Below are 57,450 nucleotides of genomic sequence, written 5' to 3' on the forward strand. Positions count from 1 at the left end.
GAACTGTTGGCTGGCTTGGGTGATGTCCATGTTGCCCTGGGTGATTGCTAGGACGAGGGCACGGTTTCTTGAGAACGTCATGTCTCATTTTGCTGTTTTGAGTGTGGACGTATGTCGTGGGACATGCGTGGACTTATGTCGTGGGACATGCGTGTTTAGGTTGTGGTGGGGTGGGATGGACATATGTCATGAAACTAGACACCGCTACCCCGACCATTGTGATGTCCCGCGTCATAGGTCCGCCTGTGACGCGGGATTTTTCGTGTTTTGGGCTTGCAGGAATCGTAGTTTCCGGGCATCTTTCCCGGGCGGGTTGTTTTTCCGGGGTGTACTGCGGATGTCGCACATGCGAAGTACAGCTCTGAGAACACATGCCCGCTCGCCAGGTGCTGGTGTGACTGCTGAGGTACGTGATGGCCGACCGCTGCGCCGTCGTACCGGAAGTGCGGCGCCGCAATGAGCGGAACAGCACGGAAACGCGGCTGCGGCGTCGCACCAACTACACCGTCGCACCAACTGCGCCGCGCTCCAGTGACGGCATCGTGCTACAACGTGAGGAAACGTGCCCGGTAGGAACGCGAACGCGGGCGACCGAAACCCTCGAAAGAGTCCGGCCACCCGCGTGACGCGTTGAACGTGAGTATTAAAAGTAGAGACTAGTGGGCGCGGCGCTGCAACCGGCCAATCTCCAGGAGTAGCACGGCGCGGCCTTCGAGCCGAATCCACCCGCGGGAGACGAAATCAGCGAGAGACTTATTAACCGTTTCACGCGAAGCTCCCACGAGATGCGCGAGTTCTTCCTGCGTGAGATCGTGCGCAACGTACATGCCTTCGGGAGTGCGTTCGCCGAAACGATTGGCCAGGTCGAGCAGCGCCTTCGCCACACGGCCGGGAACATCGGAGAACACCAGGTCAGCAAGATTCTCATTAGTATTGCGCAGGCGACGCGCCATTTCACGGAGCATCGACATGGCGAGGGTGGGATGTTCCTCGATGAAATTCTTCATATCGCGATGCGCGAGGGAAAGCAGATGCGTCGGCGCAATAGCGGTGACGGTAGAGGAACGAGCCCCCAGGTCAAAGAGCGAAAGTTCACCGATGATTTCCCCGGGGCCGAGAACGGCGAGCAGGTTTTCGCGCCCGTCATCAGACGTGTGACTGAGCTTCACCTTGCCATCGGTGACAATATAAAGGCGATCACCCTGGTCGCCTTCGTGGAAAAGCGATTCGCCCCGCTTAAGGGAGGTATCGCTCATCATCGCGCCGAGAGCGGCGAGACTTTCCTCATCCATGTCCTTGAAAAGGGGCACGGTTCGTAAAACGCTGGTATCCATCTCTAGCCTTCCTCCGATGTACTCAGAATATTCCTGAAGTAGTCTCATGTCACATTTTGCCATTATTCACGGAAAATGTCTCATACCTGGGCTGTATATGTCTAGCGGCGGCCTACCGCCGTGCGGACCTCTCGAGCTGGGAAAGGAAATCCAGCACGATATTCGTGAATTCACGCGGGGACTCTTCAGGGATGAAATGCCCGGCGCCCGGCACGGCGATGAGCCGGTAGGAGCCGGTGGCGAAAGAACGGTCATCAGCCCAGGCCCGTTCAGTAATCATGCGATCAGCAAGGCCACGCACCGCCCAGACAGGCGCGTCCACGGGAGTGGAAAGGATATCGCGCCAGGCTTTCCCGGAGGGGCGGCGCCGCCACGTGGCGGTCCAGCGTAATTGTTCCACCGCGCTTGTCGCGGCTTCCGGGAGGCGCATCGCAGCGGCGTACTGTTCGGCCTCCCCTGCCGCACCGTGGCTGTGCGGGGCGGACCATTCCAGGAGCAAACGGCGCATCTTGCGCACGTCCCCGAGCGCGCGCGGAGAGCGGTTCCCCAGCCGCGACGTCAGCAAACCGAGCAGACCTCGCGGGCGAATACCGCGCCCCAAATGGCGCAGCCCGAGCGGGTGCGGGCTGGCTACCGTCACGAGTCCGGTAATAATATCGGGGGCCATCGCCGCCGCCGCCCACCCGAGCGCCGCATTGGAACCGGCCGCCACGATCACCGCAGAACTTGCCCCCAGGGATTCGGTGAGCGAAATAAGGTCCTGGGCCAGTTCGGGCCCAGATTGCACCGAGGGAGTTTTATCGCTTCCACCCACCCCGCGCAGGTCTACGGCCGCAACTTCGTAACCGGCCCGCGCCACGGGTTCTATCTGGTGGCGCCAGGCATACCAGTATTCCGGGTAGCTATGCACGAACAGCACCAGCGGGGTACGGGTTGAGTGGCTCCCGGCGTAGGCCAGGTGGAATTGCGCACCGTTGGCGGTCACGAGGCGATGCTCCCACGGTCCGGGGATCCAGACGCAGGAATTATCGGCGGGAAGTGAGCTCATGCGGCACCTTGTTACGTTCCGGCTTTGTAGACGTTGGGTTTATGCGCTCGGGCTTTTCGACGCTCCGGCTTTTTATGCTTCATCCTCGGGGAGGCGGTATTCGCGCACCGTGAAAGCCCGCGCGCGCCGCGAACCGAGGGAGCGCGCCCCGTGCGCCGCGAATCCGATGGTCGCCAGGGCGGCGCCCAGCAGGATGAATCCACCGAAAGCAAGATCGTAGGCGAAATGGTGCACGATATTATCCGTGACCGGCTTGTAGCCGCCGATGAGGGAATCCACCCAGTGCACCCCGCGCAGCGCCACATTGGGAATCACGAGCCCCGCGAGACCCGCAACGACCAGGATCCAGCCCCACAGCTGCGTGCCCAGGGAGGAGAGGCGCGCGAGCAGCGCGATAACGACGAGCAGGGCGATGCCGCCGGCCAGTTCCGCCAGCGCCGCCCAATTGACCGGGGCTGTTTCCAGCGCGACGGGGCGGGCCAGGTGCAGGCGTGCCACCGCGTCCGAAATGAGATACCAGGTCAGGGGGAGCAGGAGCAACGTGACCACCGAGGTCCAGATATGGGTCCACACCCGCCCCTTCGGGGCATCCGGAATCGGCTCCATTTCGGCAATATCCGCCCAGGTGCGCTGATCTTCCAAGCTTTCCTCGCGCACGGCCGGGAAGACCGGGCCGTCAAGCCCCGCGGCGGGGGCTGTGGTGGGCTCTGCGGCGGGTTCGCCGGCCTGCGGATAGAGCGCGGTTGCGGTCGCTTCCCCGGATACGTAAGGATCCGTGCCCGCCCCCGCGTAGGGATCAACAGCCGCGGTGGCGGTGACTTCCGGGCCCGCGGACGCTGCCGGAACGGTTGCGGTTACGCCGGCTGCCTGCGCGAGGTTTGCGTATTCGCGGTCCGGAGCTGCGGAGGTTTCCGTGTGGTAGCTCTCATCGAACGTGCCTGCTGCCAGTGATTCAGAAACGGAACGACGACGCGGCGCGGCCGGCGCGGGCGTTGTCTCCTCCGGTGCGGGCGCTTCTGGAGTGGTGGGCCCGGTGCTTTCCCCAAGGGTAGTGGTGTTGACGGGAACGGGTGCCTCCGCGGGAGTGATTGCCGCCGCCGAGGTGGTTTCAGCGAGTTCTTCGTCGGCTGCCTGTTCGGCCCCGGATTGTTCCGGAGCGGACTGAGCCGGGGCTGCCTGCTTCGCGGATTCGGGTGCGGGCTCGGGCCGGTCAGCGGCTTCGCCTTCGGGTTCGTTCGCGGCGGCGCTCGCCGGAGCGGAATCACTCAGAGGGGAGGACTCGCTGGTGGTTTCTGCTGCGGGATAAGCCGGCGGGAGCGGAGCGTCGTCGTGAGAAAAAACGGGGGCGGAAGCGGGAGGCTGCGTGGCGGGGAGGTAAGCGGTTTCTTGGTCCGCGAGATGGTCCTCGGCAATGGGCTCGAGAATATCGTCATCATCCAGTGGCCGGCGCGACGCGGTATTGTACGGGTCATTTGGCGTAGACATGGGTCCTCCCTTGATAGTTCTTCCTCAAAGATATGCCAGAAATCACGCGGATGTGGAGAATTTCAGCGGTGTGCCATAAACCGGGCGATGTATCACAAAACGGATGAGGCGTTACGAATCCGGTCGCGCGTCACAAATCGGGAGTTGCGTATCCACAGATTCGTTCGTGTAGGTGGTTATCCACAGCGGAGCGATACTCGGCTGCGGTGGGGCCCCAAGCGAGGCACGCTCGAGGTATGACTTCTTCCCGTGGTTTATCTCCTGGCGTTTCCGCGTCTGGCGCTCCTGTTTCCAGCGTTTCTGTCCCTGCTGGTGCGTCGCCGGCACCGCTCATTTCCGCCGTCCCCCGCGAACTCGTCTCCCTGACCTACCAGCATGAGGAGGCGATGCGGGAGGTGGAAGCCGTTACGGAACTGGCCGGAATACAGGTGGCGCGTGGATCACCGGGGGTAGCTGCGCCGCCGGCCATACTTGAATTAGAGGAAATCTCGGCGGCCCTGCCCACGGTCCGCGCGCGTTTCCACCCGGTCCTCGCCAATTATTTTCCGCGCGGATCGGTAGTCGTGGAGCTTCCACGCCAAGCAGAAGACCTGCTCGAACTAGTTTTGGCGGCCGGGCAAACTCGGCGCGGGCGCATTATTGGGATCGCCGGGGTACGTGGCGGGATAGGGGTATCGATGCTGACGGCCTGGCTTGCGTCGCTGAGTATCACGCGCACTGCCGTGGTGGATGCGGATCCGCTCTCAGCCGGGCTTGAACTCCTCATGGGGTTTCAGGAAAAACGCGGGGCGCGCTGGGCTGATATTGCCCACGCGGAAGGCATGCTCATCCCGCAACGGCTCCGGGCGGCCCTGCCGGCACGCGGGCAACTGAGTCTCCTCAGCGCGGATGTGCGCGGCGGAGCGCCCGCGGGTGGGGACGCGGTTCCACATGCCATCGATGCGCTTTCCCAAGCTAGCGACACCACCTACGTTGATCTCCCACGCAGCTCCTTGCTGCTTGGGAGCGAGCCGGCACGTTGGCGGGCCTGGTGCGATGTGGTGGTGCTCGTTACCGAGGTGACTGGCCGCGATGCCCGGGCCCTCCCCAGAATCCTTCGTGATGTGGGGGAGAGCACTCCAGTGGTGATCGCAGCGCGATGCACTCACAAAGTAGAGGCGCAGGCCTTCGGTGTGGATATCGGCCAGAAGGTGATTCCCGTGCGGCGCCTGCGCGGTTTGGATGAGGACCTCGCGCACGGCGTTGTTGTGGGTGAACAGCGCCGGTCCGGGACCGCGCGTGACGTTACGCAGCTCGCCGCGCATCTCGATGAGGTTCTGGGCGGTGGCTCAGGGGTGAATCGATGGATAGCACGGGGGAACTAAATCTGGCCCGTTCCCGCGGGAACTTGGCTCGTACCCGCCGGGAGCTAGCCCGCGGCATCAGCGTGCCCGGGGTGCTCGCCACCGTGGCGCCGCACGCCGTTGGAATAAAAAACGTGCTGGGAGCGGCACGGGATATCAACGCGGTGGCCCGCGGCTGGGGCCCGCAGCTGCGGCGCGTGATTGAAGACCCCTCCGTCACCGATATTTTGATCAACGGCGGTACCGGGGTGTGGCTGGATCGCGGAAATGGACTGGAACGCGACGAACCCTTGAGCGCCTTGCTGGTCGATCCTGGGGAAGTACGCGCACTCGCGGTACGTTTAGCTGCCGGCGCTGGCCAGCGTTTGGACGACGCCGCGCCTATTGCCGATGGCACCTTCTCCAATGGAACGCGCTTGCATGCGGTCCTGGCTCCGCTGGCCGCGGAAGGAGCTGCGATCTCGCTGCGTACTCAACGGGCCCGCACCTTTACGCTCGCCGAGCTTCAGGATGCGGGCACATTCCCCGCAGCGCTTATGCCGGTGTTGCGAGCCCTGGTGGAGCAGCGCGCTAACGTCATGGTCGCGGGTGCTACCGGATCGGGGAAAACCACATTATTAGCCTCTCTGCTCAGCTGCGTACCGGCCACCGAACGGCTCATCATTATTGAGGAAGCTTCAGAATTGCGGCCCGCGCATCCGCATGTGTTGCACCTGCAAATTCGCCGCCCCAATGTGGAAGGCCACGGTGAAATTACCATGAGCCAATTGGTGCGGGCCGCCTTGCGGATGCGCCCGGATCGGATCGTGGTGGGGGAATGCCGAGGAGAAGAAGTGCGTGAGGTACTTACCGCGCTCAATACCGGGCACGAAGGAGGATGGGCGACCATCCATGCCAATTCGGCGCGTGATGTTCCCGCCCGGCTCGTGGCTCTCGGCGCATTGGCAGGAATGTCTGCCGCGGTGGTCGCCGCACAGGCGGTCGCGGCCCTCGACGCCATTATTTCCATTGAACGCCACGGGCCACTCCGGCGCATCACCCGCGTGGCTATCCTCCGCAGCCACAATGGCATTCTTGAAGCCCCGGATGCCTTGGAGGTGGGTGCCGATGGCACTATCCACGCCGGACCCGGGTGGGCCACCCTGGGTTCGCGTTTAGGACTGGAGGTGACATGGTAATTCTGGTGGTGCTCGGCATTCTTCTGGGCGTATGCACGTATGCTGGCGCTCCTTGGGATCGTGCCGGCAAGATGACCTTCCGCTCAATCTTCTTCCCGAGAAGCGAAATAGCCAGCCGTGACAGCTGTGATGGGCGTGGCAGGCGTGGTGGGCGTGGCAGGCGTGGTCAGCGCGTGCCGCGGAGCCGGCGCAAGCGTGATTCCCCGCCCAGTTTTGACGCCGGCCTGCTCGCGGTGGAAGTCGCGGCCCGCATTGATTCGGGCGCTGATCACCGCCGCGCTTGGCTCACCGCGCTCGCCCGTTTTAAGCAGAGCGCGGACAGCTCAGGGGCCGGTGCTGCGAGTGAGATGAGAGGTGACCATGCCGGCCAGATCGACGAGGTCGGAGTTCCCCTACTTCTCCGAGAGTTATGGGAGCGGGCGCCCCGTAATCCGCGCCGGGCCCGCGGCCTCCTCGGCATTCCCGCGCTCATTGCAGTGTGTCGGCTCACTCACCACACCGGAGCATCGGCAGCTCGCATTCTCGAGAACTGCGCGGCGGCGCTCTCCGAATCCAGCGATGCGCTAGGTGAGCGCCGCATTGCCTTAGCCGGGCCGCGGTCAGCCGTGAAAATGCTCGCCGCCATGCCCCTTTTCGGCATGCTCCTCGGCTCGTTTTTTGGAGGTAATCCCGTCATTTTCCTCGTTGGAACCCCGATCGGGCGATGCTGCTTTGCTTTGGCGCTTATCTGCGAGGTGGCCGGTATCGTATGGATGCGTCGCCTGGTCAGGAAAGCAGAGCAATGGGGCTGATCCTGTGCCTTCTGGTTCTTCTTCTCGCCCGGGTGTGGATGCCCGCTGCCGGGCGGGGTTCGGTCAGGCGGGATTCCCCGTTCCGGTCGAGTGCGGCGCATCGATCCGGGCGGCGCCTGCCTCCCTCCGATCCGGCGTTTTTGGCCGACCTCGCGCGGGTGGCTCTCTCCTCCGGTGCCTCACTTCCGGCTGCACTCGAAGCAGTATCTTTCGCCGTCGCGGAAGAATACGCCCGTCTCGATATAGGTACGACGGCGCAGCTTCTCCTGCTGGGCGCACCTTGGGCCGAGGCGTGGGATGGAATACACCCACGCGCCCACCTGCTGCGCGAGGCCCTCCAGCCAGCTTGGGAGAACGGGGTAGCCCCACTCACCCTGCTTGGCACGGCCGCTCGCAGCTACCGGCGTCGTCGTTCTAGAGAAGCGCGCCGCGCGGCGGCCGAACTCGGCAATAGCCTTGTGGTGCCTTTAGGCGTGTGTTTCCTACCAGCATTTATTCTCGTGGGAATTGTTCCAGCGGTGGGTGGCGCAGCCGCCGGTCTTTTCCAATAACAGCCGTGTGAACGAAGGCGGCTCAAGGAAACCGTGTGAACGAAGCTAGATTGCGACGCCGCGCCACGCTCGTTCCTGCTTTATCCCCTTGTATCCCCAGAACGCTCATACGGGACGATTATCCACAGGCGTGTGGGCGGCGGATGCGGGAGTGCGTGCGGCGCGGGAGACTAGCAGAGCCGGACCTAGCACGTTCCGAGCAGCCCCTAGCCCAGCCCTGGGATGCGGGCAGCGGGGTCCGGCAACCACATCCGCCCATGGGCACGGCACAGCTCGTTACAGATAAGAAAGGCAACATTATGACCACGGCACTCAGCCCCGTTAGATCAACTCTCCCCACCCACCCGGGCAGCACTTTCCTGGAGGGAAAATCCCATCCGGAAGCGGGCATGACCACCACCGAATACGCTGTCGGAACGCTCGGCGCTTGTGCTATCGCCGGCATCCTCTACTGGCTCTCCCAGCAGGATTGGATGCGTGAGCTGATCGCCGGGATTTTCCGGCGCGGACTCAATATCGCCTAAACCGAAGTCCAGGTTCCCATCGGCCCCGGTGGGAGGCCCACGGCTTCACAGAAAAGAGAAAGGCCCGTCATGATATCGAAGCATTCCTCCGAGCAATGCCAGGAGTTACCTTCTTTGCCGCGGGGCACGGCCGGTGCGGGCGCACTTCTAGCCAGCCAGCCAGCTCAGCGGACCCACCGGTCCCACAGATTCCGGGAACGCCGGCGTTTATGTGCGCAATGCCATGAGGTCATTGAGGCGCGCGGGCATATAGCAATTCCCTGCGCTTGCCGGCGCCGGGAGATCCGTTCCCGCAAACTCTCCCGCATTCTGCGCCGGCCTTACGGCGTGGAGAACCGGGAAGCGGGCATGGTCACGGTAGAAGTGGCCCTCGGGATTGTTAGCGTACTCATTATTTTATTGCTCGCGCTTGGGGCGCTGAGCGCCGGGGCCCAATACATTTCCTTGCGCAGCGCCTCCCACGATATTGCGGTCCTTGCCGCGCGCGGGGAAAGTGAAGAGGTCTTGCGCACTCGCGAACTCCCACCGCGGGCCAAGTTGTACCTGCAACGCGCGGAAGACCACGTGAACGTGGTAGTGCGTGCCCAGGCAATCGGTCCGTTGCGGGCCCTGGGTATCACTATGGAAGCAAGCACTTCTGTAGATCTGGAACCGGGAGTGCTGGGAACGTGAGAGTCTCATGGCGGGATAGCTGGCGCGAATGGCGCCAGTTCTATCTCATGTGTCGAAGGGAAAGCCGCGCCCGGCACCGGGATCCGTCCCGGGTCCGGCACTGGGATTTATTCCCGACCCGGTCCCGGGTTCCGCGTCGGGCCTCTGAGCGGGGCGCGGGGACGGTGCTCGCGCTAGGGGTGATAGCCCTTGTGCTGGGGCTGACCGGAGCGGTGCTCACCGCCTGCACCGTGGTAATCGCGCGAATGGACGCTCGTGCCACGGCAGATGTTATTGCCCTGCAAACAGCCGAGCGGGTGATTAACCAGGGCTGGTCACTAACCGAAGCCTGCACTAAAAGCGAGCGTAGCGCGCAGCGCGATGGCTCAATCGTCGAAGAATGCAGCGAAACCGAAGAAGTATTTTTGATTCGGCTACGTACCCGGGCTCGCGCGGTGCCAGTAACGGTCCGAGTAACATCGCGGGCGGGTCCTATTGAGCGAGGTCACGGCTCCGACTCCGCGACTTCCAGCTCATCGAGGGCACAACTCAAGGCACTGAGCACCAGTACCGCGCCTTCTTTCCACAGGGGATCATTGTTATTACCGCATTTCGGTGATTGGACGCAGCGCGGGCATCCGCTCTGGCACGGGCAACCGGCCACGGCATCTCGCGTGGCGCGGATCCACTGCCGGCCGGCCCGATATCCCCGTTCGGAACATCCCGAACCTCCGGCCGCAGCATCGTGGATAATCACGGTGGCCGCTCCGGTATCCGGGTGGTACGCGGTAGACAGGCCTCCCACATCCCACCGGTCGCAGATGGCAAAGAGGGGAAGTATTCCGATTGCGGCATGCTCGGCGGCATGCAGAGCACCGGGAACATCCGCGGGAGGGATACCGAGCGCCTTCAGGTCCTGGGATGACATCGTCCACCATGTCCCGCACGTCTCCATACTGCGCTCGCGCGGCGTAATGGGGTGAAACCCGAGGTACATGCCATCGCGGGCCCGGCGCAGATGGTATCCGACGACTCGATTGAATACCTCTACATCCCCCCAGGCCCAGGTCCCGAGCCGGGTTGCGGTACCGGAGCGCGAACGGAGGATCTTCACGGTTGTCTCTTCAGCGGCAAAGGTGCGCAGATCATCCTGGAGCCGATGCCGCACGATAGCCACTTCACCGTCACATGTCTGTACATCGAAAGGAATACCCTGATGTATGTAGATAGCCCCCGGGTACACGGTGGTATCTGCTCGCGTGGCATCCACGGTCCCCAGAACATTCCCGTTTTCTTCGTCAACAATGGACACGGTGCTTGCCTCGCCGCGCAGGTTCACCAGCTCATGAGCGCTAATCCCCGCATGCCCCCAGAACCACCCGCCGGGGCGGCGGCGCAAGAGCCCCTGCGCGCTCAGTTCGTCGAAAAGCGAAGTATCAGGGAGCCCGAAAATAGCCGCATCGGCTTCGTGCAACGGGTACTCGGCTGCGGCTGCGCACACTTGCCCGGTCAAAACATTCGGATTGAGCGGATCGAAAACACTGGCTTCCGCGCCCGCACTCAAGACCGTATCCGGATGGGCCAGAAGATACTGATCCAAAGGATTCGAAGTTCCGATAAAGACAGCCAGCCCGGAACTTCCCGCCCGTCCGGCGCGCCCTGCCTGCTGGTTAAAAGAGGCGGTGGTGCCTGGCCACCCGGTGAGAATAACCGCGTCCAGCCCGGAAATATCAATCCCCAATTCCAGGGCATTGGTTGTTGCGACGGCTCGCAATGCTCCAGAACGCAATCGTTGCTCCAAATCACGGCGCTCTTCAGGAAGATATCCGCCGCGGTAAGCCGCCACCGCCTCGGCCAACGGATTGTGTTCCTCGCGCAAAAACTCTTGGGTCAGCCCAGCCACCCGTTCGGTTCCGGCCCGCGAACGGACGAAGGTGAGAACCCGCGCCCCTTCTGCCACGAAACGAGCGGTGAGATCGGCCGCCTCCACGGTGGCCGAGCGGCGCGCGATATCTTCCGCGGCTCCCGGTTCTTCCCCGGGAGGGACGTGGCCGGCCGCGTCGTCGTCGACAGGAGAACACTGCCACAAAGCAATGGTACGTTCGCCACGCGGCGAGGCATCATCTGTTACCGCTTCAATGGGTCCGAAAGCTGTTCCGATAAATCTGGTGGCAGTTTCCTGCGGCTCTCCGGCAGTTGCCGAGAGGAAAACAACGGTGGGCCGGCTGCCATACAGTGCTGCGATCCGCAAAATCCGGCGCACCACATGGCCCACGTGCGCTCCGAACAGTCCCTTATACGAATGAAATTCGTCGACGACGACCATCCGCAGCCCCCGCCAGATCCGCTGCCATCGGTCTTTCTGGGGCAGCATCGCGTGATGCACGAAATCAGGGTTGGTCAGCACGATATCGGCATGGTCGCGCGCGAAAGTCTTCTCCTCCGAGTCGGCATCCCCGTCCGCGGTAGCCACCGTGATCCGGGAATCAACATCTCGAGCCAGGGCCCGCAGCGAGGTGTACTGGTCTGCCGCCAAAGCCTTGGTCGGGGAAAGATAAAGCACGGTGGGAGGAGCACTTACCCGCGCCAAACTAGTCGAGCTACGCGGGCCCAGCATCTCGGTGAGCGCCGGCACCCACGCCGCCAAAGATTTCCCCGAACCGGTCCCGGTGGCCACTACCGTGTGGATACCTGAGTGAATGAGATTCGCGGCGCGGACCTGATGCTCCCACAGGTGTGGCACGCCGTGTTTAGCGCAGGCGCTTATTACCTGCGGGCTGACCCACGCGGGCCACCCGGCTACTCCCGCGGGGCGGGCATCTTGTTTGCGCAGCGCTACCAACTGTCCCACGGTGGCGGATTCTTCAAGAACGGATAGGAGACGCATATGTGTAGTGTGCCCGATGGGGCGCTGAAGGCCCAAGAACTGAGAGTTATGGAGCCGATAGCCGTAGAGTCGAGGGCCAAAGAAAGCCGCGCCAGCTCCCGTTTCTCTACCCGGGGCTTTCCTCAACACGGCCGGGCAGTTTACTGTTATGGCATGGAGCTCTTTGTCCCGGGCGCACCCGAGCGCCTCGCCACCACGTTACGTCAAGATCTCACAGGCTATACCACCGCACATATATCTACCTTGCTCGGCCCGGAAGCCACCGCTGCTATGCGCCGCGAACAGCGCATTCCCGCGCTGCTCGCATGCGAAAACGTGTGCCACCAGGCCACTGCGCCGCATACCGAAGCGGAGATCCTGGCCTGCCAAGTCCGCCTCCTTATTCTTGGCGATACCTTAAGCGCGGAGGAACTTGAGGGCGCCTTCCCCGCCACCTTCGGGGATCGGGTCACGCGCGATGCCCTGCTCGCGGTCAGCAACCCGGGATATCGGGCCCGCTTCCAAGTGGTTCCCGTTCCGCTAGACATTACTAGGAGGGGCACCCGGCGTATCACCCGTACCGAGGTGCTTATCTCCTCCGATTTTGGGGAACTGGCGGGCCGGGTACCCGGAGCCCACCACGTTATGCCGGTGGGTGGGGCCACCCGCACCCTCGCGAATATCGTCACCTATAGCGGGGGACGGGTTTTGGATGTGGGAACGGGATGCGGAATCCATGCCATTAGCGCCGCACTGCAAGGCTGCGAGGTGGTTGCCACCGATATTTCTGCGCGAGCTTTGCAATTCGCCGCCCTAAATATCGCGCTCGCGGCCGTACGGGTAGAACTACTGCACGGCTCTCTTTTCGAACCGGTGGAGGGGCGTTTTGACACCATCGTGTCCAATCCACCTTTTGTTATCACCCCCGCGGCCGTCCGGCAAAAAGTCGATTTCGAGTATCGCGACGGTGGATTTGGTGGGGACACACTCCTCTCTGAACTCATCTCCGCGCTTCCCGCCCACCTCACAGATACCGGCACTGCCTATATTTTGGGGAATTGGGAAGTGGAAGACGGCTGCTCCTGGGATACCCACCCGCAGGTGTGGGCCCGGGTGGCGGGCCTCGATGCCTGGTTTATTGCGCGTGATGAGGTCGATCCGGCTCACTATGTAGAGATGTGGCTCCGGGATGGTGGCTTGCGCCCGCGCGATACCGGATACGAGGAGGCCTATCGCGCCTGGCTCAATGATTTTGCTGAGCGTGGGATACGCGCGATCAGTCTGGGATACGGGATCCTCTCCCGCCCGGCTGCCGCTCGCGAACCCATGATCCGCACCGAGGAAATACCGGGCCGCCCCCAGGGCGATATCCGCCAGCATATTCAGCGGGTTTGGAAGAACCGGCACCTGGTGGCTGCCCCCGATGAGGAATTAGCACAGCGCACACTGACCCGAACCGAGGTGATCGAACATCGTTTTTATGATCCCGGGGCGGCTGATCCGCTGCGTATTATTCTCGCGCACACGGGCGGATTCCAGCAGACCCTCCCGGCTGATTCCCAAGTCGCGGCTTTCGTGGGCGCCTGCGATGGTGAGTTGAGCGTGGGTGCCCTGTGTCAGGCGATTGCGCGTATTTACGGAGAGGAGAGCGCGGATGTCCAAACCCGTCTCCTCGAGACGGTGCGCGAGCTCATCGCCACCGGGTTCTTGATCGAAGGAACAGGAACTGGGAACTAGGCGATAAACAAGAGAGCTCCCGTGACGAGCATCGGTTTTCGCCGCGGGCGTGCTACCGTGTGACAACAGGGCACAAAATATGTGTTGGAGGCGTGGCCGTGTCACGCCGTGAGTAGTGAGGGATGCAGTTGTGACGAAGCTGGTTATCGTGGAGTCTCCCGCCAAGGCGCGCACGATCGGCAGGTACCTGGGTGAGGATTTCGAGGTGCTGGCGTCCGTGGGGCACATTCGAGACCTGCCTCAGCCCTCGGAGCTACCCGACAACATGAAGAAGGGGCCCTACGGGCGTTTCGCTGTCGATGTGGACGGTGACTTCTCGCCCTACTACGTTATTTCTGCCGGGAAGAACAAAACGGTTGCCGAGCTGAAGAAAGCTTTGAAGAACGCCGACGAACTCTTCCTGGCAACCGATGAGGACCGCGAGGGAGAAGCGATCGCCTGGCATCTCTACGAGGTGCTCAAGCCGAAAGTTCCCACCTCGCGGATGGTTTTCCACGAAATCACTCCCGAAGCGATCTCCCGTGCCCTGGAAACACCCCGCGCGCTCGATACCCAGCTGGTAGATGCCCAGGAATCGCGCCGTATCCTCGACCGGTTGGTCGGTTACGAAGTCTCGCCCCTGCTGTGGCGCAAGGTCGCCGCGGGGCTTTCCGCCGGCCGCGTCCAATCCGCCACCACTCGCCTGGTTGTGCAACGCGAACGCGAACGCATGGCTTTCGTTTCCGCATCGTACTGGGACGTGACCGCCACCTTCGGTGCGTCCGAACAATTCGAAGCAGCCCTCCATTCTCTTGATGGCGCACGGATTGCTTCCGGTAAAGATTTTGGCGACGACGGCGCACTATCCGCCAAGGCGACTAAGGAAGGCGTACGGGCTCTCAACGCTGAGCTGGCTGGTCAGCTGGCGGAAACACTCGAAGGCGCGAGGGGCACGGTACGCAGCCGGGAAGAAAAGCCGTATCGCCGTCGTCCTGCCGCACCCTTCACTACCTCAACCTTGCAGCAGGAAGCCGGGCGTAAACTGCGTCTCTCTTCGCGTCAAACGATGCGGATAGCCCAGTCGCTGTACGAATCGGGCTATATCACCTACATGCGTACCGATTCCACGAACCTGTCCGCGCAGGCAATTAGCGCGGCCCGTAGCCAGATCAAGGAATTGTACGGGCAGGCTAGCTTGCCGGAAAAGCCACGGTTCTACGGTAAGAAGGCGAAGGGCGCGCAGGAAGCGCACGAAGCTATCCGCCCGGCCGGTGACCATTTCCGCACTCCGCAGATGGTGGCCGGTGAACTCTCGGGTGCCGATTTCCGACTTTATGAACTTATTTGGAAACGTACCGTTGCATCCCAGATGGAAGACGCACGTGGGCAGACGGTTTCGCTAAAAATTGATGTGCCGGTCGGTGGTGCGGCCGGAGCACAAACCGCCACCTTCTCCGCATCCGGAACGGTGATTACTTTCCCCGGGTTCCTAGCCGCATACGAAGAAGGCCGGGATGCCAATCGTTACGAAGCCACGGATGCCGCCCGGCTCCCGGATGTGAAAGAAGGGGAGGAACTGCCGGTGAGTGCCCCGCAGGCCACCGGCCACGAAACTCTCCCTCCGCCGCGGTATACCGAAGCGTCGCTGGTGAAGAAGATGGAAGAACTGGGTATCGGGCGCCCCTCAACCTACGCTTCCACGATTTCCACTATTACTGATCGTGGGTATGTGGAGCACCGCGGTCAGGCGCTTGTTCCTACCTGGACGGCTTTCTCCGTGGTGCGCCTCCTGGAAGAAAATCTCCCTGACCTGGTTGATTATGATTTCACTGCGCAAATGGAAACCGATCTCGACCGAATTGCGGAGGGCAGCGGGGATCGGGTGACCTACCTGTCGAAATTCTGGCGGGGAGATGGCGATAAACCGGGCCTGGAAGGGCGGGTGGAATCCCTTGGCGATATTGATGCGCGTGCCATTAACTCCACTCCAATCGGGGAGGGGATCACCCTGCGCAACGGAAAATACGGGCCCTATCTGGAAGTGGAAGGTTCCGATAAGCGCGCCTCAGTGCCGGCAGGCATGGCCCCCGATGAAATGACGGTTGAGGCCGCCCATGACATCCTGGAGAAGGCATCCTCCGATGGGCGTGAACTGGGCGAGGATCCCGAAACCGGGCGGCGCGTCGTCGTAAAATCTGGACGTTTCGGGCCGTACGTGACTGAAATTATTCGCGAAGGTGAAGTTGCGCTCACGCCCACCGGGAAAATCTCCAAAAAGGCACCGAAGCCGCGCACGGCCTCGTTGCTGAAATCCATGCAGCCGGAAACTGTCACGCTGGAAGAGGCCCTGCGTTTGTTGCACCTGCCGCGCGTGATCGGGCAGGGTGAGGACGGTGTGGATATCACCGCGACGAACGGGCGATACGGACCGTATATTACCCACGGGAAAGACACTCGCTCGTTGGAAACCGAGGAGCAGATTTTCACCATCACCCTGGAAGAGGCGCAGGCCTTGCTGGCTCAGCCCAAGCGGCGCCGCGGGCAGGCAGCCACTAAGCCCCCGCTCAAGGAGCTGGGGACCGATCCGGTGACCGAAGCTCCGGTGGTGCTCAAGGAGGGCCGTTTCGGTCCGTACGTGACCGACGGGAAAACGAATGCGTCCCTGCGCAAGGGCGATACCGTGGAGGATATTACCCCCGAGCGCGCTTACGAGCTGCTTGCGGATCGGCGCGCGAAGGGCCCGGTAAAACGGCGTACAACGGTGAAGAAGAGCACGGCTAAGGCCCCCGCCGCGAAGAAAACAACGGCGAAAAAGTCTAGCTCGAATAAATCCGCTACCGGATCGACCACCGAGAAGGCATAAATGCGCGGGGCATTCATTACCTTTGAAGGCGGGGATGGAGCTGGGAAAACAACCCAGTTGCAGCTACTTGCTGCGACGCTCTCCAAGCGGGGGTATACCGTTGTGCAAACCCGGGAGCCCGGGGGAACCATGCTCGGCACCCAAATTCGGGAGCTACTCCTGCACGGGGGTGCCGTCAGCCCGCGAGCCGAAGCCCTCCTGTACGCCGCGGACCGTGCCCAGCACGTCGCTTCCGTTATTCGCCCGGGTCTGGAGGCCGGGGCGGTCGTGCTCTCGGATCGCTATATTGATTCGTCCCTGGCATACCAGGGTGGGGCGCGTGATCTGGGCGGGGGAATCCGGGCGATATCCGAGTGGGCTACCGAAGAACTCTGGCCGGATCTCACCGTGCTCCTCGACATCCCGGAAAACGAAGGCTTAGCGCGCGCGGATGACGGCCACTACGACCGCATCGAGGCGGAAGGCCGGGAGTTCCACCGGGCGGTGCGCGAGAATTTCCTCGCGCTCGCGGCGGATAATCCGCAGCGCTACCTGGTGCTCAACGCGCGTGATACCGTTGCTGATCTTGCCGCGCAGATTATTGCGCGGGTGGAAATTCTGCTGGAGGGTCCGGAAGGTTTGGCGGATCGCGGTGCGCCTCAGCTAACCGCGGGAGAAACCTCATGAGTGTTTTCGATGCGCTTATTGGCCAGCGGCCGGTTGCCGAGCTCCTGCAGCGAGCGGCCTGGGCCTCGCGGATCGATGACCCGGAGCTGCGCGGTCCGGCGGTTGCCGCGGCTGCTGCGCGCGCCGGTACCGATGCGGTGGCCGCGTCGGATACGGATACGGCTGCGGATTTAAATACGGCACCGGATGTTAGTACGACGACGGATATTAGCAGCGCGGCAATGGCTCAAGCATGGCTGGTTACCGGGCCGCCCGGATCGGGTCGGTCAGTGGCCGCGCTGGCCTTCGCGGCTGCCGTGCAATGCACCGGCCCAGTGCCCGGCTGCGGGCACTGCCATGCCTGCACCACCACGCTGGGCGGCACCCATCCCGATGTAATCCGGATGGATCCGCGCTCGGTGACAATTTCGGTGGAAGAAACCCGGTTGCTGGTGGCATCTTCCTATACGTTCCCCTCGGTGGGCCGGCGGCGCATCATCATTATTGAAGACGCGGACCGCATGCTGGAACGCACCACGAATGTGCTTCTCAAAGCAATTGAGGAGCCGCCGCGCGATACCGTGTGGATTCTGATTACTGCCTCGCCCGAGGATATGCTCCCCACCATTCGTTCCCGGTGCCGCCACGTGGCCCTCCAGGTTCCGAGCGTAGAGGCGGTTGCCCAGCTCCTGGCCGGAGAATTCGAGGTGGATGAGCGCACAGCTCGCGCAACCGCGCGTATTGCTCAATGCCATATTGGGCGGGCTCGCGCACTACTTCGTGATCCGCAGGTTGCGGCAGAGCGCGCGGCTTTACTGCGGGAAACTCTCGATTTGGGTGGAACATCAGATGCGGTGGTCGCTGCCCAACATCTCCTTGATCGCTACCCGGCGAGCGCGGGTGCGGCGTCGAAAAATATTGCTTCGAAATCCGCGCACTCTGGCACCGCCTCGAAAAAGGGCGCGAAGGCGGCGGCTGATACCGAAACCGATACCGAGCTCGCGGAATTCCGAGCGAGCATCGGCCTGGGGGAGCGGGAGAGCGGTTCGGCCTCGCAGCGCGCTCAGATCCGCGCTTTTGAGGAACAGCGAAAAAAGCGGGCGGTGCGGGAGGACCGTGACTATCTGGACCGGGCCATGCTCGATGTTCTGGCTCTCTATCGCGATGTGCTAGCGGTGCAGGTTGATGCCGGCGTCGAACTCATTAATGCCGATTTTGAAACACAGATCATCGCGGCTGCGGCTGCCTCCACCCCGGAACTCTCGGTGGCGCGCATGGATGCGGTGGCGCGGGCGCGGCGGCGTCTGGCCGCGAATGTTGCCCCGCAGCTCGCCCTCGAAGCGATGTTTATCGAGCTCGCTTTGCCGTCGCTAGCGCAACCATCTCAAGCAAACTAACGGGCCGGTAGAAACCTTCCCCCGAGGAATAGCTTCTGTACCGGCCCGCCAGCTTGACGTTACCGCTTACTTCAGTGGGTTACTTCATCGAGACGAGGATTTTTACTTCACCCGGATTACCCCGCAGGCGCTTGTACCCATCCTCGACAATGCGATCCGCGGTGATCTTCGAGGTGATGAGCGGCTCCAGGTTGACCTTGCCTTCCTGCACCAGCTTGATGGCCGGTTCGTGATCATTGCAGTAGCCAATGCACGCGCTGATGGAGCGTTCGGGCATCATAATGGCACCCATGAGATCCAGCTCGAAGGGATGAGCGTGCAGAGCTACCACTTCGAGGTGCCCGCCGGTGGTGAGCACGCTGAGAAGCTGATCGGCCACCGCGGCAATACCGGCGCAATCGAAAGCGAAGTCCGCGAGCACGCCGTCGGTAAATTCCTTCACCTTCTCCAGCAGATCCTCTTCCGCAGGGTTGACGATAAGATCGGCAACCCCCACTTCCTCGAGCTTCGCGCGGCGAATTTCGGACGGTTCGGAAACAATGGTTTTCACGCCGTAGGCCTTGAGAACCGAGGCGGTGAGCAGCCCGATAGGACCGGCTCCGCCCACTACGGCGACCTTGCCTTCAGCCTTCCCGAAAGCAGCGCCAGCATGCACGACAGCGTGATGACCAACGGAGAGCGGCTCGATAAGAGCGGCCTGATCAAGTGGAATATCTCCAACGTTATGAACCCAACGTTCTTCCACCACGATCTTCTCAGCCAGGCCACCGCCGCGTCCGGAAATTCCAATGAATCCCATCTTTTCGCAGAGGTTGTACATGCCCTTCTTACAGGCCGGGCATTCCCCGCATACCATAAACGGTTCCACTGCGACGCGATCCCCGACCTTCACCTTGGTCACGCCTTCGCCAACTTCATCCACAACTCCGGAGAACTCGTGACCGAAAACCACCGGGAGAGTTTCTCCGGAAATGGGGTGCGGTTCATCAGCCGAGGGAGCCGGTGGCATGACCCCATCAAAATACAGGTGCAGATCAGAGCCGCAAATACCGTTATATGCCAAGGAAATCTTCACGGTTCCCGGCTGGAGTTCAGGTTCAGGAATATCCTCAAGCCGGACATCTTCCTTGCCGTAGTAGCGAATAGCCTTCATTCTTCCTCCTATGTTTGGGCACGCTTGCACAGCGCGCACGCGATATCCACCTACCTGCCGGGACGTTCCGGCGCACCCTCTGCATCCGCGGCCTTTCACGGCGGCGCCAGTGGACACCGTTCAGTGGCGTTGAAAATAAACGACCGCGATACATCCGAAGATGTGTAGTGAGTATCACATTTAGTGTGTCAGAGTATGTGCACCCGCGCAATGCCTCAGACGCGAAAATTTAGTAATTGCACGGCTAGCGAAATTACCGCGGCCTCCTGCCTATTATCAGCTTGCTCCCGTACGCTAGACACGTGAAAAGAACTCTTGCTGCTCTCGGCGCCGTGCTGCTTTTAGTCTCCGGGTGTGCCAATAATGCCCTGGTGCGTGGCGGCACCCCCGATACTTCTACCGGCGCGCTACCGGAGTACCCGGCGCAGCTCGCCCGGTTCTATGAGCAGCGGGTGGAATGGACCTCCTGCGGCAAAGATCAATGCGCTCGCGTTCAGGTTCCCATGAATTATGAGGACCCGGAGGGTGCGACCATCGAATTATCGATGCGGAAACAAGAGGCGAGTGGTAGCGCCGTCGGCTCGATTTTTATTAATCCTGGTGGCCCGGGGGGTTCGGGGCTTGATTTGCTGCCCACGGCTTCGATTTCTCTGGGCAAGGATGTTGTCGAAAAATACAATGTCATCGGTTTCGACCCGCGCGGTGTGGGTGAATCGACCCCGATTACCTGTTTCACGGATGCGGAATTGCAGCAGCTTGTGGATACTACCTATCCGGATTCCGATCCGGAAGCGGATGCCAAGCAAGCCGCGGATGCGCAGCGGGTGGCACAGCGCTGCAAGGAGAAAAACGGCGAATACCTCAAGTATGTTGATACCCGTTCGGCGGCGCAGGATTTGGATGTGTTGCGCCACCTGGTGGGGGATCGTTCGCTCAACTACCTGGGCTATTCTTACGGCACTTTCCTCGGGGCGCAGTATGCGGATCTCTTCCCTGCTCAGGTGGGCCGCATGGTGCTCGACGGCGCCGTCGATACCACCCTGGGAACGGCTCGCCTCGCCACCGATCAAACGCGTGGTTTCGAAGAATCCGCGCGTCGTTTCGTGGAATGGTGCCAGCAGGAGCAGGGTTCGCGCTGCCCGCTAAAGGGAAGCTCGGATGAGGGTATCGCGCGCATGCGCGCCATTATTGACGCCGCAACCACCACCCCCATTCCCACCGGGAACCCGAATATGCCGCTCACGGGAGCCCAGGCGCTATCGGCATTTACCATTCCGTTCTATAGCAAGATGCTGTGGCCGGTGCTGATGGAGGGGATTTCCGAGGTTGATAAGCAGAATAAGGGGACGGTTCTCCAGCTTATCGCTCTAACGGGGCAGAGCCGCGATCCGAGCGATGGGCATTTCCTGGATAATTCCACGGAGGCGAATTGGGCTATTAATTGCGCGGATTATCGGCCCGCAACGGATGCGGAACTAGAGGAAGCTTCGCGGGCCACCAAGGACGGCCCGCTGCTGGGGGATGCTTACGCGGGTTCGGATCTGTGCCAGGTGTGGCCCGCCCAGGCGAAGGAAAATCCGGGGCCTTTCCGCGCGGCCGGTGCGGCTCCCATCGTCGTGATTGGCACCAAGTATGATCCGGCTACCCCGCAGGCTTGGGCCAAGTCCCTAGCCGAGGATTTGGAATCCGGCGTGCTGGTGACCTGGGAAGGCGATGGGCATACTGCTTTCGGGACCGCGGGCCGGTGCATCGACGATCCGATTCGCCAGTTTTACCTGACCGGAGCCGTTCCGGAGAACCTCAATTGCCCGGCGCGTTAGTGCGGTGAACGACCGGGATGAACGGTCGTGGCGTGGGCTTCATATCGGCCTATCGTCCCAGGTCATCGTGGAATTACTGCAAATTTCACGATGTTACGGTTCCGTAGTGAAGTTGTGCGCATAAATAGGGAACGCAATTCTTTGCTCCCTTAGCGCCGGGGCGTTATGCTTGTATGTGCTGATGTGGCCATTCTTGAATGGGCTTTCAAGCAGGGCTGATCGTCAAAAAGCTTTATAGACCTGAGCCGCCGGTTGTGGTGGTCGGTGTGCTCATCTGGGGATGTTGTAATCCCCATGTTGCTCCCCGAGGCGAGTTCATGTGACTCTCGCCCCGGGGAGCAACACTTTTCTTTACGCGCTTTTATTTTTTACGACGCCGCCGCGCCTGCCGCTGGCGGCCCTGCCCGACTCTCAACGTTCGCTAGCTCACGGCGCCGGGGTTTGCGCGCCCGCGCGCTAGCCGGGTAGTATGCATCTGTTGCCTTGTGAACTGGCCGCCCGTGCGGCTAGCCGCCGGTAGCGTGCCACCTTAGCTCAGTCGGCAGAGCGATTCACTCGTAATGAATAGGTCGAGAGTTCGATTCTCTCAGGTGGCTCCAGTTAGTGTTTATGAATCAGCCGCCCGCAGATAGCCACTGCGAGAGGAACCGCGAAAAGCAGAAGTAACCCAAGAGATATCGGTGGCATCTCAAGTGCGTGTGGGAACAGGGCCCCGCACCTGGCCGGTGAATGCAATAGCAGGCCAAGAGTGATGGAGGACAACGCTGAAAATAAGGACAGTTCGTGCTTACGCGTAAGCGTTCCAACTAATGTGAGAGATACGAGTGCGAATAACAAGCAGGCTACAACCAAAGCAGTGATGGCGCCGCTCCTGAGGAAGAAACCGGTCAATGTCGTCAGGAAGCTCATTTCTAATACGGATGCAAAAGAAGTAGTAGCTACACTTGCTTCGACCACGCAATAAAACAATCCGATGGCAACAAGCTGGGACGACGCTATAAGCGTGACGTACTTGATTAGAATCGCGATTCTTGGTGGAAATAATGGCCGGTGCTCGCGATTACGCTTGTCCAACTCGCACCCCCGTATCATCGCGAGCCTACTGCCGTGCCTTGCCGCCGGCTAGAATAAGTCCCACATTAGGGCTTAAGCGCCGCCAAGGGTGCGACCAGCACGCCGTCGTTACGTCGATAAGTCACTTGAGTTCCCGTGACTACAAGCAAGAATGCGGGTTCGCCCTCGTGGGAGGTATTGATCCGTTGTGCGAGCTTTTTGAGGTTGCCGGCAGCTTGGTCGATTGATTGTTCTCCCAGTTTCACCTCAACCAAGGCCCAGTGTCCATCATCTAAGACCAGGACGGCGTCGGCCTCTAAAGCTGTTTTATCGCGATAGCGATAGACCTGATCACCTAAGGCGTCAACATAAACCCGTCGACCATGCGCGCACGGCGATTCGAAAAGAAGCCCAAAAGTTTCTCAATCGGTCAAAAGTTGCTTCGGGGTGGCGCTGAGCATAACGGTAGCTAGTGGTGGAACGCAGAGATTAGATAAGGCGGGTTGAAAAGCCGCCCATATGGATAGCCCTCCTTTCACTACGTTATGGCATGTCAACACGCCAATTGTGCAAGTTGGACCGTTTTCGTTGTGCAAGTTGGACCGTTGTGAGGGGGGCACGGATGCCCACGGCACACCCAAGATCCAGCTACCCGACCCGGTAGCCACTCGCCAGCGCGTCTATAATTCTTGCATTAGTAACGTTATTGGGAACTTGAAGGTTATCCGGAACCGGGAACTCACGGAAGGCACTGGTGGCATGGCACGCGGCAAAGCGATTGAGCTGTTCTTGGTGGATGGCACGCCCGGCGGAATTATGACGGCAAGCATCGCGGACTGGACGGGCGTCGTCGTATCTGCACGCCGCGACCAATTATCGGAACTGCTGCGGCGCGAGGATGCCCACGGTAACGGCGTCTATCTCCTCCTCGGTGCGGACCCGGACGCTATCGACAACACCTGGTGCTATATCGGCAAAACCGAGAATTTCAGCGAGCGCCTCCGTACCCACGACCAGCGCAAACCGCAGTGGAACCGGGTCGTCATTATCGGCAGCATGCAAAAATCTTTCAACGAAGGGCATTGGGGCTACCTGGAGTCGCGCCTCGTGGATATTGCTCAGGCGGCCGAACGTTGCTCCATGCCCGATAATAAGCAGGTCCCGCGGCTGCGCAAGCTTTCGGAGGGGCAGCAGGCTTCGGCGGAATCTTTCCTGGATAACGTCAAGGTGATTCTCCCGATTCTCGGCGTGAATGTGCTGCGTTCGCGCTCAACAATCCCCGCGGCTCCCGCTCCTGAAACGCCCGCCGCCACCTCCACGCTCTTCCATCTGCGCCAGGCCAATAAAGGTGTTGATGCCACGATGCAGCTGGTGGATGGCGAGTATTTCGTTCTCAAAGGTTCGCGCGTCGTCGCCGAATGGCACTTGCGCGGCGCCTCCGAATCGACGCTCCGTTCCTACACCAACTACGCCGCGCTGCATCACAAGCTCGTTGACGATGGTTCCATAAAACTTTCCGACGGCACCGCGGTTCTCACCCGCGATATTGCTTTCGGCTCGCCTTCCACCGCGGCCGCGGTGATCCTAGGGCGCTCCTCGAACGGCCGGCGCGAATGGCTCGCGGATGACGGCCGCACGTTTGGTGAATGGGAAGCGGATAACGCCTAGGAACGCGCGCGGGTGCGCGCCATAGTAGTACGACGACGCCGCGCCTGCCGCGCTCCTACAAGTTTTCTGATGGGGCGTACACCGATAGGAATTTCACGATGCGCTCGTTCTTCGAGGTGAAGAAATCTTCCGGGGCGCCCTCGTACTGGATGTGGCCCGCGTCCAAGAAAACCACCTGGTCTGCCACGCGCCTGGTGAAATTCATATCGTGGCTCACCACGATGAGGCCCTGCCCCTGGCTGGCCAGTTCGGATAGAACCTTGGAAACCTCGGCGGCGAGCTCCGGGTCCAGCGCGGAGGTAGGCTCATCGCATAGAAGATACTTCGGGCGCATCGCTAGCGCTCGGGCGATTGCTGCCCGCTGGGCCTGGCCGCCAGAAAGCTCGGCAGGATAAGCATCTGTTTTCGCGCTGAGGCCAACCCGCTCAAGTAATAACTCGCTGTCAGCGCGCGCGGCTTTCTGGTCTTTTCCGTGCAGCCGCGGGGCGAGTTCAACATTCTCGCGGACGGTCAGGTGCGGGAATAGATGAAAACCCTGGAAGACCATGGCAGAGTGCGAACGAATTTGTTCCTTATCTGCGCGTGTTACCTGGGTGGGGAAGGTCAGTGAGAAATCCTCAACCCTGATGTGCCCGGAATTCGGAATCTCCAGCAGGTTCAACGTGCGCAGCAGCGTGGATTTACCGGAGCCGGATGGGCCCACGATCACGGTGGTCTTGCCGGGTGAAAAGCTCGCGGTCACGCCTGCTAAGGCGTGGGTATCACTGCCGAAGGTTTTAGTTAGGTCTTTTATCTCAATCATTTTTCACCACGTACTTAGAGGTTGTCTTTTCCAGGTATGTCTGCAGCCATGACAGCAGCGTGCAGATTGCGAGGTAAATCGCCGCGACTTCAACGTAAAGTATCAAGGGTTCATAGACGCGCGCGGTGATCTGCTGGCCGATCTGGAAAACGTCGGAAATAGTGATGACGGAGGCTAACGAGGTTGATTTCACCAGGTTCACGAATTCGTTGCTGATAGAGGGCAGCGCGATTCGCCAGATCTGCGGGCCAATGATGTGCCGCAGTGTTTGCCAATGTGTCAGCCGCAAAGTGGCGGCGGCCTCCCATTGGCCGGACGGGATGGAGAGCTGTGCCCCGCGGATTCCCTCGGAGATATACGCGCCGGTGTTGAGCGAGAAGGTGATGATCGCGGCCAGCCAGGCCGATAGCGTGATGCCAACTTTGGGCAGCCCGAAAAAGACGATGAATAGTTGCACGAGAAGCGGGGTGCCGCGGAAAATCCACACGTAGAACCACGCTATGGCCCGAGCTATCCGGCTCTTCGATAGCCGCAGCTGGGCGGTAACGATGCCCAGCACGAGCGCTATCGCGAAAGAAATGAGGGAAAGCGGAATCGTAACTTTTAACGTGGCTTCTAAGAGTTGCGGAAAAGACTCGAGCCATAGCGTGATCGTATTCATGACGTACCTTTTATGTGGGCTTAGTTAGGCGAAATATCTTCGCCGATGTACTTCTCGAAAATCTGTGCGTAGGAGCCATTGCTGAGGCCCTTCGCAATAGATTCGTTCAGCTTTTCCTTGAGAGGATCAGCGCCCTTGGCCAGCATGACCGAAATTTGTACCGGTTCGCCACCAGGAACTTTGATTCCGTCCAGATTGGTAGCGGTGGTCTTCTTCAGGAAGTCAGAAACCGTCACCACGTCGTTAACTGTGCAGTCTGCCTGGCCGTTAATGACCAGCTGGGTTGATTCCGAAAAACCTTGGGTGGGAACGATCTCGGCGCCAGCTGCGGCGGCAGTTTGGCCGTAGTCAGAAGACGGCGTCTGAGCGCACTTCTTGCCTTTCAGATCTTCCAGCTTGGTAATGCCGGTGCCCTTTTTCACCAGAATCTCGGAACGAGAAATAGCGTAAGGCGCGGTGAAATCATATTTCTTCCGGCGCTCCTCGGTCGGGTTAATGTTATTGATGACGATGTCATACTTACCCGTGTCAAGGCCGGCGATGAGGGAATCCCATTTTGTCTCAACGAATTCGGGTTCAACGCCAAGGTCTTGGGCTATGAGCTTGGCGATCTCCACTTCAAAGCCCACCAGCTTGCCTGTCTTATCATGGTAGCCGTAAGGCACGAACGTGCCTTCGATACCTACTTTGATTTTTCCAGTTTCTTTGATCTGGGCGAGCGAATCTTTTTCGGCTCCGCAACCGCTCAAGACGGTCACAGCGGCAAGGCCGGCAGCCAGCACCTTAAATATTTTCTTCATTGTGGTTCCCTTACTTGATGGTTGGGGTGATTATGGTTCCCTTACAGAAGGGTGGAGTAATCAATAGTTCGGATACTTGTTGGTTCCCTTAATCGATAGCGGATAGGGCGTTTTCTAGGTCGGCCTTGAGATCGTGAACGTCCTCGATGCCAACGGATAAGCGCAGCAGGCGATCAGAGATGCCTGCCTTTTCGCGTTCTTCCGGGCTTAGATTTTCGTGGATCATGCTTGCCGGGTGGCAGATGAGAGTTTCCACGGAGCCCAGGGAAACCGCGAAGCGCATAAGTTTCAGATTCTTCGCGAAGGCATGGAAGTCGATACCTTCAGCGAGCTCGAAGGCGAAGAGCGCGCCGTCGCCCTTCGATTGCCGCGCGTGAATTTCCTTTTCTTTCGCGGAATACCAGCCGGGAGCCAATACCCGCGAAACTGCTGGGTGATGCTCGAGGTAGTCCCGCAGGATTGCGGCGTTTTCTTGCTGCCGGTCGAGCCTGATAACAAGCGTTTTCAACCCGCGCAGAATCGAATAAGAATCGAAGGGGGAGAGGGGATTGCCCAGCGCTTTGGAGGCGATTTTCAGGCTGGCGTACCAGGCATCGTCGTTCGTTAATATGAATCCCGCTAAAACGTCCGAATGCCCGCCAAAATATTTCGTTCCCGAGTAAACAACGGCATCTGCGCCCAGATCCAAGGGCTTTTGCAGGTATGCGGTAGAGAAGGTGTTATCAACAACAACCTTGGCATTAACTTTTTTAGCTAACGACGCGACATGAGAAATATCGGTCACCCGCAGGGTGGGATTGGTGGGCGATTCCAGAAATACCATCGCGGTATCCTCCGGAATCTCGGTCAATTCGTTGAAATCATCGACGAATTCGGCGGTTATGCCGCGGCGAGCGAAAAATTCGTCCACCAGTAGGAAAGTGCCTCCGTAAACCGATGAGGTAAGTAAAACCCGATCTCCTGTTGTGAGAGAGGAAAAGACCGTCGCGGTAGCAGCCATCCCGGTGGCAAAAGCCAGCGCGTGCTCGGCGCCTTCCACGTACGCAACCGCGGATTCCACAGAGCCTCGGGTCGGGTTGGAGCTGCGTTGATATCCGTACGGCCCCGCTGAACCATCGGTGGGTTGCTCGAAGGTGGAGGCCAAATAAATAGGCGGGATGACCGCGCGGTACTGGTCATCCGGGCGCGATGCGGAGTAATCGTTAACAACTCGGGTGGCAAAAGATAGGTTTTTAGGCATAGTTAATCCATTTTTGGGTGTTTTGGGTGCGTGAAATGACGGATACTGCTATCCGAAAAATAAGGGAATTGTGCCCACTACGGGCGATGCGGTGATAAGAATGCGCTAGCTGAATTTAGCGGGACATGCACATTCGCATGCACATACACATGCAGGTACCCATAGCCGTGGAGGCGGATACGAATGCAGCGGTGTTGTAAGCCATGGTCGAAAGGGTAATGGCAAATTGCGCGAGACGCAAACTGAATGAGGAAAACCGTTTGTGGCTTTCAACTCGTTGAGCTGCGGTAATAGCGACGACGCCGCGCCTGCTGCGCCGTGTGCCCGTTTGGCGATCACCGCAACCCGCCCGGCGCACCTGCTTTCGCTCCGACTCTCCCTTGCGCCCCTCACCTCTTGCGCCCTCGCACCTCTTGCGCCCTCGCACCGGCGGCTATACACTCGGTGACTAGTAGGACTAGTTACTGAGTGAATAGTTGGTATCGGAATGGAAGTTCAGTACGCATTCCTCGGTTTGCTTACCCGTGAACCGAATTACGGCTACGAGTTGAAAAAACTCTACGACCGCTACTTCGCGGGGGATAAGCCGATTCTGGCCGGCCAGGTCTACGCCACTCTCGCGCGTCTGGCCCGCGATGCCAAAGTGGAGCAGGTGGATGATCGCGAAAGTTCGGGTGGCCCGAGCCGCACCCGCTATGCTCTCACCACCACCGGGGAGCACGCCCTGCGCGAATGGCTGACCACCCCGGAAGTCCCGGCACTCGCACTTCAAGAGGACCTCTATTTTAAAACGATTCTCTCCCTCCTCGTGACCGGAGACGCTTCCGGCTACCTCAAAGCGCAGCGCGCCACCCACCAACAGCGTATGCGCGAACTCACCACCCGCAAACAGAACGCTGCGCTGGCTGAAAAACTCCTTCTCGACAGCGCGATTTTCCACATCGAGGCTGATCTGCGGTGGATCCAGGTGACCTCCTCGCGCCTCGACCAGCTCAAGGAGGAGCTATGAGCACTACCGCCATGACTGTCACCGCTACGGGCGCACCAAGCGCGAGCGACACCATTCTTTCCGCGCGAGACCTCGTGAAAAGCTACGGAAAAACCACGGCCTTGCGCGGTGTCAGTGCGGATATTCGCCGCGGGGAAATCCTGGCCATTATGGGCCCTTCTGGCTCGGGCAAATCCACCCTCCTCCACGCTCTGGCCGGTATTGAGCTTCCCGATAGTGGCACGGTTACCTACTTCGGCTCAGCCCCGGCGGATGCTGAGGGCCAGCCTCGCGAACTCACCACGCTTTCCGATAATGACCGCACCCGGTTGCGCCGCGAAGATTTCGGCTTCGTTTTCCAATTCAGCCAGCTCGTCCCCGAGCTCACCGCCCTGGATAATATCGCGGTGCCGCTCCTCCTGGGTGGCACCAAGAAGCGCGCCGCCTACGCCACCGCCTACCGCTGGCTCGAACGCGTCGGCCTGGCGGACCACGCAAAGGCACTACCTGGCGAAATGTCCGGTGGGGAAGCTCAGCGCATCGCCATCGCCCGCGCGCTCTGCCCCCACCCCAGCATCCTTTTCGCTGACGAGCCCACCGGCTCTCTCGATTCCCTCAACTCCGAATACGTCATGAGCGGACTGGTGCACTTGGCCCGGGAACACGCCATGACCGTCGTCCTCGTCACCCACGAACCGACCATCGCCGCCTACGCGGACCGCGAGATCATCGTCCGCGACGGAATCCTGGAGGCGTAACCGATGCGCGTGGCCTGGAGCGTGGTACGCCAATCCCTCACTCGAACCAAGGGTCGCCTCGCCCTCATTACCGGCGCGGTTGCCTTCGGAACCGTCCTCTTGCTTGCCTTCGCAGCTTTCACCCACGCGACTTTTGATCGCACCGCCGAATCCTGGGAGGCAGCTGTTCACGATGCACCCTATGTTTCGGATCTACCCGCAGCTGCGGCGTCGTCGCATATAAAAATGTATCGCCCCGGTATTGATGACCTCGCGATGATCGGTGGGGCGCAGGTCGAGGTTGTGTATGTGGACGCGGCCGGGGTAAGCAATCCGGCGCAGCTGCACGGCATCACCTGGCCGGGGCGCGGGGAATATCTGCTCTCGCGCGGTACCCGCACCCTGCTGGAAACCAGCGCGAATCCCGCGGTTGCCAACCGCTTCGGGCGCGTGGATCGGGGCACGCTGCCCCGGGAACTGACCAACGGCCCGGACGACCTCCTCGCCGTGGTGGGGGCGGATTTGAGCGAGGTGGCCGATGCTCGCAGCCTCGCGTCCTTCGAGCCGGCCGGCGCCAGCGGAAGCGACCCGAATTTCATTCTGCTTCTCATCGGCCTGGTGGTGCTGCTTTTCCCGGTGCTTTTCCTTATCTCGATTTCGGCGGCGCTCGGCAGTGCCCAGCGCGAACAGCGCTACGCCACCTTGCGCCTGGTGGGTGCAACCACGCGGCAGGTGCGCGGCATTCTTATCCTCGAGGCCCTGGTGGGAGCGGCGGCCGGGTACGCGCTGGGTGCGGCGCTTTTCGCGGTGGCGTGGCCGCTTCTCGCGGAGATTCCGCTGGCGCGCGGGCGCTATTGGGCCGAGTCCCTCGCGGTCACGCCGCTAGCCTACGCGCTCGCCGCGCTCGCGATTATTGCGATGGTGGTGGGAGCGAATCTGTGGGGGCTGCGGCGCATTGAGGCCACGCCCCTGGGGGTGGTACGACGCCGCCGCACTCTCACCCGCCCCTCTCCGCTCAGTTTTGCCGGTATCGCGCTGGCCTGCGCGATCTTTGGCTACCTGTATCTCACCAGCGAGCCGGATAACGCCACCGGCACCGAACAAAATCTCTTCCTGATTGCGCTGGTCATCATGATGCTCGGCCTGGTGGTGGCGGCACGCTGGCTGATTTACGCGCTGGCCGGCCTGAGTGCACGCTGGGCACGGCGGGCGCCCATGATTATCGGCCAAAAATACGTGCGGGCGCATTCGGGGCGGATCGCCCGTTCGGTTTCCGGGGTGATCCTCGCGCTTTTCGCCGGTACCTTCTTTATTACCACGGTTTCCGAGGTGGATTTCCTGGGCGCGCAGGTGCCGACCGTGGCGGAGAAAATGCCGAGCACCACCGCGGTGCTCGCCAACCTCAGCCCGGAGCAGGCCGAGGCCGCGGCCCGGGCGATTCCCGCGAATGTTCCGGGGGCGCGGGCCCTCACCGTGCCCTATCTCGCGCGGTCCTGGGTGGTGCTTCCCTGCGAGAGTGCTGCCCGCGCCGTGGGACTCATGTGCCAGGGCAGTGGCGTGGTGGGCGTGAACTTTTGGGATTTGGCGGATGCGCCGGGCGCCGTCGTCGAAGCTCCCGATGCCACGCAGTTAGCCGAAACCGTGCAGGGAAGTTACAACGCGTATATTTCCGGGGAGGCGAGCGCGGTGCTGCTGGAGCTGCGCGAGCCGGGCGATATTGAGGCCGTGCGCACGGTCCTCATGAATGCGCAGCTTACCGAGCCGGGCGGCGTGTATGTATTCGCCGGTGGGCGCGGCATCGCGGTGGCGGTGGATAAGACCGTGGAGACGATGACCTACCTGGTCTACGCCGGAATTGCCCTGACGTTTGCGGTGGCGATTGTGTCGCTGCTGGTCTCGACGTACGCGGGGTTATTGGAACGACGTCGCTCTTTGCTAACCCTGCGCCTGAGCGGCATGCAGGTGCGCCAGCTGGCCGCCATGCTCGTGGTGGAATCGGTGCTTCCGCTGGCGGTGATCGCCACGCTCACAACGGCGGCCGGTTTCGGCACCGGCTGGCTACTCATGGAGATGCGCTCGGTCTCCCTGGATGCCTCTTTCTCTCCCGTGCTGCTGGTGGCTTTGCTGGCCGCGCTGGTGCTTTCCCTGCTCGCTGTTCTAGCGCTGGTGCCCGCGCTGCGCCGGGTCAGCGAGCCGGCCAATAACGCCCGGGAGTAGCAGTCAGGAGTCGCGCGCCGGGTTCATGTTCGATGCGTGTTTTCTGGCTGAGGCATGAAGTGAAATTGTCATGCTAAGACGGCTTCGCGAATCAGTTCGGACCGTGTTACATTGAGCTCCCGAGCGCGAGCATCAATGGCTTTAATTTCCTCTGGCGTGAAACGGACGGCAACTACCTGGCTGGGAACGGCGCCTCGCCCGGGGCGTCCCCGTCCCCGTTTGGTAAGAGTGTCAACGTCGTAGCCGGCTTCCGCTTCAGCGGCCCATGCTTGTATTTGTTCTTCGGTAACCGGTGTGCCCTTGATCTTTTCGGTCATGCAATTATCGTAATACGGAAATGGCATCCCGCCAGCGGCGTGAGCGGAGCCTCGCGAAGCTCCATCCCACCCGCCTAAGCACCCCGCGCCCGGCTAGCGCCGTCGTGAAAAAAATAACTTTGCGGGCTGCGAAGAAGGGGACATCAGTCCCGCGAAGTTGTCTGACTTTTACTTTTCGCGTCGCGCCGCGCGCGCGAACCGCGATTTTCTGAGGAATTTTCAGGGTTTTTCAGCGCTTTTCCCGCCCGCAAAACCGCAGGTAACGGGCAGAAAGTCCCGACTTTCCCCCGATCCGTCCCGCGGCGCGCCCGGTGCGAGCTGCGCTACAACGCAAGCATCTTTCATTCGCTAAAGTAAAGGCGCGAGCGACGATGGAGCCGGCAACCGGCATCACGGCTCGTACGGAAACGCGCATGGTTCGTCAAGAGCCAGCGTCGTTCCCGCACCGCGGTTATCCCGTGGCGTGGGGCAACGCTATATGCCGAAGGTGACACAGGCGCGGATCCATTGGGAGAAAGCGAACTATGGCTACCACTCAGCAAACTGGTGACCGCACCAACGTTGGTGACATGATCGATCGCTTGGCATCGCAGGCAATATCCGCCCTTGAAGAATTCGATGCCTTCGATCAAGAAAAGATTAATGCGATTGTGCATGCGATGGCCCTTGCCGGGGTTGATCAGCACATGGTGCTCGCCAAGGCCGCCATTGAAGAAACAGGCCGCGGCCTCTACGAAGATAAGTGCGTCAAGAATCTTTTCGCCACGGAATATATCTGGAATTCCATCAAGTATGACCGCACCGTGGGTATTATCCGTCAGGATAAGCAAAAGGGCATTATCGAAATCGCTGAGCCCGTGGGCGTGATTGCCGGGGTGACGCCGGTGACCAACCCGACGTCCACCACAATGTTCAAGTGCATTATCTCCATCATGACTCGCAATCCGATTATTTTTGCGTTCCACCCCAGTGCGCAAAAGTCCTCGGCGCTGGCCGCACAGGTCATGCTGGACGCCGCGATTGCCGCCGGAGCCCCCGAGCACTGCATCCAGTGGATCGAAACTCCTTCCTTGGAAGCCACGAAGACCCTGCTCAACCACGATTCCATCTCCCTGGCCCTGGCCACCGGAGGAGCGGGCATGGTGGCCTCCGCCTACTCCACCGGCAAGCCGGCCCTGGGCGTGGGCCCGGGTAACGCTCCGGTGTACGTACACAAGACCGCCAAGATTAAGCGCACCGTTAATGACCTCATCCTCTCGAAGACCTTCGATAACGGCATGATCTGCGCCTCCGAACAGTCTCTCGTGATCGACGCCTCGATCCGCGAGGAGCTCCTGGCCGAATTCGAGCGTATGGGCTGCCACATCGTCACCCCGGAAGAGAAGAAGGCCCTGGCTAAATTCATGGTCAAGGCTGATGGCACGATCAGCGCTGACGTCGTGGGTATGAATGCGGACCGCATCGCCGAAGGTGCGGGCATTGATGTTCCTACCGGAACGAAGATCCTCCTCGTCGAGCTTGAGGACCTCGGCCCCGAAGAACCCTTCTCGCGTGAGAAGCTGTGCCCGGTACTCGGCTACACCACCGTGGAAAGCGATGCCGAAGGCTTCGACGTGGCCGAAAAGCTGCTGCGTTTCGGTGGCTTGGGCCATACCGCGGTTATCCACACGGAAGATAAGGACGTGGCGCGCGAATACGGGCTGCGCATGAAGGCCTGCCGCATTATCGTCAACGCTCCTTCCGCGCTGGGCGGCATCGGCGACGTCTACAACGGCCTCATCCCGTCCATGACGCTCGGGTGCGGCTCCTACGGGCGGAATTCCGTTTCGCATAACGTCAGCGCCGTCGACCTCATTAATATCAAGCGAATCGCGGAAAGGCGTAACAATATGCAGTGGTTCAAGGTTCCGCCGAAGACGTACTTCGAGCGGTACTCCACGCAGTACCTGCAGAAGATGCCCGCGATTTCGCGTGTCTTCATCGTCACCGACCCGGGCATGGTCATGAACGGCTACGTGGACGTTATTATCGATCACCTCAAGGCCCGCCGGGACGACGTCGCCTGGAATATCTTCCAAGACGTGGAACCCAACCCTTCCTCGACCACGGTGTTCCGCGGGGCGAAACTCATGGAGGAATTCCAGCCCGATTGCATTATCGCCCTGGGCGGCGGTTCTCCCATGGACGCCGCGAAGGCCATGTGGCTCTTCTATGAACATCCCGAATCCTCGTACTTCGGCATGAAGCAGAAGTTCATGGATATCCGCAAGCGCACCTACCGCTTCCCGAAGCTGGGGCGCAAGGCGCAGTTCGTGGCCATCCCGACTACCTCGGGTACCGGTTCGGAATGTACGCCGTTCGCGGTTATCACCGACGCGGAAACCCACGTCAAGTACCCCTTCGCCGATTACGCGATTACTCCGAACGTGGCGATTGTGGACGCGCAGTACGTGGACTCGGTGCCTGCCCGCACCGCGGCTGATTCGGGTATGGACGCGCTCACGCACGCCATCGAATCCTATGTCTCCACGATGGCCAGCGATTATACCCGCGGCCTGTCCATCCGCGCCGCCCAGCTCATTTTCGCCAACCTGCGCAAGTCCGTGCTGGAAGGCGATATGGAAGCCAAGGAAAAGGTCCACAATGCCTCGGCTATGGCCGGTATGGCCTTCGCGAATGCGTTCCTGGGCATTGTCCACTCGCTTTCGCACAAGGTTGGCGGTGAATTTGATATTGCGCACGGTCGCACCAACGCGATCTTCCTGCCGCATGTTATTCGGTACAACGCTACCAAGCCGTACAAGCACTCCATCTTCCCGGCCTACGAGCACTACCGCGCCGACGAAGACCTCGCGGAATTCGCGAGCTACATGGGCTTCCCGGCCTCGACCACCGAAGAGGGCGTACAGTCCCTCATCGACGAGGTCACGAAGCTCGCTGAGGATCTCGGTATTGAGATGAGCCTCAAGGCTAACGGGGTGACCTGGGAAGCGCTCGAGCCCAAGCTTGACTGGCTCGCCGACCGCGCCCTGGAGGATCAGTGCACCCCGGCCAACCCGAAGGCCCCGCTCGTCTCCGAGCTGCGCACCCTCATTATCGACGCCTTCGAAGGCGAAGTGGGCTACACCGCCTCGCGCGGTGTGGACGTGCTCGCCGACCTCGGCACCGGTGAGGCGGCACGCCGCAAGGCTGCGAAGACGCGCAAGGGTGAATCCACCCGGCCTTCGGCTTCGCAATCGGCCACAAACGCCCAGGTAGAGATCTATGATCACAAGGCCAAGGCCAGCCTCGAGCACGCCGAAGCCGATCAGGATGATCCCGCCGTTGAAGAACTCGTCGATACGCAGCTCGAGGGCGGTTCTTCCGCGAAGGCTTCCGCGAAGGGCGCCAAGGCGGAGAAGAAGAACGACGGCGCAGCTGAAGGCGCAGCGAACTAAGCCGGCAGAGCCAGCCTGGCAGGTGGCGGGCGCCGGGGACACGCAGTCCGGCGCCCGCCGCGCTAGGCCTCAAGGCTCGCCCGCGGCGAGCTTCCATCGGTAGAGTGGGTAAGGTGAAGAAGAAACTACTGACTGTGGCGGGTGCGCTGCTGTGTTCCCTGGCTCTGGCCTCGTGTTCCTCGTCCCCTTCGGATAACCCCAGTTCCGACCCGAGTTCCTCGGGCCCCGGATCCTGCTCGGTGGAATCGAACGCGCCGGGTTGCTAAGCGGCTGCTCGGCAGTCAATCGACTGTCAAGCTGCTGGTGGCCCAGTCCGCGCACGCGGCCGGCAGTGATGCCGGGCGCGGGCGCACGGCGTCGTCGTTCCCCTTTAAGTTCTAGGCAAAGGGCGTGGTAACCCGCGCCGTGACATGAAAGAATAACGATATGACCTACACACTGGTATTGCTCCGCCATGGCGAGAGCGATTGGAACGCAAAGAACCTGTTCACCGGTTGGGTTGATGTGCCGCTCTCGGAGAAGGGGCGTGCGGAAGCCGCTCACGGTGGCAAGCTCCTCAAGGAGAACAACATCCTCCCCGACCTCCTGTTCACCTCGCTGCTCCGGCGCGCGATCACCACGGCGAATATTGCCCTGGATGAATGTGATCGCCACTGGATCCCGGTGCAGCGTTCCTGGCACCTCAACGAACGCCACTACGGCGCGCTGCAGGGCAAGAACAAGAAGGAAATCCGCGACGAATACGGCGAAGAACAGTTCATGCAGTGGCGCCGCTCCTACGATGTTCCGCCGCCGGCCATTGAGCTCGGTTCGGAATGGTCGCAGGATCAGGATCCTCGCTATGCCGGTGAACCGATCCCGCGTTCGGAATGCCTCAAGGATGTGCTCGCGCGCGCGCTGCCCTACTGGGAATCCGATATCGTCCCCGCTATCAAGACCGGGAAAACCGTCATGATCGCGGCGCACGGCAATTCGCTGCGCGGTATCGTTAAGTACCTTGATGACATCTCCGATGATGACATTGTGGGCGTGAACATCCCCACCGGCATTCCGCTGGTGTACGAGCTCGATGAGGAAACCCTCAAGCCCGTCAAGAAGGGCGGCACCTACCTCGATCCCGAAGCGCAGAAGAAGATCGCGGAAGTTGCCAACCAGGGCAAGTAGTTCGCAAGTAAGTCGCAGTCTCTAGCGCTGAATTAGAAGGCTAAGAGTCAAGCAGGGCTCCGGTCAGACCGGGGCCCTGCTGCTGTTAAGTACGGGCGGGTGCGGTGCGGCTTCCCGCGCGCACCTTCCGCGCGCCCGCACCGCGCCCCGCTATGAACTCAGTCACGGCTTCGCGGCCGGGACTTGTCCATCCCCGCCCCACCCCCTACCATTGAGCTGGTAATGATAACGGTTATCGTTACCGCTTATGGGCGGCTCGGCCGCTGCCTGGGAAGCGCCCGGTTACATGCCGAGCGCAGCGCCGCCGCCCGGCGGCCTGGATTCACGTATCCGGAGGTGTGTGTCCGAGCATGAGGAAGCTGCTACCCGCCATCGCGTCCATCGTTGCGATGGTCTGCCCTGCCGGTATCCCTTCCGGTGGGAGCCAGGAAGCGCTGGCGGGTAGTGTTTCGGCCGCGGGAGTGAGGACCCGCGCCGAAACTGGCGATCGGAACTCCGATGCGCCACGGGTAGTCGCCTCCACTCCGATACTCGCGGACCTCGCCCAGAACGTTCTGGGCGAGCGGGGTGAGGTGACCTCCCTTGTGCCGCCCGGGGCGGACCCGCATTCTTTTGAACCGTCACTGCGGTCATTGCGGGAACTGGCCCGGGCGGACATCGTCTTCTCCAACCAATTGCTGCTGGAAGACCAAGCGCTGCTCGCCACCATGGATGCTACCAGGCGCCCCGGCGTGAAGAACGTCGGTTTGGGTGAGGCGGCCGTCGCATACGGCGCGCGCCATATTGCACTTGTGGAGGATGCGGCGCTCAGCACTGTGTGGCTCGGTTTCCGGGCCGGTGCACCGGTTGCGCCCCAGTCGCAGGAGGGGAACGACGCCGCACCGTCCGCTTCCACCACCTCCGCTCCCATTGTTTCGCTGCGCGCGCTCTCGGTTACCGGCCCGGGCACCCTCGCCGCTTTCACCACCGGAACGTTCGGGCAGCCCAAGGTCTATATCGATTCCTCGCGTGACGAACTCGGGCACGTGGATCTTCCGGCCCAGGCCCATACCCATATGTCCTGGGCTTTTTCCGCCCCCGGTATTTACGAATTGCGCATGCGCGCCGAAGTGCAGGAAAACGGGCAGAGCCGCAGCCTCGGGGAAGGAACAGTGGTCTTTGCGGTCGGGGTGGACCCGGCCACAACCGGGCGTAGCCGCGTGATCGACGCCGGCCACGTGGATATCACCATGGCCGATAGCGGCGCCATTACCCTGCGCGGGGAAATCGAATCGGCCCGCACCACCGAGGTATCCCCGGATAGCGCGGTCATCGCGGTCCCGCACACCGTAGCCACCCATATTCCCGGTGAGCCCGCCTGGCGTTTCCTGGGGCGAGCCGGGGATACCAGCTGGGTATTGGCTCAGGCGGTTCTGGGGGAACACGTGCACGGCGATGTTGATCCGCACCTTTGGCTGGATGCCTCCAATGCCGTCGCTTACGTGGAAACCATCGCCGCCGAGCTCAGCGCCCTGGATCCCGCCGGCGCCCCGACGTACGCGGCGAATGCGCAAGCCTATATCGCCAGATTGCAGGGGCTGGATGAGTGGCTGCGCGGCGTCGTCGCCTCGATCCCGGCGCGGCAGCGCAAGCTCGTGACCGCGCACGATGGCTTCGGCTATCTGGCCCGCGCTTACGGCCTGGACACGGTTGGTTTCGTCACCCCGAATCCGGCGCTGGAACCCTCCGCGCGCCAGCTCGCCAATCTCACCCACACGCTCATGGACCTGCGTGTTCCCGCTGTTTTCGGGGAACCGACCACGGCGTCGCACGCCGGAGAGCTGCGGGCGGTGGCAAGCGCGGCGGGCGTGGCGGTCTGCCAGCTCTATTCTGATTCTTTCGACGGCGCTGCCACCACCTACGAAGCCATGATGATTGCCAATGGCCGCGCCCTGAAAAACTGCCTCGACCCGGGCGCACTGCCGGCCTGGCCTCCCGATTACGAGGTGCCGCGTCTGCCCCTGGCAACCGCTACCGATCAGCTTCCTGCCACCGAAACCACGAAGGACAACTCATGACTCGATTTGCCAACGTCCGCTCTGTTTGCGCACGCAGTCTCGCCGCGCTGGTTGTAGCTGCGCTCAGCTGTGCCCTGGTGCTGACGCTGCCCGCGCGCGCCTTCGCCCATCCGGACCCGGCACCCACCGCGCCTGGCTCCAGCACCGCGGTTGACCCGGCCCTCACCCAAACGGTGAGCGGGGATGAACAGCTGGCCCCGGCCGGCACCCCGGTGGAGATCAGCTCCGGTCACGTGGATATGGGCCCGCGCCTGACGGATGCCGGTTGGGATTTCCTGGTGCGCGATGATTCGGGTGCCGCGCCGGTATGGCGTTCCGTGGATGACGTGGTCTTCCGAGTGGGGGATGCAGCCCGCATGGAGGTGCCCGCCACCGACGCCTACTCCTTTATTCATGCTTCCGGCCCCGCCTACGTGATCCCGCAGCAGCAGCTCGCTGACGTGGTGTGGTTGGGCTGGAATACTCAGGATCCCGGCGTGGTCAGCCGCGTCAACGGGGATGTGGCCCTCACCTACGGCGGGCACGCCGGTGAAGGCCAGTTCACCGCCTTCGTCGATTCGGGGAACTTCTCCGGACCCACCCTGCTGTGGAATTCCGAAGTGGCCACCTCGCAGCCGGTCCACGTTTCCCTCAATACCCACACCCACGCCAATTGGGTCTTCACCCAGCCCGGCGTACACCTGGTGCGCCTGACGGTATCCGCCCAGCTCACGGACGGTACCCAGGTGGAGAAAACCGTGACCTTGCGTTTCGCGGTGGGGGCGAATACTTCTGCCGACGCCGCCCGCGCGGCCCAGTGGCCCAGCGGCAGCGATGGTGCAGCTGCCACCGGCTCGGCCGCGGATAACGCCCGGGCGGGGCAATCCGGCGGCGGTCAATCCGGTACGGCGCAATCGGGCGCGAACGGTGCCCAGAACCCCGCTGGCGGCGAAGCGGAGATCCCGCTGCGCTGGGTTGTTATCGGCTGCGCCGGTGCTGTGATTCTCATTGCCGCCGGCTTTATCGGGGCGCGTGCTTCACGCCGCCGCCACCAGGCCGCCGCGCTCGCAGCCCGTACCCAGACCCGCGATAGCGCGGAAGGGGAGGAATCGTGCCGGCATTAACGGTCCGTGACCTGGCGGTTGTCCTCGGGGGAGTGCGGGTGCTCCGCGATGTCAATCTCGAGGTGGCAGCCGGTGAACTCGTTGGCCTCATCGGCCCGAACGGCGCCGGGAAAACCACCCTCATGCGCAGCATTATGGGGCTGCTCACGCCGGCAGCGGGCACGATTGAGGTGCGCGGGGAGCGGGTCCGGCCCGGCCGCCCACACCGTGCCATCGGCTACGTGCCGCAGTCGCGCGCAACCCAATGGGGTTACCCCATGAGCGTGGAAGAACTGGTGGCCACCGGCCTCGAACGCCGCGGGCTGCTCGCCCGCACCCGCCTCGGGCGGAACGCGTGGGAAAAGGTCTATGCCGCGCTCGATAGGGTCGATTTATTCGAGATGCGGCGTCGGCCCATCGGGCAGCTTTCCGGCGGGCAGCAACAGCGCATCCTCATCGCGCGCGCCCTTGTGCGCGACCCGGCCATCCTCCTCCTGGACGAGCCCTTTACCGGACTTGACCACCCCACCCAGGATTCCCTGGCCGATCTTTTCCTCTCGCTGCGCGCCGGCGGGGCCGGAATTATTATGTCCACCCACGACCTCACCCAGGCCGTCGATATTTCCACCCGGGTGGCCCTCCTCAATCGCACAATTATCGCGGCCGGTCCGCCCGCCGATATCCTCCGCGCCGACCTGTGGATGGAAACCTTCCAAGTGCGGGCTTCCTCGCCGCTGCTGCGCGTCCTCGGAATGGTGAAAGCATGAGTTTCTTCGATTTTCTAGCCGATTTATCCAATCCGGTGCTCGGCTTCCTCCCGCGCGCGCTCCTCGTTGCCATGCTCTCCGCGGTCGTGTGCGGGGCGGTGGGCGTACACGTGGTCCTGCGCGGCATGTCCTTCCTAGGAGATGCCCTCGCCCACGCCGTTTTCCCCGGTATCGTCATCGCTTTCGCGCTCCAGGGTTCCATTCTGGTGGGCGGAGCGGTCGCGGGCGGCGTCGTCGCCCTTCTTATCGCGCTCGCCTCGCAAAACCGCAACCTGCGCGAAGACTCGATCATCGGCATCTTTATGGCCGCGGCTTTCGCTTTCGGCGTGGCGCTCATCGCGCGCATCCCCGGCTATACCGGGTCCCTCGAATCTTTCCTTTTCGGTTCGCTCACCGGCGTGGATAGCTCCGACGTGCTCACGTCCGCCATCGTGGCCGCGGCCGTGCTTCTTTTCCTCGCCGTGCTCCACCCGGCGCTGCTCTCCGTGAGCGTGGACCGCGATTTCGCGCGCGCCACCGGCACCCGCGTCCTGCTTGTGGACGTGTGCCTCTACCTCACCGTGGCGCTCGCGGTGGTCATTTCCGTACAGTCCATCGGCAATATTCTGGTGCTGGCGCTGCTCGTCACCCCGGCCGCCACCGCCCGCCTGCTGACCGACCGGGTGGGCACGATGATGCTGCTCGCCCCGCTCCTCGGGTGCGCCAGCGCTTTCGTGGGGGTGTGGCTTTCCTGGGCGGCGGATATTCCGGCGGGCGCGGCTATCGTGCTGGTTACGACGGCGCTTTTCGCCCTCGTGTGGCTGAGTGTTCCGGTGCGTGGGAAACTGGTGCGGGCCCGCACCGCACGCGGTAGCGACCGCGCGTAGTACAGGCCCGTACGACGCCGCCGCGGCCAGCCGGCCGCCTGCCTAGCTGGCACGCGATCCTGGCCGGAGCGGCGGTAGTACTATATTAATCTTCCATATCCCCGGCGGAGAAACCTGCGGGGAAATCGCCACCGAGCATTTCTTCTTCGGTGCCCGGGGTGGATTCCACATCCACGCGCAAGCCGGTGACCAGGAAGTGCATGCGGCGCGCCACGGTGACCCCGTGATCCCCGTAGCGTTCCAGGAAACGGCCCAGCAGCACCACGTCCACGATTTCCTGGTGGCTCATGCCGTTATCTTCGTCGAGAACCAGCTGGAAGGACTGGCGGTGCAGGTCGTCAAGAACTTCATCGCGTTCGTCAATCTCATCGGCGATGGCAAGATCCTGCTTGCGCACGAGCTCTTCCACCTGGCGGCCCACTCGCACGGCCTCATCGGCCATGCGTACGAGCAGGTCATAGCCGGGGCCGCCCACCACGCGTTCGGGGAAACGCCCGCGCGCGATATAGGCAACGTGCCGGGCCAGATCACCCATGCGCTCCAGGGTAATGGCGATGCGCATGGCAGTCACCACGGTCCGCAAATCCGAGGCAACCGGCGCCTGGCGCGCCAGCAGCGAAATAGCCATATCTTCAATCTGACGCTGCAGCTCATCAATATTTGCATCGGCATCGATAACCGATTCCGCCAGGGCCAGGTTGGCGTTCCGCAGCGAATCTGCGGCGTGTTCCATCGCCCGAGCGGCGCTGCGAGCCTGCTTGGCAAGCGTTTCCTCGAGCGTCTTCATTTCGTTGCGGAATTCTTGACGCATTAAAGCTCCTCATTTCTGTGCGCCCGCGGGCGCGTTTGTAGCGCACGGCGGCGCACCACAGGTCTTATTTCAGCAGTATGGGGTTAACACTAGCGGCATATTCCGTAAACAGTAGGTAAATAGCGGGCTTTCGGGGCCGTCGGGCGTGCCAGGCCGCGCTCGGACAGGCTAGTCTGGAACCATGGTTGAAGGAATCGCTGTGCTTGCCGCGGTCTGCGGGGGGATCGCCGTGGGCATTATCGCCTCCCTGGCTTTCGCCTATTCGCAGCGTTCGCTGCGCCCATTGCGGGTAACCGCGCCGGTAGAGCCGGTGGAGGACGCCGTGAAAGTCCTCGAGGCGATTCCGCAATTCTTTGTGCTGGTGTCCGCCCTTGACGTGGTGGAACGGGCCTCTACCCAAGCGTATAGTTTCGGGCTGGTGCGCGATGATCGCCTGGTGCGCCCGGAGTTCATCCAACTGGTGGCGCGGGTGCGCGATACCGGGGAGGTGCTCTCCCGCCCGCTCTCCATTAAACGATCCACGCTGAAAAATCAGAGCGATACCCGCCTGATGGTTTACGCCGCGCCGCTGTCCGGCGGGCGGGTGCTCGTGCTTTTCGAGGACAATACCGAGAAGCTCAAACTGGAAGAAACCCGGCGCGATTTCGTGGCGAATGTTTCCCATGAATTAAAGACCCCGGTGGGGGCAATTTCTTTGCTGGTGGAAACCCTGGAAAGCGCGGCGGATGATCCGGAAGCGGTCCGGCATTTCACCGCCCAGCTAGATACCGAAGTGGTGCGCTTGCGCGGTCTGGTGCAGGATATTATCGAGCTTTCGCGCCTCCAAGAAGGTAATGCCCTCACCACCACGGAACTTGTTGATGTGGATGCGGTGGTAGCCGAATCGGTGGCCCGCATGGATGTGGAAGCCGCTAATCGCGGGGTGAAAATTGTGAGCGGCGGGCAGCCGGGCCTCACGGTTTACGGCGATAGGCGCATGCTCGCCACCGCGGTTCGCAATCTGCTGGATAATGCGGTGCGCTATACCCGGCCGCACGGGCGGGTCTCGGTAGCAACATCGCTGGCGGATGGGCAGGTGCTTATTTCCGTCGTCGACCAAGGAGAGGGAATTGACGCGGCGCAACGCGAACGTATTTTTGAGCGTTTCTACCGCGGGGATGCGGCCCGGGATCGTAATTCCGGCGGCTCCGGGATCGGCCTCGCCATCGTCAAACATGTGGTGCAAGACCACGGCGGGCGCATCAAATTATGGAGCAAGGTAGGCCAGGGCTCCACCTTCACCATCTGCCTACCCGAACCCTATATTCCCGAGGCGGCTCCCAGCCCTGAAACTAATGCGCTTGAGCATTCGGAGAGGAAGTAACAAAACACCATGACCACGATTCTTGTTGTTGATGACGAACCTACCTACCGTGACACCCTCGCATTCAACCTGGGCCGGGACGGTTACGAGGTGGTCACCGCCGCGGATGGTACCGCGGCCCTGGAACAATTCCGGGTGGCGCGCCCCGATGTGGTGCTTCTTGACCTCATGCTTCCGGGCATGTCCGGCGAGGAAGTGTGCCGCCGGATTCGAGCCACCTCGGATGTGCCCATCATTATGCTCACCGCCAAAGATTCCGAAATCGATAAGGTGGTCGGTTTGGAGGTAGGGGCGGATGACTATGTCACCAAGCCCTATTCTTACCGGGAATTGGTGGCGCGGGTGCGGGCGGTGCTGCGCCGGGCGAGTACCGGGGCCGCGGACGACGTGGACGAAGACGTGCTGCGCGTGGGCCGGGTAGAAATGGATACCGATAAGCACGAAGTGTATGTGGGCGGAGAACTCATCAGTATGCCGCTGCGGGAATTCGAGCTGCTTGAACTCTTCTTGCGTAATCCGGATCGGGTGCTTACCCGTCCCCAGATTCTTGACCGTATCTGGGGTTTGGATTATATGGGTGATACCAAGACCCTGGATGTGCACGTCAAGCGGATTCGCTCGAAGATTGAGGTGGATCCTTCCGCGCCCACCGCGCTGGTTACGGTGCGTGGGCTCGGTTATAAGCTGGTTTCTGAATAGCGAAGCTGTGGCCCGCACCGCAGCCCTTTGTGGCTTGCAGCGCAAAAAAGATCAGAGACTACACCGTCAATGGTAAAATGTCTATCGGATATGCGCATATTGCGCGAACGCGCAGCGGAGAAAGGGTTCTGATTCAATGCCGTTCAAGGTCGGAGAAACCGTTATTTACCCGCATCACGGGGCAGCGGAAATTACTGATATTTCGGACAAGATTATCAGGGGTGAAAAGCGCACCTACCTCACGCTTAACGTCATGCAGGGCGATATGGTCATTCAGGTTCCGGCCGAATCCATCGAGGAAGTTGGGGTCCGCGATGTCTCCAACGAAGATCAGCTTGAAGTGGTGTTCCGGGTTCTGCGCGAACAGGATGTGGAAGAACCTTCCAATTGGAGCCGGCGTTTCAAGGCGAATACCGAAAAGCTCACCTCGGGAGATGTTAATAAGGTAGCCGAAGTGGTGCGTGACCTCACGCGCCGGGATACGGATCGTCACCTCTCCGCGGGGGAGAAGCGGATGCTCCAGCGCGCCCGCCAGATCCTCTGCTCGGAAATTGCCCTCGCCCGCGAATTGAGCGAAGAAGAAGCCGGTGAACTCCTCGATGAGATCCTGGCCGAAGGTAACGAGGGCCGGGAAAGTAGCTCGGAAGAAGGTGCCGCGGCGTCCGCCTAGTCCTCCTGAGATGCGTGGTGTCTTCGTTTCACGGTGCACGCTCGTTTTGAAGCACAGGCACGTTTTGAGATTCGTGTGAATAAAGCGGTCCGGGAAGGCTCCCGGGCCGCTTCACGCATTAAAGTTCGACGACGCTGCCAGCTGGCCCGAGGTACCTCGGGCCAGAAAAACGAGTCGCTCATGGCGGGCTGTCCGCAGCTCGCAACAGGGTGCACATCTACGCACCATTTTGGCCCGATTTCTGCTCTGAGTTTGCACTACGCGCCCCCGACCGTCCGGAATTTGCACTTTGTGACCGCTGCTTACACCAGCGTGGTCTCAGCACCCGGTGATCACGAACAGAGTGGTACTGGAGCTACGGTCAAAGCACGGTTTCCTGTCGTGCAGTACCATTCTGTGCAGTCCGATGTTCTCTAGTACCACTTTGGCGCCACGTCGTGGAGCTGGACGCCAGCCCAACCCAACCCGATCTAGCATCCGTCTCGCTAAGTACGTTCCCGTCCCGGCCCACCGAGCCGGCACCAAGCCAACCCTGAGATACAAAGTGGGCATAACAGCACCGTTTTCACCGGGGATTGGGTTCCTTACGCCCACTGTGCAGGTTCGCCTGTCCAGAATGCCCACTTCGAGGAAGTGAGCGACCAGGCCGGCTAACAAAATGTACATGGGTGACAGTTTTTCCCTGTTTTATTGTCAGGGACGTACATTCTGCGCACCCAACGGTCCAAAATGCACGTTGTGCAGCCTCGGCGCTTGAGAACGACTCACTCCACCTGCGCCGCGCCGGCGGGAGGCGGGTGTGTTTTTCCGAGGTGTACTTCGCATGTACGACAAATACACTACAGGTCTGAAAACATATAGTGCCCCGCTGGGACTGCGGTGGCTCGCCGCAGATGAGCGCCGGGCTTCTCCGGCGGCCGATGCCAGAGTTATCGCCGCCCGGCGCGCAGCGAACCGTAGAAAGCGGCCAGCCCCACCGCGAGCACCGCAATAATCCCCAGAATGCCGTAGTGGGCCGCGGCATCCCCACTCACCCCGGCGAGTGCACCGAAGCTCATAATCGCAGCCGAATAAAGCGCCGGGGTGAGGAAAGAAACCGCGCGGCCGGTGGTGGCATAAAGGCCAAAAAGCTCGCCGCTATTCTCCCGGCCGGCGCGGCGCGCCAGATAGGTACGCGAAGAGCTCTGGACCGGCCCCACGAAAATGCACAGTAGGGAGCCGAAGACCCAGAAGAGGGATTTTCCGGCGTCGTGCATAAAGAACAACACACAGCCGCACGCGATCATGAGGGTGAGCGATATTAAAATAACGCGGCGCGCGCCGATAATATCTTCCAACCACCCGAAAGCAATGGTCGCAACCCCCGCAATCACGTTCGCCGCGATGCCGAAAATCATGACTTCACCGGGCGTGAAACCAAAAACGCGGGCCGCGAGCACCCCGCCGAAGGCGAAGACGCCAGCCAGACCGTCGCGGTAAATCGCGGAAGAAATCAGGAACCAGAACGTGGAGCGATCCGCGTGCCACAGCCGCGCAATAGAGCGGAAAATAGCCCGGTAGGCGGCGATAACGCCGCGGGATTGTTCCCCGTGCGGAGCTTCGTCACGTGAGAGCACCATAAGTGGGGCGGAAAAAATCAGCGTCCACAGCGCACAGGCGATCATACACACGCGAATGTTCATACCGTTCGCGCTCGTCACCCCGAACCAGCCGGTATCCGGGCTGATGAAACCAATGAAAAGGATGAGGAGCAGCACGATACCGCCCACGTACCCCATGCCCCAACCGAAACCGGAGATACGGCCCAGGGTGGCTGGCGTGGAAATATCGGTGACCATCGCGTTGTAGACCACCGAACCGATCTCGAAAACAATATTGCCGATGGCCAGCAGCACCACCCCGAGCCACAGGTAGGAAGGCGAGGGTGCCACAAAGAACAGCAGCGCCATGCACACAATGGTGACGAGGGTGGTGAGGGTAAGGAGGGAATTTTTCTTTCCTGACCGGTCCGCCCATTGCCCCACCGCCGGGGCGACAAGTGCCACGAGCAGCCCGGCGAGCGCCAAGCCCCAGCCGATCAAGGCATTGGCCTGGGACCCGAAGAATTTTTCATTGGACAGATACGGGGTGAAAACGAAGGTCGTGACGACGGCGTTAAAAGCTGCCGAACCCCAGTCCCACAGCGCCCACGGGAAAACCCGGCGGTTGAAAAGAACGGAACGCGCGGAAGTGTTATGCATGGCTTCATCGTAGGCCAGGAGGGTAACGAGGCGTTGAACGGCGCTCGCGGGGAAGTAGTACAGGCATGGGTACGACGGCGCAGCTTCGGCCACCAGGCAGTAGCACGGCCCGGGTACACCAGCAGAGGAAGGGCGCTGCCTGGCCGGCAGGGAGCGGGTAAACTGGCTACGTGAGCTTCAAGATCTATGATTCGTCAGCCCGTGCCGTCCGGGATTTCGTTCCCCTGGAACCCGGGAAGGTCAGTGTGTACCTGTGCGGCGCAACGGTGCAGGGGTCCCCGCATATCGGGCATATTCGCTCCGCTCTGGCCTTCGATGTGCTGGTGCGGTGGCTGCGCCGCTGCGGTAATGAGGTGCGCCTGGTGCGCAACGTTACCGATATTGACGATAAGATCCTCGATAAGTCGGCGCAGGCCGGTGCTCCGTGGTGGGCATGGGCCTACCGTTTCGAAAAGGAATTCAGCGCCGCCTACCGTACCCTCGGCATCCTGGATCCCACGTATGAGCCGCGCGCTACCGGGCACATTCCCCAGATGATCACGCTTATTCAGGAGATTATCGATGCCGGCCACGCTTATGTGGGCAAGCCCGGCAATGTGTATTTCGACGTCGCATCGCTACCCGATTACGGTTCCCTCACCCGCCAAAAGCTTGAAAATATGGTGGTGGATGAGGAAGGTGGGGAAGCCGATAAGCGCAATCCGCACGATTTCGCGCTGTGGAAGGCCCCCAAGCCGGGCGAACCGGAAAGCGCGGCCTGGGATACTCCCTGGGGGCGCGGGCGGCCGGGCTGGCACCTGGAGTGCACCGCGATGTCCACCCACTACCTGGGTAAGGAATTTGATATTCACGGCGGTGGGATCGATTTGCGTTTCCCGCACCATGAAAATGAGCAGGCGCAAGCCCACGCTGCCGGGCGGAATTTCGCGCGGTACTGGATGCATAACGCCTGGGTGACCGTTAATGGCGAAAAAATAAGTAAGTCGCTGGGGAATGTCGTCTCGTTGGAGGATGTTACCGCGCAGGTATCCCCGGCGGTGGTGCGTTTCGCGCTGGGAACGGTCCACTACCGCTCCACCGTAGACTACTCGCCGCAAAACCTGGCGGAAGCCGGGGCGGTGTGGGAGCGCCTGGCCGGATTCGTGGAACGCTCGGTGGCTGCCACTGAAGAAGTACCGGCGGAAGAAATCGCGGCGGTGGGTCCGGCGGATCTACCTGAAGCATTCGTGCGGGCTCTCGATGATGATCTCAATGTCTCGAGTGGGCTGGCGGCGATCCATGAGGAGGTACGCCGCGGGAACGCCGCGCTCGCGGAGCGGGACAGCGCCGGAGTGCGCGCCGCCCAGGTGCGGGTGCGGGCCATGCTCGATGTGCTCGGGCTGGATCCCCTGGCTGCCCCTTGGCGTAATTCCAGTGGCGCTGACAAAGCAACCGCGCGGGCGCTGGGCGCCGTCGTCGATACCATGCTGGCGGAACGCGCGGCCGCGCGCGCCGCGAAAGACTGGGCTCGGGCCGATGCGCTCCGCGATGCTTTGCACGCGGCCGGCATCGCGGTGGAAGATTCGGCGGACGGCGCGCACTGGCACCTAGAAAACGCGCAAAAAACCGCCACCGCGGCGAAGGCTCCCGCCACCGGCACGGAAAAGTCCGCCACCAACGTAGAAGAATCCGCCACCGGCGCGGAAGAAAAGTAGGAGAAATATGGGAGACGGACGCACCCGGCGCCCCAAGGGCAAGAAGCGCGCCACGGTCGGCTCGGGCGGGAATAATCGCCGGCGCCTGGAAGGCAAGGGCCCCACCCCGAAAGCGGAGGAACGGGTCTACCACAAGGCCTATAAAGAAAAGCAGGTCCGCGATGCCCGCAAGGCGCAAGCCGAAGCGCGCGAACGCTCCAGCCTTAAGCTGCGCCGTGACTTGCATACCGCGGCCGGCCACGAACTGATTTGCGGGCGCAACCCGGTGCGCGAAGCGGTGCGGGCCGGCGTGCCTCTGACAAGGGTCTTTATGCAGACTTCCGCGGTGGGTGACGAGCGCCTGGCGGAGCTGGTGGCTCAGGCCACCGCGTTGGGTGCCCCGCTGGTGGAGGTTTCCCACGGGGAGCTCGACCGGATGACGGAGAACGCCGTGCACCAGGGCGTGGCTATTGAAGTGCCGCCCTATGAGTACGCGGATGCGATTGAAGAAGCACGCGCGGCCCTGGAGCGCCACGAAGCGGGCGGGCCGCTCCCACTTTTCGTGGCTCTCGATTCGGTAACCGACCCGCATAATCTGGGGGCGGTGCTGCGCAGCGCGGCGGCTTTCAACGCGGATGCGGTCATCGTGCCGGAGCGCCGCGCGGCCGGCGTGAATGCCACGGTGTGGAAGGTGTCGGCCGGGGCGGTGTCGATTGTACCGACGGCGCGGGTAACGAACCTGGCGTCCACGCTCGACGAACTGAAGAAAATGGGATATTTCGTGGTCGGTTTGGACGGCGGCGGCTCCACCACCGTGGAGAATCTCAGCCTGGCAGATACTCCGCTGGTGCTGGTGACCGGCTCGGAAGGGCGCGGGCTGGCGCGGCTCATTCGTGATAAATGCGATGCGATTGCCTCAATTCCGATCGCTGCGCGCATGGAGTCGCTCAACGCCGCGGTCGCCACGGGAATTTCGCTCTACCAGGTTGATCGGATCCGGGCAAGGATGAACGGAGGGGACAATGTATCAGTGGAGGCCGGTTCGCGGTGAGGTGCAGCGGCTCGACCAGAGCCTGACCAGCCCCGCCCAGCTTGAAGATTTCTTCGCGCGCGAAGGCGTGGTGGTTCGTGGGGATCACGACGGCGATATTTTCCGTTTTGAGATTGCGGTGACCGGCAAGCGGCGCCGCGTGGCCACGATCCGGAGCGTCCTGGAGGCGGCCGAGGCGGAAGGCGACACCGCGGATCCCGGCGCTTCCGGTGCTGCGGGTGTGCCCGGCGTTCCTACGTCCGGTGCGCAGTCTGGAACGCGGTCTGGAGCGGATGAGGCAGACGCGGAGGGCGCAGAGCATCCCGGCAACGAGCGTTCCGGAACGGGTGTGGATATTGGGAACACACAGGAGGAACCCGGTATCGTTCCCGGCCTCAACCTCGCGGATTTCGCCCAAAAAATGGATCACGAACTGCGCAAAATCCACATTGAAGTGGATGGTTACGTGGTGTACCCGAATATTGATTTGGGTGAAGTGGATGTCACGGAAGCTGATCTCGCGTACGCGGACGCGCATTTTCATAACGACGCCGCCGCCGCTCCCGCGGCGGATCCGGCCGCGGGAGAAGTTGGCGGGGATGCGCCGGTCTCTGATTCCCCGCTGCTGCCCGGTGGCGAAGGAAAAATACCGACCATGCACAACGGGCCTATGGTGGCGATTTCGGATGTGCCTTTTGCGCGGGTGCCGGGTCTGGCGGCGCGGATCAAAAAACCGGTGGCTGTTTTCGAGCATGGGAACGCCAATGTTATGGTGGCCGATGTGCCCCTGGCCCGCGACGCAGAGATCGGGCGGCGGCCCGAATTCGTGATCGTGCTCTCCACTGCCGGGGCGGCGCCGAGCTGGCGCAACCCGGTCTTGGTCATCCGGCAGAACTCCGGTATTACCTATTGGAAATGGCTGGATACCCTCCAGGACCTCCCGCACGTGGAAGCCGATAGCGCAGCTGCGGCTTTCTCCCGGGAAGAGCTGGGAGCGGGTGCGCGGGTGCGGCGTATCCTTGATGATTTCCCGGAGGTAGATGCCGGGGATCTGACCGAGGCACTGACCGCCCCGGTATCCGAAGCAGTGCCGCGTTTCCTCGAGGTGCTAGGCCTGCCGGCAGCTGTGGGCGAAGTATTACGCGGCGAGCGGGAAGCCGCGGATATTCCGGAGGCTACCGTTTTCACGCCGCAGGCTTTCCCGGAGCGCATGAAAGCATCCCTAGCGTATGAGGTATCCGGCTACGGTTCCGCCCCGGCTGGGATGTGGAAAGTATATCGGCGTCTCTACCTGGATCATCCACGGCTGTTGGAGATTATTTCTTCCGCTCAGGCCGGCCTGGGCTTGGCGATGGTTATCGCCGGAGCGCGGCGCTGGAATAAACGCGGGTATCGCGCGCTGACCATTGCGGGTGGGGCCCTGGGCGCTAATGCCCTGGTGCGCATTCTTACCACCCAATGGCTTAACGCTGCCCTGGAGGCCGAAGGCCTCAACCCGGGTGCTGCCACACAACCATTCGCACCGGCCGAGGAGGATACCCATGAGTGAGAACACCCAGGTGGAAGGCTTCCTCGAAGCTTTTTGGGCCCGTGCGGTCACCCGTGGGAAAATCAACCCGCTCGAGGTCATCACGGGTGGCGAATCGATTTCCGCTTTCCGGCCCCCGGCATTTAGTTTCGGCCTCAGCTCCGAAGAAGCCACCGAGATTGCCGAACTCATTGTGGCGGGGAGGAAAACTGCGACGTCGAGCTGGGCGGATAGTTACCGCGCCGAAGATGTGCCACTTCCCGAAAAAGGCGATTTAGCGATTGTGCTGGATGGGGCGGAACGCCCGCGTGCCCTTATTCGCACCGATAGCGTGGAGGTCATGCCTTTCCCGGAGGTGAACGCAGTTATCGCGCGGGCCGAAGGCGAAGGGGACGGCAGTTTGGAGAGCTGGCGGGCTACCCACGCGGAGTTTTTCCGAGCGGAAGCGGCAGCTGCCGGGCTGGAATTTAATCCGGCAGGTGATGTCGTAGTCGAACGCTTTACCGTGCTGTACTCAGACCGCGATGATCACCTCGGGCCGGGCGCGGTGGCTGGAAAGTAGCCGGTTGCACGCAGCTAGGCTAGCGCCAGGCACAAGCTGGCCGAGAACCGTGGGTGGCTAAAGCTTGCCGCCTATTTCCGTGCCTCGCTGACAGGCACGCAACTGTCCGGGGAAGTGAGTTGTCCGTCGGTAAGCTGGGCAGCGGCATCTTCCGGGCTGCGCAGCGCATCGAATTTCTCCCCCAGGATCACCGTGACCGTTTGGCCCGTGGTGTCATTAGAAAATCCCACCACCGAATCGGGAATGTACGTGGCTAAGGTGTAGGCAGCAGCCAGCCCATCGGGTCCGGCCTGCACAATAGCACCGTATTTATCCACACCGGCTGGCCAGTTCGCCGTCGTTCCTACGGTGACCCCCATTTCCGCGAGGTTATGCGCAACTTCCGCCGCGAGTCCGCTCGAGGATGTGGAGTTATACACATTCGCGTTAATTTTCGAGAGCTCCAGCGGCGCGGTGGGGGCGCTCAGGCAGGGAATGGTGACTTCATCGGGATCCGGATCGGCGGCGAATTCCTTATTGATCGGGGAAGGAATAATGCCGAGCCAGATGAGCAGGCAGAGGGCAAAAACAATCGCGAGCGCCCCGGACACGATGCTGAACACCACGGTCTGGCGCTGCTGGATCTTACGACGGTAGGCCTCGCGGGGCCCAAGATGCTGCTGGGTCACGGTTTAACGCTAGTTCACCAGACCTAAAAAAGCAGCTGCGCGCGCTGGGAGATAGCCCGCATTGCCGTGCGCGTGAGTGTGTTTGCGCAGGTGCTGGCATGGCAGCCAGCGGCCTAGGTGCGTGGGCTGCTCGTGTGTATGCTCATGCAGGCATTGTGACACATCCCATCTCCTCTTGTTTAGGTAGTGTTTACCTAGTTTTTGAGCGGTAGCGGCGTCGTCGCCCCTGTGAAGCGAGTCGCGCAGGACTTGCAGCGACCGCAAAAAGCCATACACTAATTCAGGTTCAAACGAGTGTGGGCGGGCCGGTCGCCACGCGGTACCCCGGTCGCCACTGCGAGATTGCGAACCCATTCCTTCTGATGTGCGGGTAAGCCCGCGCGAAGAGCAACGAGGAGAGCATTCATGGCACAAGTATGGAAACTTCACGGCGACGGTGTGCGCATCGCGCCGGGTGAGGTGGTTCAACCGGACGAACGGCTGGGGTGGCCAGCCACAATCGGCATTGGAATGCAGCACGTTGTTGCAATGTTTGGCGCAACGTTCCTCGTTCCCCTACTAACGGGTTTCGATCCTTCGACGACATTGTTCTTCACGGGATGCGGAACCCTTCTTTTTATCCTTATTACCGCCGGAAAATTGCCCAGTTACCTGGGCTCTTCTTTTGCCCTCATTGCGCCCATCGGTGCGGTGACCGGCTACACCCAGGGCGGCGGTCCCATTGATTCGCACGGGATGGCGCTCGCCCAGGGTGGCATTATTTCGACAGGTGCGGCCCTGCTGGTAGTCGGCCTCATTGTGATGGTCTTCGGTGCGGGGTGGATCGATAAGCTCATGCCCCCGGTGGTGACCGGCACGATCGTGGCACTCATCGGCTTCAACCTGGCTCCCGCTGCCTGGAATAACGTCAAGGCCGCGCCGGTGACCGCGGTGGTGACCATCGTGGCGGTACTCGCGGTGACGGTTCTCTTCAAGGGCATTATCGGGCGTCTCTCCATTTTGATCGGTGTGATTATCGGTTATGTATGCGCCTGCATCCGCGGGGAAGTGGACTTCAGCGCGATTGGCGATGCCAGCTGGGTGGGTGTCCCCACTTTCCACGCCCCGGCTTTCGATGTGTCCACCCTCGGGCTGTTCGTCCCGGTGGTGCTGGTGCTGATTGCGGAGAACGTGGGTCACGTGAAGTCGGTGTCCGCGATGACCGGCCGCAATCTGGACGGCGTGACCGGCCGGGCGCTGTTCGCTGACGGCCTGTCGACCGTTTTCGCCGGTGCGGGCGGGGGCTCGGGTACCACGACGTACGCGGAAAACATCGGAGTGATGGCCGCGACTCGCGTCTACTCCACCGCGGCCTACATTGTGGCGGCGGTGAGCGCCTTGCTGCTGTCCATGTTCCCGAAGTTCGGCGTGGTCGTTGCAACGATTCCTCCCGGGGTGCTGGGTGGCGCGGCCACAATCCTCTACGGCATGATCGGGATGCTTGGGGTGCGTATCTGGGTGCAGAACCGCGTGGACTTCTCCGATCCGGTCAATCTCAATACCGCCGCGGTGGCGATGGTGGTTGCGATTGCGAACTACACCTGGGCGGTGGGGGATATGGTCTTCGAAGGAATCGCGCTCGGTTCCTTCGGTGCCATTATTATCTACCACTGCATGCGCGCGGTTTCGCGCCTGCGCGGTACGTCCCTCGAACCGGCGACGCCGGCCTCGGCCCCCGCGGGTGCGGAGCTTGCGGAAGGTCACCTGGAACGGTCCTGGGATGTTCAGCCCGATGGGAAGCTGGCGCGCACGCCGGCGAGCCAGCGGGTGCAGAGCACACCGGAGCTTGCGGAGCGCGCGGGCGGTGCCGCAGGTGCGGATAACGTGAGCGGTGCGGACGTTTCGCGCGATGCTTTGCGCGGTGCGGAGGGCACGCACGCTAGCAACTAGCGGCATCTTCTAGTACGACGGCGCAGCTAGGCGGCCCGGACTTTCGCTCACGATGTGGCGAGCCGGGGCGGCGGTTGGGCCGGCCTCAAAAAATAAATGGATGCACGCGGGGCGGGAAGCTGAAGAAGCTTCCCGCCCCGCAGTGGTTATGGGATAAGCATCGCACAACACGCTACTCAAAGCGTGGGTGCCCGGTGGTATTTCGTGGTTCCTAGGCTGTTTGTAGAATCTTGGAAATACGCCCGGGTGAAAGCTCCATAATCTCTGCAACTTCACGGACGGTCATACCCGAAGATCGCAAGCTGGCAGCGGCTTCTCGCGTAGCTTGCGATGCACGTGCCTGAAGTTCGTGAGCTTGCCGGGATAGTTTCTTGGCCTGAGCAATAGTTTCAGCGGTTGAGCCAACGTCTATGACTAAATCGAATCCGTGGTTTTCAATATTAAGAAGATTGAGCGCATCGGCGACGATATCGCTAATTTCGTCGAGTCTACGGGCTTGGGAATGGTAAATTTCCCCGTTTACTGTAAGTTCGAGCCCCCACCATCCGTGGTCGCGGAAGGCTCTCACGTGCGTCCTGCTCATAGTCCTAGTCCTTTCCTGAACTTACGGATTGTGGCCTTTGCGGTTTCCTCTGGAATGTCGCGGTGGCGCCCCACGATGTCGCTTACGTTGCCGATGGTAACGCGCGTGTGGCGAGTGCCTTCGGTGGTTACGAGCGTATGGCCGGTCTGTTTCGCGATTTTCTTGAGCTCGTTCAAGAGGCGGGCCCGTTTCATAACGAATAGTTTACCCCTGTAAACATGCTTCGTCTATAGGGGTAAACGGATTGGGTTTTTCCTTCCGACTCTTACCGGAGTTGTGGCACCTGGCAAGTTCGCCGGCCTTGGTTTTCGTTCGCATGGTTCCCTCGGATTTCTTCCAAACGCGGTTGGACATTCCTACTGTGCCAATGGCTGTTAATTTGTGTACGAGAGGTGTGAGGATTTCCAAGTCGTGCTGTGCGGGAAGTGCTGTAGTCTCAAGATGCTCAGCAGTCACACGTGTCTCGGCGGGGGTGCTATGTCTTTTCGGAGCTGTACTGCATTTGTTGTACGCGCGCAGTACATCTCGGAAAAACAACCCTTGCCCTGCTGGCGGCCGGGAAGATCGGGATGTTTAGAACCTCGGCCTGTTAGTGTTTAGTGGCTAAATTCGTAGGTGTGAAGGTGGGAGAAATCAACAAACGCATCGAAATGTTAGCGACGGTTGAAAAGTAACTCGCACCAATGCTCGGGGAAAGGGGGGCTCACAAAATGGAAACCTACCGTATGACTGTAACCGGGGAGGAGGGTGACTGGTTTGGTCAAGGGGTTGAATATCCCGAAGCTCTCGACTTTGCTCCCACCCTCAAAAAAACTCTGCAAGGGAATGACCGACGCGATCATCCTCGCCGCAGACCTACCAGACGACGCCACATTCAACATCCAGCTAGAAGCCGGCGAAGGCTTAAGTTCGGAAATTGGAACGGCATTCGCAATCGCTAAGAAGCGGCTCGAACTCCAAACTGAACAGGCCCGTCTGCAAGAAGCATCCTTGCGTTCGATTCATGCTTTGCGGGAGGAAGGATACTCTACGCGGGATATCGCGTCCGCTCTCGGCATTACTGCGGGGCTCGTCAGCCAGCTTGCTGCTTAGCTTTGGGGGTACTGCTTTGTACCCCGAACGGGTACCCCTGAATGTACCCCCAAGGCACCCATAAATACCCCTCGAGGCCGGTGAACAACGGCAACCGGGGGAGTGTTCAGCGCCTCGCTGGACCCCGATTTTTCGGCGGTCTATCAACAAAAACTAGGCCCTCAAGCCGATTTCTCGACCTGAGGGCTAGGTCACACGCGGAGGATGGGGGATTCGAACCCCCGAGGGCTTGCACCCAACACGCTTTCCAAGCGTGCGCCATAGGCCACTAGGCGAATCCTCCAGGGCAGTTTTAAACTGCCTGTACAGCTTAGCGTAGATTCGGGGGTGAGCACCACTCAGCTCAATGAGGTGATGCCCACGTTATTCGATCGCCAGTTAGTCCGATCACCGATTGTTACTCAATTGCCAAGTTGTTCAACACGTGTGCACCGGGCAGCTGCGCGAGCAGCGCTCCCGGCACCACGAGCTTCGAGCGGCGTAGCCCCGAGCCAATAAGAGCCGTCCCGGCAGCCACCCGCGCGTCAATAAGGAGATTCCATGCCTGCGGAACTCCAACTGGGGAAATCCCGCCGTACTCCATACCCGAAGCTTCCACCGCCAACTCGGTAGGCCAGAATGAAGCCTTGCGAACGTTGAGGAATTTCTTCACCACGTGGTTCACATCCGCGCGGGTAGTTGCCCGCACCACGCAGGCAGCCACCCGTTCCTCACCTTCACGCTTGCCGGCCACCAGCACGCAATTACATGACACCGCCAAATCGAGCTCGTAATGCTCAGTCATCGGTTCGGTGTCCGCGAAGTCCGGGTCAATCTCTGTGACCAGAGCTTGCGCTGCGAGCTCAGGATGGCTCTGTGCAATGGTCTGTAGCCCCTGCGCCACCGGCGCAGCCAGCAAATCCAGATGTTCAAGCGCGGGCTGCCAGGGAAGCTCACCGAGCAGCGTGCGATCCACGTTCGCGCTGTAAGAAACTTCGGGTACGGATTCACTCATACATAGACTCCTTGATTTCTGGGGCTAGTTCTCCTTACGCGTGACGGGCCCGAGCACCAGGCTTGCCCAGGAACCGTGGAGGGATTCCTGGTCGGAAGGCTGGAAAAGTCCGGCCAGCACATCGCGGTAGAGCCGCGAAAGTTCATGACCCGCGTAGTATGAGCTTCCTCCGCAGGCGCGGATGCATTCTTCCACGGTGCGCAGCGACGCTTCCGCCGCCACATTCTTGGCCGCGGAGAAACGCGGGTATTCATCCGCCCCGCCCAGCTCCCCGCTGTCAATATGCGCGGCCAATTCGCGTAGCTGCGGACCCACCGCGTTCATTGTGAGCGCGGCTTCGGCAATACGCCAGCGAATATCGGGATCATTTGCGTAAACATCATTGTG

Annotated in this window: 48 protein-coding genes and 2 tRNA genes (1 of these 50 only partly in view); 32 read left to right on the forward strand and 18 right to left on the reverse strand. The window is 61.3% G+C overall.

Going from position 1 to position 57,450, the window contains the following annotated elements; all coding sequences use genetic code 11:
* Positions 1-656 precede the first annotated feature (656 nt).
* The 3 genes from HMPREF9237_RS08390 to HMPREF9237_RS08400 form a co-directional block, all read right to left on the reverse strand.
* Positions 657-1,334 (reverse strand): Crp/Fnr family transcriptional regulator, encoded by a 678-nt coding sequence (locus HMPREF9237_RS08390; protein WP_016443318.1) that lies wholly within the window; start codon positions 1,332-1,334, stop codon positions 657-659.
* 112 nt (positions 1,335-1,446) lie between these two features.
* The gene (locus tag HMPREF9237_RS08395) at positions 1,447-2,382 is read right to left on the reverse strand and encodes an alpha/beta fold hydrolase (RefSeq protein ID WP_016443319.1); all 936 of its coding nucleotides are present in this window, start codon (positions 2,380-2,382) and stop codon (positions 1,447-1,449) included.
* A gap of 72 nt (positions 2,383-2,454) precedes the next feature.
* Positions 2,455-3,867, reverse strand: a complete 1,413-nt coding sequence (locus HMPREF9237_RS08400; RefSeq protein ID WP_016443320.1) for a hypothetical protein — start codon at positions 3,865-3,867, stop codon at positions 2,455-2,457.
* A gap of 236 nt (positions 3,868-4,103) precedes the next feature.
* Between HMPREF9237_RS08400 and HMPREF9237_RS09080 the strand changes: the two genes are divergently transcribed.
* From HMPREF9237_RS09080 to HMPREF9237_RS09540, 6 genes are all read left to right on the forward strand, one after another.
* Positions 4,104-5,231: a hypothetical protein gene (locus tag HMPREF9237_RS09080; protein ID WP_155876048.1), complete on the forward strand. Its 1,128-nt coding sequence runs from the start codon at positions 4,104-4,106 to the stop codon at positions 5,229-5,231.
* On the forward strand, positions 5,210-6,388 hold the full coding sequence (locus tag HMPREF9237_RS08415) for a TadA family conjugal transfer-associated ATPase (RefSeq protein WP_016443322.1): 1,179 nt from the start codon (positions 5,210-5,212) through the stop codon (positions 6,386-6,388). The genes HMPREF9237_RS09080 and HMPREF9237_RS08415 overlap by 22 nt, the downstream gene beginning before the upstream one ends.
* A 173-nt stretch (positions 6,389-6,561) precedes the next feature.
* Positions 6,562-7,179: a type II secretion system F family protein gene (locus tag HMPREF9237_RS08420; RefSeq protein ID WP_039899259.1), complete on the forward strand. Its 618-nt coding sequence runs from the start codon at positions 6,562-6,564 to the stop codon at positions 7,177-7,179.
* Positions 7,170-7,730 carry a type II secretion system F family protein gene (locus HMPREF9237_RS08425; protein ID WP_016443324.1) on the forward strand — a complete coding sequence of 187 codons (561 nt, stop codon included), beginning with the start codon at positions 7,170-7,172 and terminating at the stop codon, positions 7,728-7,730. Before HMPREF9237_RS08420 ends, HMPREF9237_RS08425 begins: the two co-directional genes overlap by 10 nt.
* A 299-nt stretch (positions 7,731-8,029) precedes the next feature.
* Positions 8,030-8,254 carry a DUF4244 domain-containing protein gene (locus tag HMPREF9237_RS08430; protein ID WP_039899261.1) on the forward strand — a complete coding sequence of 75 codons (225 nt, stop codon included), beginning with the start codon at positions 8,030-8,032 and terminating at the stop codon, positions 8,252-8,254.
* A 69-nt stretch (positions 8,255-8,323) separates the two neighbouring features.
* Positions 8,324-8,926, forward strand: coding sequence for a TadE family type IV pilus minor pilin (locus HMPREF9237_RS09540; protein WP_155876050.1), 603 nt, complete (start codon positions 8,324-8,326; stop codon positions 8,924-8,926).
* A gap of 484 nt (positions 8,927-9,410) precedes the next feature.
* Here HMPREF9237_RS09540 and HMPREF9237_RS08440 read toward each other — a convergent pair whose 3' ends face one another.
* Positions 9,411-11,792 (reverse strand): DEAD/DEAH box helicase, encoded by a 2,382-nt coding sequence (locus HMPREF9237_RS08440; RefSeq protein WP_016443327.1) that lies wholly within the window; start codon positions 11,790-11,792, stop codon positions 9,411-9,413.
* 153 nt (positions 11,793-11,945) lie between these two features.
* Between HMPREF9237_RS08440 and HMPREF9237_RS08445 the strand changes: the two genes are divergently transcribed.
* From HMPREF9237_RS08445 to HMPREF9237_RS08460, 4 genes are all read left to right on the forward strand, one after another.
* On the forward strand, positions 11,946-13,508 hold the full coding sequence (locus tag HMPREF9237_RS08445; RefSeq protein WP_039899266.1) for a DUF7059 domain-containing protein: 1,563 nt from the start codon (positions 11,946-11,948) through the stop codon (positions 13,506-13,508).
* Between the two features lie 130 nt (positions 13,509-13,638).
* The gene (gene topA / locus HMPREF9237_RS08450) at positions 13,639-16,350 is read left to right on the forward strand and encodes a type I DNA topoisomerase (RefSeq protein WP_016443329.1); all 2,712 of its coding nucleotides are present in this window, start codon (positions 13,639-13,641) and stop codon (positions 16,348-16,350) included.
* Complete coding sequence (gene tmk / locus HMPREF9237_RS08455; RefSeq protein ID WP_016443330.1) at positions 16,351-17,016, forward strand: dTMP kinase; 666 nt, start codon at positions 16,351-16,353, stop codon at positions 17,014-17,016.
* Entirely contained in the window at positions 17,013-18,392 is a 1,380-nt protein-coding gene (locus tag HMPREF9237_RS08460; protein ID WP_016443331.1) for a DNA polymerase III subunit delta', read from the forward strand. Before tmk ends, HMPREF9237_RS08460 begins: the two co-directional genes overlap by 4 nt.
* Before the next feature lie 79 nt (positions 18,393-18,471).
* Here the strand turns inward: HMPREF9237_RS08460 and HMPREF9237_RS08465 are convergent, their stop codons facing one another.
* A complete protein-coding gene (locus HMPREF9237_RS08465; RefSeq protein WP_016443332.1) occupies positions 18,472-19,545 on the reverse strand; it encodes a 2,3-butanediol dehydrogenase in 1,074 nt (357 codons plus the stop codon).
* Positions 19,546-19,847: 302 nt separating this feature from the next.
* On the opposite strand from HMPREF9237_RS08465, the gene HMPREF9237_RS08470 reads away from it, so the two are divergent.
* From HMPREF9237_RS08470 to HMPREF9237_RS08480, 3 genes are all read left to right on the forward strand, one after another.
* Positions 19,848-21,365, forward strand: coding sequence for an alpha/beta hydrolase (locus HMPREF9237_RS08470; RefSeq protein WP_016443333.1), 1,518 nt, complete (start codon positions 19,848-19,850; stop codon positions 21,363-21,365).
* A 523-nt stretch (positions 21,366-21,888) separates the two neighbouring features.
* A tRNA-Thr gene (locus HMPREF9237_RS08475) sits at positions 21,889-21,964 on the forward strand.
* 1,213 nt (positions 21,965-23,177) lie between these two features.
* Complete coding sequence (locus tag HMPREF9237_RS08480) at positions 23,178-24,086, forward strand: GIY-YIG nuclease family protein (protein WP_039899271.1); 909 nt, start codon at positions 23,178-23,180, stop codon at positions 24,084-24,086.
* A gap of 55 nt (positions 24,087-24,141) precedes the next feature.
* Here HMPREF9237_RS08480 and HMPREF9237_RS08485 read toward each other — a convergent pair whose 3' ends face one another.
* The 4 genes from HMPREF9237_RS08485 to HMPREF9237_RS08500 all read right to left on the reverse strand — a co-directional run bounded on the left by HMPREF9237_RS08485 (position 24,142) and on the right by HMPREF9237_RS08500 (position 27,589).
* Positions 24,142-24,888 carry an amino acid ABC transporter ATP-binding protein gene (locus tag HMPREF9237_RS08485; protein ID WP_016443336.1) on the reverse strand — a complete coding sequence of 249 codons (747 nt, stop codon included), beginning with the start codon at positions 24,886-24,888 and terminating at the stop codon, positions 24,142-24,144.
* Positions 24,881-25,549 carry an amino acid ABC transporter permease gene (locus tag HMPREF9237_RS08490; protein WP_016443337.1) on the reverse strand — a complete coding sequence of 223 codons (669 nt, stop codon included), beginning with the start codon at positions 25,547-25,549 and terminating at the stop codon, positions 24,881-24,883. The genes HMPREF9237_RS08485 and HMPREF9237_RS08490 overlap by 8 nt, the downstream gene beginning before the upstream one ends.
* Before the next feature lie 20 nt (positions 25,550-25,569).
* Positions 25,570-26,349, reverse strand: coding sequence for a transporter substrate-binding domain-containing protein (locus HMPREF9237_RS08495; RefSeq protein ID WP_016443338.1), 780 nt, complete (start codon positions 26,347-26,349; stop codon positions 25,570-25,572).
* A gap of 88 nt (positions 26,350-26,437) precedes the next feature.
* Positions 26,438-27,589, reverse strand: coding sequence for a trans-sulfuration enzyme family protein (locus HMPREF9237_RS08500; protein WP_016443339.1), 1,152 nt, complete (start codon positions 27,587-27,589; stop codon positions 26,438-26,440).
* A gap of 487 nt (positions 27,590-28,076) precedes the next feature.
* On the opposite strand from HMPREF9237_RS08500, the gene HMPREF9237_RS08505 reads away from it, so the two are divergent.
* Genes HMPREF9237_RS08505 through HMPREF9237_RS08515 form a run of 3 tightly spaced genes read left to right on the forward strand, consistent with a single transcriptional unit; the run spans position 28,077 to position 31,531 of the window.
* On the forward strand, positions 28,077-28,598 hold the full coding sequence (locus HMPREF9237_RS08505) for a PadR family transcriptional regulator (protein WP_016443340.1): 522 nt from the start codon (positions 28,077-28,079) through the stop codon (positions 28,596-28,598).
* Positions 28,595-29,335, forward strand: a complete 741-nt coding sequence (locus HMPREF9237_RS08510; protein WP_016443341.1) for an ABC transporter ATP-binding protein — start codon at positions 28,595-28,597, stop codon at positions 29,333-29,335. The genes HMPREF9237_RS08505 and HMPREF9237_RS08510 overlap by 4 nt, the downstream gene beginning before the upstream one ends.
* 3 nt (positions 29,336-29,338) lie before the next feature.
* On the forward strand, positions 29,339-31,531 hold the full coding sequence (locus HMPREF9237_RS08515) for an FtsX-like permease family protein (RefSeq protein WP_016443342.1): 2,193 nt from the start codon (positions 29,339-29,341) through the stop codon (positions 31,529-31,531).
* Positions 31,532-31,599: 68 nt separating this feature from the next.
* Here the strand turns inward: HMPREF9237_RS08515 and HMPREF9237_RS08520 are convergent, their stop codons facing one another.
* Positions 31,600-31,848 carry a CopG family transcriptional regulator gene (locus tag HMPREF9237_RS08520; protein WP_016443343.1) on the reverse strand — a complete coding sequence of 83 codons (249 nt, stop codon included), beginning with the start codon at positions 31,846-31,848 and terminating at the stop codon, positions 31,600-31,602.
* 524 nt (positions 31,849-32,372) lie between these two features.
* On the opposite strand from HMPREF9237_RS08520, the gene adhE reads away from it, so the two are divergent.
* From adhE to HMPREF9237_RS08550, 7 genes are all read left to right on the forward strand, one after another.
* Positions 32,373-35,285, forward strand: a complete 2,913-nt coding sequence (adhE, locus tag HMPREF9237_RS08525) for a bifunctional acetaldehyde-CoA/alcohol dehydrogenase (protein ID WP_016443344.1) — start codon at positions 32,373-32,375, stop codon at positions 35,283-35,285.
* A 113-nt stretch (positions 35,286-35,398) separates the two neighbouring features.
* A complete protein-coding gene (locus tag HMPREF9237_RS09545) occupies positions 35,399-35,551 on the forward strand; it encodes a hypothetical protein (protein ID WP_154653577.1) in 153 nt (50 codons plus the stop codon).
* A gap of 160 nt (positions 35,552-35,711) precedes the next feature.
* Positions 35,712-36,449, forward strand: coding sequence for a phosphoglyceromutase (locus HMPREF9237_RS08530; protein ID WP_016443345.1), 738 nt, complete (start codon positions 35,712-35,714; stop codon positions 36,447-36,449).
* Positions 36,450-36,799: 350 nt separating this feature from the next.
* Positions 36,800-38,506 (forward strand): anchored repeat ABC transporter, substrate-binding protein, encoded by a 1,707-nt coding sequence (locus tag HMPREF9237_RS08535; RefSeq protein WP_016443346.1) that lies wholly within the window; start codon positions 36,800-36,802, stop codon positions 38,504-38,506.
* Positions 38,503-39,609: a choice-of-anchor M domain-containing protein gene (locus tag HMPREF9237_RS08540; protein ID WP_016443347.1), complete on the forward strand. Its 1,107-nt coding sequence runs from the start codon at positions 38,503-38,505 to the stop codon at positions 39,607-39,609. Before HMPREF9237_RS08535 ends, HMPREF9237_RS08540 begins: the two co-directional genes overlap by 4 nt.
* Complete coding sequence (locus HMPREF9237_RS08545; RefSeq protein ID WP_016443348.1) at positions 39,597-40,355, forward strand: anchored repeat-type ABC transporter ATP-binding subunit; 759 nt, start codon at positions 39,597-39,599, stop codon at positions 40,353-40,355. Before HMPREF9237_RS08540 ends, HMPREF9237_RS08545 begins: the two co-directional genes overlap by 13 nt.
* Entirely contained in the window at positions 40,352-41,221 is an 870-nt protein-coding gene (locus HMPREF9237_RS08550; RefSeq protein ID WP_016443349.1) for an anchored repeat-type ABC transporter permease subunit, read from the forward strand. The genes HMPREF9237_RS08545 and HMPREF9237_RS08550 overlap by 4 nt, the downstream gene beginning before the upstream one ends.
* Positions 41,222-41,306: 85 nt before the next feature.
* Here the strand turns inward: HMPREF9237_RS08550 and phoU are convergent, their stop codons facing one another.
* The gene (gene phoU / locus HMPREF9237_RS08555; RefSeq protein WP_016443350.1) at positions 41,307-42,032 is read right to left on the reverse strand and encodes a phosphate signaling complex protein PhoU; all 726 of its coding nucleotides are present in this window, start codon (positions 42,030-42,032) and stop codon (positions 41,307-41,309) included.
* A 181-nt stretch (positions 42,033-42,213) separates the two neighbouring features.
* Here phoU and HMPREF9237_RS08560 point away from each other — a divergent pair, with 181 nt between their 5' ends.
* The 3 genes from HMPREF9237_RS08560 to HMPREF9237_RS08570 all read left to right on the forward strand — a co-directional run bounded on the left by HMPREF9237_RS08560 (position 42,214) and on the right by HMPREF9237_RS08570 (position 44,764).
* Complete coding sequence (locus HMPREF9237_RS08560) at positions 42,214-43,395, forward strand: sensor histidine kinase (RefSeq protein ID WP_039899279.1); 1,182 nt, start codon at positions 42,214-42,216, stop codon at positions 43,393-43,395.
* A 9-nt stretch (positions 43,396-43,404) separates the two neighbouring features.
* Positions 43,405-44,094, forward strand: a complete 690-nt coding sequence (locus tag HMPREF9237_RS08565) for a response regulator transcription factor (RefSeq protein ID WP_016443352.1) — start codon at positions 43,405-43,407, stop codon at positions 44,092-44,094.
* A gap of 136 nt (positions 44,095-44,230) precedes the next feature.
* Entirely contained in the window at positions 44,231-44,764 is a 534-nt protein-coding gene (locus tag HMPREF9237_RS08570) for a CarD family transcriptional regulator (RefSeq protein WP_016443353.1), read from the forward strand.
* Positions 44,765-45,693: 929 nt separating this feature from the next.
* On the opposite strand, the gene HMPREF9237_RS08575 is transcribed toward HMPREF9237_RS08570, so the two are convergent.
* Positions 45,694-47,004, reverse strand: coding sequence for an MFS transporter (locus tag HMPREF9237_RS08575; protein WP_155876052.1), 1,311 nt, complete (start codon positions 47,002-47,004; stop codon positions 45,694-45,696).
* 170 nt (positions 47,005-47,174) lie between these two features.
* Here HMPREF9237_RS08575 and cysS point away from each other — a divergent pair, with 170 nt between their 5' ends.
* The 4 genes from cysS to HMPREF9237_RS08595 are packed head-to-tail and all read left to right on the forward strand — an operon-like array spanning position 47,175 to position 51,797.
* A complete protein-coding gene (gene cysS, locus HMPREF9237_RS08580) occupies positions 47,175-48,698 on the forward strand; it encodes a cysteine--tRNA ligase (RefSeq protein ID WP_016443355.1) in 1,524 nt (507 codons plus the stop codon).
* Positions 48,699-48,705: 7 nt separating this feature from the next.
* Entirely contained in the window at positions 48,706-49,728 is a 1,023-nt protein-coding gene (gene rlmB / locus HMPREF9237_RS08585) for a 23S rRNA (guanosine(2251)-2'-O)-methyltransferase RlmB (protein ID WP_016443356.1), read from the forward strand.
* Complete coding sequence (locus HMPREF9237_RS09550) at positions 49,700-51,256, forward strand: hypothetical protein (protein WP_016443357.1); 1,557 nt, start codon at positions 49,700-49,702, stop codon at positions 51,254-51,256. The genes rlmB and HMPREF9237_RS09550 overlap by 29 nt, the downstream gene beginning before the upstream one ends.
* Positions 51,249-51,797 (forward strand): ASCH domain-containing protein, encoded by a 549-nt coding sequence (locus HMPREF9237_RS08595; protein WP_016443358.1) that lies wholly within the window; start codon positions 51,249-51,251, stop codon positions 51,795-51,797. Before HMPREF9237_RS09550 ends, HMPREF9237_RS08595 begins: the two co-directional genes overlap by 8 nt.
* A gap of 71 nt (positions 51,798-51,868) precedes the next feature.
* Here HMPREF9237_RS08595 and HMPREF9237_RS08600 read toward each other — a convergent pair whose 3' ends face one another.
* Positions 51,869-52,465: a LytR C-terminal domain-containing protein gene (locus tag HMPREF9237_RS08600; protein ID WP_016443359.1), complete on the reverse strand. Its 597-nt coding sequence runs from the start codon at positions 52,463-52,465 to the stop codon at positions 51,869-51,871.
* 405 nt (positions 52,466-52,870) lie between these two features.
* On the opposite strand from HMPREF9237_RS08600, the gene HMPREF9237_RS08605 reads away from it, so the two are divergent.
* Entirely contained in the window at positions 52,871-54,394 is a 1,524-nt protein-coding gene (locus HMPREF9237_RS08605; RefSeq protein ID WP_016443360.1) for a uracil-xanthine permease family protein, read from the forward strand.
* Between the two features lie 211 nt (positions 54,395-54,605).
* On the opposite strand, the gene HMPREF9237_RS08610 is transcribed toward HMPREF9237_RS08605, so the two are convergent.
* Complete coding sequence (locus HMPREF9237_RS08610) at positions 54,606-54,977, reverse strand: hypothetical protein (protein WP_016443361.1); 372 nt, start codon at positions 54,975-54,977, stop codon at positions 54,606-54,608.
* Positions 54,974-55,171 carry a hypothetical protein gene (locus tag HMPREF9237_RS09775; protein ID WP_016443362.1) on the reverse strand — a complete coding sequence of 66 codons (198 nt, stop codon included), beginning with the start codon at positions 55,169-55,171 and terminating at the stop codon, positions 54,974-54,976. The genes HMPREF9237_RS08610 and HMPREF9237_RS09775 overlap by 4 nt, the downstream gene beginning before the upstream one ends.
* Positions 55,172-55,724: 553 nt before the next feature.
* On the opposite strand from HMPREF9237_RS09775, the gene HMPREF9237_RS08620 reads away from it, so the two are divergent.
* Positions 55,725-56,069: a hypothetical protein gene (locus tag HMPREF9237_RS08620; protein WP_039899281.1), complete on the forward strand. Its 345-nt coding sequence runs from the start codon at positions 55,725-55,727 to the stop codon at positions 56,067-56,069.
* A 198-nt stretch (positions 56,070-56,267) separates the two neighbouring features.
* Here HMPREF9237_RS08620 and HMPREF9237_RS08625 read toward each other — a convergent pair.
* The 3 genes from HMPREF9237_RS08625 to HMPREF9237_RS08635 all read right to left on the reverse strand — a co-directional run.
* Positions 56,268-56,352: transfer RNA gene (locus tag HMPREF9237_RS08625), tRNA-Ser, on the reverse strand.
* Between the two features lie 114 nt (positions 56,353-56,466).
* The gene (locus HMPREF9237_RS08630) at positions 56,467-57,063 is read right to left on the reverse strand and encodes a YbaK/EbsC family protein (protein ID WP_016443364.1); all 597 of its coding nucleotides are present in this window, start codon (positions 57,061-57,063) and stop codon (positions 56,467-56,469) included.
* Between the two features lie 24 nt (positions 57,064-57,087).
* Positions 57,088-57,450: the 3' portion of an acyl-CoA dehydrogenase family protein gene (locus HMPREF9237_RS08635; protein WP_016443365.1), read on the reverse strand. Its footprint extends 786 nt past the window's final position; 363 of the gene's 1,149 nt are visible here — the last part of the coding sequence; its start codon lies beyond the right edge, outside the window; its stop codon occupies positions 57,088-57,090.

Source organism: Actinotignum schaalii FB123-CNA-2, assembly GCF_000411135.1.
Taxonomy (GTDB): domain Bacteria; phylum Actinomycetota; class Actinomycetes; order Actinomycetales; family Actinomycetaceae; genus Actinotignum; species Actinotignum schaalii_A.

Bases quoted from the DNA above. Each gene is read 5' to 3' on its own strand.
- HMPREF9237_RS08390 (WP_016443318.1), bottom strand. From the start codon at position 1,334: ATGGATACCAGCGTTTTACGAACCGTGCCCCTTTTCAAGGACATGGAT.
- HMPREF9237_RS08395 (WP_016443319.1), bottom strand. From the start codon at position 2,382: ATGAGCTCACTTCCCGCCGATAATTCCTGCGTCTGGATCCCCGGACCG.
- HMPREF9237_RS08400 (WP_016443320.1), bottom strand. From the start codon at position 3,867: ATGTCTACGCCAAATGACCCGTACAATACCGCGTCGCGCCGGCCACTG.
- HMPREF9237_RS09080 (WP_155876048.1), top strand. From the start codon at position 4,104: ATGACTTCTTCCCGTGGTTTATCTCCTGGCGTTTCCGCGTCTGGCGCT.
- HMPREF9237_RS08415 (WP_016443322.1), top strand. From the start codon at position 5,210: ATGGATAGCACGGGGGAACTAAATCTGGCCCGTTCCCGCGGGAACTTG.
- HMPREF9237_RS08425 (WP_016443324.1), top strand. From the start codon at position 7,170: ATGGGGCTGATCCTGTGCCTTCTGGTTCTTCTTCTCGCCCGGGTGTGG.
- HMPREF9237_RS08430 (WP_039899261.1), top strand. From the start codon at position 8,030: ATGACCACGGCACTCAGCCCCGTTAGATCAACTCTCCCCACCCACCCG.
- HMPREF9237_RS09540 (WP_155876050.1), top strand. From the start codon at position 8,324: ATGATATCGAAGCATTCCTCCGAGCAATGCCAGGAGTTACCTTCTTTG.
- HMPREF9237_RS08440 (WP_016443327.1), bottom strand. From the start codon at position 11,792: ATGCGTCTCCTATCCGTTCTTGAAGAATCCGCCACCGTGGGACAGTTG.
- HMPREF9237_RS08445 (WP_039899266.1), top strand. From the start codon at position 11,946: ATGGAGCTCTTTGTCCCGGGCGCACCCGAGCGCCTCGCCACCACGTTA.
- tmk (WP_016443330.1), top strand. From the start codon at position 16,351: ATGCGCGGGGCATTCATTACCTTTGAAGGCGGGGATGGAGCTGGGAAA.
- HMPREF9237_RS08460 (WP_016443331.1), top strand. From the start codon at position 17,013: ATGAGTGTTTTCGATGCGCTTATTGGCCAGCGGCCGGTTGCCGAGCTC.
- HMPREF9237_RS08465 (WP_016443332.1), bottom strand. From the start codon at position 19,545: ATGAAGGCTATTCGCTACTACGGCAAGGAAGATGTCCGGCTTGAGGAT.
- HMPREF9237_RS08480 (WP_039899271.1), top strand. From the start codon at position 23,178: ATGGCACGCGGCAAAGCGATTGAGCTGTTCTTGGTGGATGGCACGCCC.
- HMPREF9237_RS08485 (WP_016443336.1), bottom strand. From the start codon at position 24,888: ATGATTGAGATAAAAGACCTAACTAAAACCTTCGGCAGTGATACCCAC.
- HMPREF9237_RS08490 (WP_016443337.1), bottom strand. From the start codon at position 25,549: ATGAATACGATCACGCTATGGCTCGAGTCTTTTCCGCAACTCTTAGAA.
- HMPREF9237_RS08495 (WP_016443338.1), bottom strand. From the start codon at position 26,349: ATGAAGAAAATATTTAAGGTGCTGGCTGCCGGCCTTGCCGCTGTGACC.
- HMPREF9237_RS08500 (WP_016443339.1), bottom strand. From the start codon at position 27,589: ATGCCTAAAAACCTATCTTTTGCCACCCGAGTTGTTAACGATTACTCC.
- HMPREF9237_RS08505 (WP_016443340.1), top strand. From the start codon at position 28,077: ATGGAAGTTCAGTACGCATTCCTCGGTTTGCTTACCCGTGAACCGAAT.
- HMPREF9237_RS08510 (WP_016443341.1), top strand. From the start codon at position 28,595: ATGAGCACTACCGCCATGACTGTCACCGCTACGGGCGCACCAAGCGCG.
- HMPREF9237_RS08515 (WP_016443342.1), top strand. From the start codon at position 29,339: ATGCGCGTGGCCTGGAGCGTGGTACGCCAATCCCTCACTCGAACCAAG.
- HMPREF9237_RS08520 (WP_016443343.1), bottom strand. From the start codon at position 31,848: ATGACCGAAAAGATCAAGGGCACACCGGTTACCGAAGAACAAATACAA.
- adhE (WP_016443344.1), top strand. From the start codon at position 32,373: ATGGCTACCACTCAGCAAACTGGTGACCGCACCAACGTTGGTGACATG.
- HMPREF9237_RS08530 (WP_016443345.1), top strand. From the start codon at position 35,712: ATGACCTACACACTGGTATTGCTCCGCCATGGCGAGAGCGATTGGAAC.
- HMPREF9237_RS08535 (WP_016443346.1), top strand. From the start codon at position 36,800: ATGAGGAAGCTGCTACCCGCCATCGCGTCCATCGTTGCGATGGTCTGC.
- HMPREF9237_RS08540 (WP_016443347.1), top strand. From the start codon at position 38,503: ATGACTCGATTTGCCAACGTCCGCTCTGTTTGCGCACGCAGTCTCGCC.
- HMPREF9237_RS08550 (WP_016443349.1), top strand. From the start codon at position 40,352: ATGAGTTTCTTCGATTTTCTAGCCGATTTATCCAATCCGGTGCTCGGC.
- phoU (WP_016443350.1), bottom strand. From the start codon at position 42,032: ATGCGTCAAGAATTCCGCAACGAAATGAAGACGCTCGAGGAAACGCTT.
- HMPREF9237_RS08560 (WP_039899279.1), top strand. From the start codon at position 42,214: ATGGTTGAAGGAATCGCTGTGCTTGCCGCGGTCTGCGGGGGGATCGCC.
- HMPREF9237_RS08565 (WP_016443352.1), top strand. From the start codon at position 43,405: ATGACCACGATTCTTGTTGTTGATGACGAACCTACCTACCGTGACACC.
- HMPREF9237_RS08570 (WP_016443353.1), top strand. From the start codon at position 44,231: ATGCCGTTCAAGGTCGGAGAAACCGTTATTTACCCGCATCACGGGGCA.
- HMPREF9237_RS08575 (WP_155876052.1), bottom strand. From the start codon at position 47,004: ATGCATAACACTTCCGCGCGTTCCGTTCTTTTCAACCGCCGGGTTTTC.
- rlmB (WP_016443356.1), top strand. From the start codon at position 48,706: ATGGGAGACGGACGCACCCGGCGCCCCAAGGGCAAGAAGCGCGCCACG.
- HMPREF9237_RS09550 (WP_016443357.1), top strand. From the start codon at position 49,700: ATGTATCAGTGGAGGCCGGTTCGCGGTGAGGTGCAGCGGCTCGACCAG.
- HMPREF9237_RS08595 (WP_016443358.1), top strand. From the start codon at position 51,249: ATGAGTGAGAACACCCAGGTGGAAGGCTTCCTCGAAGCTTTTTGGGCC.
- HMPREF9237_RS08605 (WP_016443360.1), top strand. From the start codon at position 52,871: ATGGCACAAGTATGGAAACTTCACGGCGACGGTGTGCGCATCGCGCCG.
- HMPREF9237_RS08610 (WP_016443361.1), bottom strand. From the start codon at position 54,977: ATGAGCAGGACGCACGTGAGAGCCTTCCGCGACCACGGATGGTGGGGG.
- HMPREF9237_RS09775 (WP_016443362.1), bottom strand. From the start codon at position 55,171: ATGAAACGGGCCCGCCTCTTGAACGAGCTCAAGAAAATCGCGAAACAG.
- HMPREF9237_RS08630 (WP_016443364.1), bottom strand. From the start codon at position 57,063: ATGAGTGAATCCGTACCCGAAGTTTCTTACAGCGCGAACGTGGATCGC.